Origin of the sequence: Salipaludibacillus neizhouensis, assembly GCF_002886185.1 — a bacterium.
GTDB lineage: Bacteria > Bacillota > Bacilli > Bacillales > Salisediminibacteriaceae > Salipaludibacillus > Salipaludibacillus neizhouensis.
In genome coordinates, this window is the sequence record NZ_KZ614146.1 from 3,299,556 (window position 1) to 3,357,226 (window position 57,671).

The 57,671-nt window shown below is 38.2% G+C and carries 58 protein-coding genes, 1 pseudogene and 1 riboswitch (1 of these 60 only partly in view); of the genes and pseudogenes, 17 read left to right on the forward strand and 42 right to left on the reverse strand.

The genetic code is table 11. The features are described from left to right. The 5 genes and pseudogenes from CEF18_RS15480 to CEF18_RS15500 form a co-directional block, all read right to left on the reverse strand. Positions 1-229, reverse strand: a pseudogene (locus CEF18_RS15480) (IS3 family transposase); the annotation flags it as partial. A 42-nt stretch (positions 230-271) separates the two neighbouring features. Then, complete coding sequence (locus tag CEF18_RS15485; protein WP_183041073.1) at positions 272-880, reverse strand: histidine phosphatase family protein; 609 nt, start codon at positions 878-880, stop codon at positions 272-274. Between the two features lie 122 nt (positions 881-1,002). Beyond that, positions 1,003-1,719, reverse strand: a complete 717-nt coding sequence (locus tag CEF18_RS15490; protein WP_110937289.1) for an alpha/beta fold hydrolase — start codon at positions 1,717-1,719, stop codon at positions 1,003-1,005. A 123-nt stretch (positions 1,720-1,842) separates the two neighbouring features. Continuing rightward, positions 1,843-2,118 carry a hypothetical protein gene (locus CEF18_RS15495; RefSeq protein ID WP_110937290.1) on the reverse strand — a complete coding sequence of 92 codons (276 nt, stop codon included), beginning with the start codon at positions 2,116-2,118 and terminating at the stop codon, positions 1,843-1,845. Between the two features lie 78 nt (positions 2,119-2,196). Then, positions 2,197-2,727 carry a GNAT family N-acetyltransferase gene (locus CEF18_RS15500; protein ID WP_110937291.1) on the reverse strand — a complete coding sequence of 177 codons (531 nt, stop codon included), beginning with the start codon at positions 2,725-2,727 and terminating at the stop codon, positions 2,197-2,199. Between the two features lie 703 nt (positions 2,728-3,430). Here CEF18_RS15500 and CEF18_RS15505 point away from each other — a divergent pair. The 3 genes from CEF18_RS15505 to CEF18_RS15515 all read left to right on the forward strand — a co-directional run bounded on the left by CEF18_RS15505 (position 3,431) and on the right by CEF18_RS15515 (position 6,736). Then, positions 3,431-4,390 (forward strand): pectate lyase family protein, encoded by a 960-nt coding sequence (locus tag CEF18_RS15505; protein ID WP_223292382.1) that lies wholly within the window; start codon positions 3,431-3,433, stop codon positions 4,388-4,390. Between the two features lie 840 nt (positions 4,391-5,230). Continuing rightward, positions 5,231-5,944 carry an AAA family ATPase gene (locus tag CEF18_RS15510; RefSeq protein ID WP_110937293.1) on the forward strand — a complete coding sequence of 238 codons (714 nt, stop codon included), beginning with the start codon at positions 5,231-5,233 and terminating at the stop codon, positions 5,942-5,944. 156 nt (positions 5,945-6,100) lie between these two features. Then, positions 6,101-6,736 carry a pentapeptide repeat-containing protein gene (locus CEF18_RS15515; RefSeq protein WP_110937294.1) on the forward strand — a complete coding sequence of 212 codons (636 nt, stop codon included), beginning with the start codon at positions 6,101-6,103 and terminating at the stop codon, positions 6,734-6,736. A gap of 144 nt (positions 6,737-6,880) precedes the next feature. On the opposite strand, the gene CEF18_RS15520 is transcribed toward CEF18_RS15515, so the two are convergent. The 5 genes from CEF18_RS15520 to CEF18_RS15540 form a co-directional block, all read right to left on the reverse strand. Next, positions 6,881-7,102 carry a hypothetical protein gene (locus CEF18_RS15520; RefSeq protein ID WP_110937295.1) on the reverse strand — a complete coding sequence of 74 codons (222 nt, stop codon included), beginning with the start codon at positions 7,100-7,102 and terminating at the stop codon, positions 6,881-6,883. A gap of 19 nt (positions 7,103-7,121) precedes the next feature. Beyond that, positions 7,122-7,319, reverse strand: coding sequence for a hypothetical protein (locus tag CEF18_RS15525; protein WP_110937296.1), 198 nt, complete (start codon positions 7,317-7,319; stop codon positions 7,122-7,124). A 130-nt stretch (positions 7,320-7,449) separates the two neighbouring features. Beyond that, the gene (locus CEF18_RS15530; RefSeq protein WP_110937297.1) at positions 7,450-7,752 is read right to left on the reverse strand and encodes a YerC/YecD family TrpR-related protein; all 303 of its coding nucleotides are present in this window, start codon (positions 7,750-7,752) and stop codon (positions 7,450-7,452) included. A 43-nt stretch (positions 7,753-7,795) separates the two neighbouring features. Further along, a complete protein-coding gene (locus CEF18_RS15535; RefSeq protein ID WP_110937298.1) occupies positions 7,796-8,860 on the reverse strand; it encodes a DUF3048 domain-containing protein in 1,065 nt (354 codons plus the stop codon). Between the two features lie 37 nt (positions 8,861-8,897). Then, on the reverse strand, positions 8,898-10,646 hold the full coding sequence (locus CEF18_RS15540; RefSeq protein ID WP_110937299.1) for an adenine deaminase C-terminal domain-containing protein: 1,749 nt from the start codon (positions 10,644-10,646) through the stop codon (positions 8,898-8,900). 147 nt (positions 10,647-10,793) lie between these two features. Between CEF18_RS15540 and CEF18_RS15545 the strand changes: the two genes are divergently transcribed. From CEF18_RS15545 to CEF18_RS15560, 4 genes are all read left to right on the forward strand, one after another. Beyond that, positions 10,794-11,045 carry a YgaP family membrane protein gene (locus CEF18_RS15545; RefSeq protein WP_110937300.1) on the forward strand — a complete coding sequence of 84 codons (252 nt, stop codon included), beginning with the start codon at positions 10,794-10,796 and terminating at the stop codon, positions 11,043-11,045. Positions 11,046-11,438: 393 nt separating this feature from the next. Further along, complete coding sequence (locus tag CEF18_RS15550; RefSeq protein ID WP_110937301.1) at positions 11,439-11,702, forward strand: hypothetical protein; 264 nt, start codon at positions 11,439-11,441, stop codon at positions 11,700-11,702. Between the two features lie 324 nt (positions 11,703-12,026). Beyond that, positions 12,027-12,236 carry a phospholipase D-like domain-containing protein gene (locus tag CEF18_RS15555; protein ID WP_110937302.1) on the forward strand — a complete coding sequence of 70 codons (210 nt, stop codon included), beginning with the start codon at positions 12,027-12,029 and terminating at the stop codon, positions 12,234-12,236. Positions 12,237-12,286: 50 nt separating this feature from the next. After that, positions 12,287-12,475 carry a hypothetical protein gene (locus tag CEF18_RS15560; protein ID WP_110937303.1) on the forward strand — a complete coding sequence of 63 codons (189 nt, stop codon included), beginning with the start codon at positions 12,287-12,289 and terminating at the stop codon, positions 12,473-12,475. A gap of 179 nt (positions 12,476-12,654) precedes the next feature. Here the strand turns inward: CEF18_RS15560 and CEF18_RS26000 are convergent, their stop codons facing one another. Then, on the reverse strand, positions 12,655-12,825 hold the full coding sequence (locus CEF18_RS26000; RefSeq protein WP_183041072.1) for a hypothetical protein: 171 nt from the start codon (positions 12,823-12,825) through the stop codon (positions 12,655-12,657). A 169-nt stretch (positions 12,826-12,994) separates the two neighbouring features. On the opposite strand from CEF18_RS26000, the gene CEF18_RS15565 reads away from it, so the two are divergent. The 4 genes from CEF18_RS15565 (at position 12,995) to CEF18_RS15580 (ending at position 16,380) form a co-directional block, all read left to right on the forward strand. Further along, entirely contained in the window at positions 12,995-13,948 is a 954-nt protein-coding gene (locus CEF18_RS15565) for an SDR family oxidoreductase (protein WP_110937304.1), read from the forward strand. Between the two features lie 19 nt (positions 13,949-13,967). Further along, entirely contained in the window at positions 13,968-14,906 is a 939-nt protein-coding gene (locus tag CEF18_RS15570) for an SDR family oxidoreductase (protein WP_110937305.1), read from the forward strand. Positions 14,907-15,269: 363 nt separating this feature from the next. Continuing rightward, positions 15,270-15,812, forward strand: a complete 543-nt coding sequence (locus CEF18_RS15575) for a GNAT family N-acetyltransferase (protein WP_110937306.1) — start codon at positions 15,270-15,272, stop codon at positions 15,810-15,812. A gap of 1 nt (position 15,813) precedes the next feature. Further along, positions 15,814-16,380, forward strand: coding sequence for a nucleotidyltransferase family protein (locus CEF18_RS15580; RefSeq protein ID WP_110937307.1), 567 nt, complete (start codon positions 15,814-15,816; stop codon positions 16,378-16,380). Between the two features lie 254 nt (positions 16,381-16,634). Here CEF18_RS15580 and CEF18_RS15585 read toward each other — a convergent pair whose 3' ends face one another. From CEF18_RS15585 to CEF18_RS15610, 6 genes are all read right to left on the reverse strand, one after another. Then, complete coding sequence (locus CEF18_RS15585) at positions 16,635-17,618, reverse strand: nucleotidyltransferase domain-containing protein (protein WP_183041071.1); 984 nt, start codon at positions 17,616-17,618, stop codon at positions 16,635-16,637. A gap of 636 nt (positions 17,619-18,254) precedes the next feature. Next, the gene (locus CEF18_RS15590) at positions 18,255-18,929 is read right to left on the reverse strand and encodes an HAD family hydrolase (protein ID WP_110937309.1); all 675 of its coding nucleotides are present in this window, start codon (positions 18,927-18,929) and stop codon (positions 18,255-18,257) included. 63 nt (positions 18,930-18,992) lie between these two features. Further along, positions 18,993-19,688, reverse strand: coding sequence for a hypothetical protein (locus CEF18_RS15595; protein ID WP_110937310.1), 696 nt, complete (start codon positions 19,686-19,688; stop codon positions 18,993-18,995). Next, a complete protein-coding gene (locus CEF18_RS15600) occupies positions 19,688-20,293 on the reverse strand; it encodes a hypothetical protein (RefSeq protein ID WP_110937311.1) in 606 nt (201 codons plus the stop codon). Before CEF18_RS15600 ends, CEF18_RS15595 begins: the two co-directional genes overlap by 1 nt. Positions 20,294-20,415: 122 nt before the next feature. Next, a complete protein-coding gene (locus tag CEF18_RS15605; RefSeq protein WP_110937312.1) occupies positions 20,416-21,309 on the reverse strand; it encodes an ATP-binding cassette domain-containing protein in 894 nt (297 codons plus the stop codon). After that, positions 21,306-21,692 (reverse strand): GntR family transcriptional regulator, encoded by a 387-nt coding sequence (locus tag CEF18_RS15610; RefSeq protein ID WP_110937313.1) that lies wholly within the window; start codon positions 21,690-21,692, stop codon positions 21,306-21,308. The genes CEF18_RS15605 and CEF18_RS15610 overlap by 4 nt, the downstream gene beginning before the upstream one ends. Positions 21,693-21,919: 227 nt before the next feature. On the opposite strand from CEF18_RS15610, the gene CEF18_RS26005 reads away from it, so the two are divergent. Together CEF18_RS26005 and CEF18_RS15615 are read left to right on the forward strand one after the other, a co-directional pair. Continuing rightward, entirely contained in the window at positions 21,920-22,084 is a 165-nt protein-coding gene (locus tag CEF18_RS26005) for a hypothetical protein (RefSeq protein ID WP_183041070.1), read from the forward strand. A 180-nt stretch (positions 22,085-22,264) separates the two neighbouring features. Further along, positions 22,265-23,737 carry an amidase family protein gene (locus CEF18_RS15615; RefSeq protein WP_110937314.1) on the forward strand — a complete coding sequence of 491 codons (1,473 nt, stop codon included), beginning with the start codon at positions 22,265-22,267 and terminating at the stop codon, positions 23,735-23,737. 228 nt (positions 23,738-23,965) lie between these two features. Here CEF18_RS15615 and ppdK read toward each other — a convergent pair whose 3' ends face one another. The 8 genes from ppdK to CEF18_RS15655 form a co-directional block, all read right to left on the reverse strand. Next, a complete protein-coding gene (ppdK, locus tag CEF18_RS15620; protein WP_110937315.1) occupies positions 23,966-26,617 on the reverse strand; it encodes a pyruvate, phosphate dikinase in 2,652 nt (883 codons plus the stop codon). Positions 26,618-26,619: 2 nt separating this feature from the next. Beyond that, on the reverse strand, positions 26,620-27,435 hold the full coding sequence (locus CEF18_RS15625; RefSeq protein ID WP_110937316.1) for a pyruvate, water dikinase regulatory protein: 816 nt from the start codon (positions 27,433-27,435) through the stop codon (positions 26,620-26,622). A gap of 710 nt (positions 27,436-28,145) precedes the next feature. Next, the gene (phnC, locus tag CEF18_RS15630) at positions 28,146-28,898 is read right to left on the reverse strand and encodes a phosphonate ABC transporter ATP-binding protein (protein ID WP_110937317.1); all 753 of its coding nucleotides are present in this window, start codon (positions 28,896-28,898) and stop codon (positions 28,146-28,148) included. 12 nt (positions 28,899-28,910) lie between these two features. Next, positions 28,911-29,657 (reverse strand): phosphonate ABC transporter, permease protein PhnE, encoded by a 747-nt coding sequence (gene phnE / locus CEF18_RS15635; protein WP_110937318.1) that lies wholly within the window; start codon positions 29,655-29,657, stop codon positions 28,911-28,913. Positions 29,658-29,704: 47 nt separating this feature from the next. After that, complete coding sequence (gene phnD / locus CEF18_RS15640; protein WP_110937319.1) at positions 29,705-30,589, reverse strand: phosphate/phosphite/phosphonate ABC transporter substrate-binding protein; 885 nt, start codon at positions 30,587-30,589, stop codon at positions 29,705-29,707. A gap of 39 nt (positions 30,590-30,628) precedes the next feature. After that, positions 30,629-31,471: a glycosyltransferase gene (locus CEF18_RS15645; protein ID WP_110937320.1), complete on the reverse strand. Its 843-nt coding sequence runs from the start codon at positions 31,469-31,471 to the stop codon at positions 30,629-30,631. A gap of 36 nt (positions 31,472-31,507) precedes the next feature. Beyond that, on the reverse strand, positions 31,508-31,657 hold the full coding sequence (locus tag CEF18_RS26010; protein ID WP_190238693.1) for a hypothetical protein: 150 nt from the start codon (positions 31,655-31,657) through the stop codon (positions 31,508-31,510). A gap of 697 nt (positions 31,658-32,354) precedes the next feature. Then, complete coding sequence (locus CEF18_RS15655; RefSeq protein WP_110937322.1) at positions 32,355-32,783, reverse strand: helix-turn-helix domain-containing protein; 429 nt, start codon at positions 32,781-32,783, stop codon at positions 32,355-32,357. Between the two features lie 163 nt (positions 32,784-32,946). On the opposite strand from CEF18_RS15655, the gene CEF18_RS15660 reads away from it, so the two are divergent. Both CEF18_RS15660 and CEF18_RS15665 read left to right on the forward strand, forming a co-directional pair. Beyond that, the gene (locus CEF18_RS15660) at positions 32,947-33,117 is read left to right on the forward strand and encodes an aspartyl-phosphate phosphatase Spo0E family protein (RefSeq protein ID WP_110937323.1); all 171 of its coding nucleotides are present in this window, start codon (positions 32,947-32,949) and stop codon (positions 33,115-33,117) included. Positions 33,118-33,365: 248 nt separating this feature from the next. Beyond that, the gene (locus tag CEF18_RS15665) at positions 33,366-34,562 is read left to right on the forward strand and encodes a M14 family metallopeptidase (RefSeq protein WP_110937324.1); all 1,197 of its coding nucleotides are present in this window, start codon (positions 33,366-33,368) and stop codon (positions 34,560-34,562) included. 418 nt (positions 34,563-34,980) lie between these two features. Here the strand turns inward: CEF18_RS15665 and purD are convergent, their stop codons facing one another. The 12 genes from purD to purE all read right to left on the reverse strand — a co-directional run bounded on the left by purD (position 34,981) and on the right by purE (position 47,746). Further along, entirely contained in the window at positions 34,981-36,258 is a 1,278-nt protein-coding gene (gene purD / locus CEF18_RS15670) for a phosphoribosylamine--glycine ligase (protein WP_110937325.1), read from the reverse strand. A gap of 24 nt (positions 36,259-36,282) precedes the next feature. Further along, positions 36,283-37,821, reverse strand: coding sequence for a bifunctional phosphoribosylaminoimidazolecarboxamide formyltransferase/IMP cyclohydrolase (gene purH / locus CEF18_RS15675; protein WP_110937326.1), 1,539 nt, complete (start codon positions 37,819-37,821; stop codon positions 36,283-36,285). Beyond that, positions 37,822-38,403: a phosphoribosylglycinamide formyltransferase gene (gene purN / locus CEF18_RS15680; protein ID WP_110937327.1), complete on the reverse strand. Its 582-nt coding sequence runs from the start codon at positions 38,401-38,403 to the stop codon at positions 37,822-37,824. Further along, entirely contained in the window at positions 38,400-39,437 is a 1,038-nt protein-coding gene (purM, locus tag CEF18_RS15685) for a phosphoribosylformylglycinamidine cyclo-ligase (RefSeq protein WP_110937328.1), read from the reverse strand. Before purM ends, purN begins: the two co-directional genes overlap by 4 nt. A gap of 2 nt (positions 39,438-39,439) precedes the next feature. Next, positions 39,440-40,864, reverse strand: a complete 1,425-nt coding sequence (gene purF / locus CEF18_RS15690; protein ID WP_110937329.1) for an amidophosphoribosyltransferase — start codon at positions 40,862-40,864, stop codon at positions 39,440-39,442. After that, positions 40,840-43,071: a phosphoribosylformylglycinamidine synthase subunit PurL gene (gene purL, locus CEF18_RS15695; protein WP_110937330.1), complete on the reverse strand. Its 2,232-nt coding sequence runs from the start codon at positions 43,069-43,071 to the stop codon at positions 40,840-40,842. The genes purF and purL overlap by 25 nt, the downstream gene beginning before the upstream one ends. Then, positions 43,055-43,738 carry a phosphoribosylformylglycinamidine synthase subunit PurQ gene (purQ, locus tag CEF18_RS15700; protein ID WP_110937331.1) on the reverse strand — a complete coding sequence of 228 codons (684 nt, stop codon included), beginning with the start codon at positions 43,736-43,738 and terminating at the stop codon, positions 43,055-43,057. Before purQ ends, purL begins: the two co-directional genes overlap by 17 nt. After that, positions 43,735-43,989 (reverse strand): phosphoribosylformylglycinamidine synthase subunit PurS, encoded by a 255-nt coding sequence (purS, locus tag CEF18_RS15705; protein WP_110937728.1) that lies wholly within the window; start codon positions 43,987-43,989, stop codon positions 43,735-43,737. Before purS ends, purQ begins: the two co-directional genes overlap by 4 nt. Positions 43,990-43,991: 2 nt before the next feature. Further along, complete coding sequence (gene purC / locus CEF18_RS15710; protein ID WP_110937332.1) at positions 43,992-44,705, reverse strand: phosphoribosylaminoimidazolesuccinocarboxamide synthase; 714 nt, start codon at positions 44,703-44,705, stop codon at positions 43,992-43,994. Between the two features lie 85 nt (positions 44,706-44,790). Beyond that, positions 44,791-46,089, reverse strand: a complete 1,299-nt coding sequence (purB, locus tag CEF18_RS15715; protein WP_110937333.1) for an adenylosuccinate lyase — start codon at positions 46,087-46,089, stop codon at positions 44,791-44,793. Next, positions 46,086-47,264, reverse strand: a complete 1,179-nt coding sequence (purK, locus tag CEF18_RS15720; protein ID WP_110937334.1) for a 5-(carboxyamino)imidazole ribonucleotide synthase — start codon at positions 47,262-47,264, stop codon at positions 46,086-46,088. Before purK ends, purB begins: the two co-directional genes overlap by 4 nt. After that, positions 47,261-47,746, reverse strand: coding sequence for a 5-(carboxyamino)imidazole ribonucleotide mutase (purE, locus tag CEF18_RS15725; RefSeq protein WP_110937335.1), 486 nt, complete (start codon positions 47,744-47,746; stop codon positions 47,261-47,263). The genes purK and purE overlap by 4 nt, the downstream gene beginning before the upstream one ends. Positions 47,747-48,027: 281 nt before the next feature. After that, a riboswitch (purine riboswitch) is annotated at positions 48,028-48,128 on the reverse strand. A gap of 330 nt (positions 48,129-48,458) precedes the next feature. Here purE and CEF18_RS15730 point away from each other — a divergent pair. Continuing rightward, on the forward strand, positions 48,459-49,166 hold the full coding sequence (locus CEF18_RS15730) for an ABC transporter ATP-binding protein (RefSeq protein WP_110937336.1): 708 nt from the start codon (positions 48,459-48,461) through the stop codon (positions 49,164-49,166). Next, a complete protein-coding gene (locus CEF18_RS15735; protein WP_110937337.1) occupies positions 49,163-50,386 on the forward strand; it encodes an ABC transporter permease in 1,224 nt (407 codons plus the stop codon). Before CEF18_RS15730 ends, CEF18_RS15735 begins: the two co-directional genes overlap by 4 nt. Before the next feature lie 602 nt (positions 50,387-50,988). On the opposite strand, the gene CEF18_RS15740 is transcribed toward CEF18_RS15735, so the two are convergent. The 5 genes from CEF18_RS15740 to CEF18_RS15760 form a co-directional block, all read right to left on the reverse strand. Then, positions 50,989-52,095 carry a glycoside hydrolase family 88/105 protein gene (locus CEF18_RS15740; protein ID WP_110937338.1) on the reverse strand — a complete coding sequence of 369 codons (1,107 nt, stop codon included), beginning with the start codon at positions 52,093-52,095 and terminating at the stop codon, positions 50,989-50,991. Between the two features lie 179 nt (positions 52,096-52,274). After that, positions 52,275-53,831 (reverse strand): response regulator transcription factor, encoded by a 1,557-nt coding sequence (locus tag CEF18_RS15745; protein WP_110937339.1) that lies wholly within the window; start codon positions 53,829-53,831, stop codon positions 52,275-52,277. A 6-nt stretch (positions 53,832-53,837) separates the two neighbouring features. Continuing rightward, positions 53,838-55,625, reverse strand: a complete 1,788-nt coding sequence (locus CEF18_RS15750) for a sensor histidine kinase (RefSeq protein WP_110937340.1) — start codon at positions 55,623-55,625, stop codon at positions 53,838-53,840. A 21-nt stretch (positions 55,626-55,646) separates the two neighbouring features. Next, entirely contained in the window at positions 55,647-56,966 is a 1,320-nt protein-coding gene (locus tag CEF18_RS15755) for a multi antimicrobial extrusion protein MatE (protein ID WP_110937341.1), read from the reverse strand. A 121-nt stretch (positions 56,967-57,087) separates the two neighbouring features. Beyond that, positions 57,088-57,671 carry the 3' portion of a bile acid:sodium symporter family protein gene (locus CEF18_RS15760; protein WP_110937342.1) on the reverse strand. The gene runs 394 nt beyond the window's last position, so 584 of the gene's 978 nt are visible here — the last part of the coding sequence; its start codon lies beyond the right edge, outside the window; the stop codon is at positions 57,088-57,090.

A 57,671-nucleotide genomic window follows, 5' to 3' on the forward strand; every position in this document is an offset into this window, starting at 1 on the left:
CGTATCGCGCACGCCTTAAGCAACGTATTGGTTGATCTTTACCTATAACCTCAAGGTTAAATCCATTCTCTAGAAAGATCTGAGAAGGTCTTTTTCCTGTTTTATATTCTTGAACAGCCTTTACTTTAAAATATGGTTGGTAAGAGATCGATCGATCCGACACACGTACAACATTCGGATTCTTCTCTAGTTCTTTCATTTGAAACTCTGAATATATGTTTTTACTCATGTCCATTCTCCGTTCTAATGATTTATTTTATTATAAACGGGTTTATCTTATAAAAACATAAAAACCCGAATAATGAGGCACTTTTTTTAAGTGTCCATTATTCGGGTTACAGTTCAGTTTTGCACCAGCTTTTCTGTTACCTTCCCATCCTTTTTTCCGCAATTCAATCGCTATCAACGTATTAAGAAAACCATGACCTACTAATACTACCGATCCATATTTCTTTGCATAATCAATTAATTGCTGCGACCCATTTTCAGCTCTCAATTTAGCACTTTTCAAAGATTCACACTCGTTAGAATATCCACACAACCAAAGTAATCTTAAAATGAGTGCCCAACTATTTGGCTTTAATTTTATATTAAAAATCTTCATTGAACGCGCAGGCAACTCTGTTTCTCGAAACAATGAGTCAGAGATGGTTTTCACTTTTGAATTTAATAACATTGCCGATTCTACGGATCTATTTAATTCACTCGTAATAATAATATTTGCAGTTTTTGCTTTTACTAGGGTCTCATAAGGAAAAATGGATTCTTTAAACACTCCATGACAATCATACTTTTCAACCCACTTCCTAAACTCGAAACAAGTTATTTTATCATTTTCAGATAGCTGAGATTTTCCATGTCTAATAAATGATATTTCCACGATACTCTCCTCGCACTTTGCTTTAAACACTATCAATAATAAAAATTTCCAGATAAAAATCTTAGCTGTTCACTTTCAATTTCAAGATAAATTCTAGTATAAACATCCATACTTTTAAAAAATCAATCTATGTTCTTTAAGAACAGCCTTACTGTGGTTATAAACTTTTCTGTTTCTGATTCTTTCAGGGTATGACCTGACTTTTCAAAAACCTCTGCCATTCCATCATTTAATTTCTCTACATAAACGTTCAATTGCTCCTCTGACAGCAGGGATTCATCAAGCACTCCTCTCATTATTAAAGTTGGGCAGTTAATTCGATGTAGCTCGTGTCGGAAATTAACATACTTTGAGTCTTCTTCTATTCCCTTTACTACATGTGGTTTCATAATCTCAGATCCTAATTTATCCCCCCAATAACTTTCTAAATACTCCTTAGCCCATCCTTTTGGCATTTCTTTATGTTCTGCTGGGTACTCGGCAAGTATCAAACCTTTTAAACAATCTGCATTGTTAATTGCATAACTTAGTGCGTATGAAACTCCTCTCGAATATCCCATGAGGTAAAAGTTTTTTAAACAGAATTGTTTAACGAATGTTTCAATGTCTCTCACGTGGTGTTCTAAAGAATAACCATGATCGGGAGAATTGCTTTTCCCTCGACCTCGATGGGAAAATGTAATACATCTTCTTGGCAACAATGCTGACATTACTTCCATATAGTCCTCAGCTGATTCAGATAATCCTGGACAAATTAAAAGTGGTATACTTTTATCATCCTGAGGATTACTGTCTATATAATGAAGTTCTACTTCTTCTTTTTTTATATAATTTTTCACCCTAGGCACTCCTCAATACAAGACTGTTATTATGCATTCTCTATCCATTCATACGCTAGATTCTGCCGTCCTGATGAGCATGGAATTAGATAAAGTTATATTTTTCAAAGGATTTCCTTTCTATTATCTATCAGATAATTTTAATTTATCAATATATCTCTTTCCTTCTAATAATGAAAGCCCTAAAGTTTCTCTTGCCTTTTTTACTGCTTTTACATCTTTTCCTTCTTCTATTAATTCACGTAATTCTTCATCTACTGGGTTTTCTGACATAACCGTTTGATTCTTTAATTGATCTAACGAATATTTCAAACCTCTGATACGACCTTCTAATGTAAGTACCATAATTATTAAATAAATAACCATGAAAAAGGTTATCGTTATGAGAGTAGATTCCATTTAATTAACCTCCTGTATTTGATTTTCCTGCTTTAAAACTACCGCTCTGTAACTCTAGCAAAACTGAAAGCGTCGTGATCAAATCAACTTGTACATCTGAATGTCATCTACATATTCGTTTTCGTTTATCTTTATTTCGTTAACTTTACGACCTTCTTCCACAAATCCCATCCTTTTATACATAGATATTGCCCTTTGATTAGTTGAGAATACTCCTAAACTGACTTTCTCTATTAAACGGTTCGTTTTAGCCCAATCTAATAGTTCTTTTACAAGCAACTTTCCAATCCCCATACCTCTGTAATCTTCACTGATCATCATCCCCAACGAGCCAACATGTGACAATCTTTTCCGATTTTGTACAAAGAATACGATCCAGCCAACAATTTCACCATTCATTTCAGCTATAATGAGGGTTTCTCTTTCATTTTCTAATATCTTCTGAATCCATTCCCTTTGTTGATCCGGTGTTTTATTGAATTCTTCGGTTACTGTGATTAAATACTTCTCTTCAGAGACGACGTTTTTTTGTATTTCTAATACTGATTTCGCATCCTCTAATTGCCCTGTCCGAATTTTTACTATGATATCCTCATTAATATCGAACATATTTAATAACTCCCCATCTACTTTTTCAACAATCTACATTTATTAATGATAACTCTCTTCAACTATTCTCCTATTTATTTTAACATCATCTTCCATTAATTTGTAATTATTAGCACAAAAAAGAAACTGCTTTTAGACAAGTCAATTAATAGACAGAAACTAGTGCAAAATTATCTTCAGAAAAACTGTATTGCAGTTTTTCTGAAACTTTTATATCTATTTTTTGAATATGTTGCTTTGTTATCATCGAAGGTTGTTTAGAAGAATTACCGTTTACTATCCGTAGATGATCCTCGAGCCTCCTCGAGCTAACTAACGCGCTGCGCGGGGTCTCGCTTGGATCATTCTTCCACAAGAGCCTCTCGGTTTCTTCCAAACAACTATTTATTTTCTTTGCTCCTTATTATAAGAAAATTATTATTTATTAACTTTCTAAAAGTAATAATCATTATCACTTATTAATGTTATTAAATCCCATTAATGGAATTTATGTGATTAAATGATTATTAATAAAACTAATAATTATGTTACGATTTCATTAATTAAATGAAAGGAGGTCTTAAAATAGGGATCGTATAATCTCTTTAGTAAGCGATTACAGTTTCATTCATCTAGAATTACCAAGCCCATTGAATTAAAATTCAAAAAAGGACGTGAGTAGATGATGAAAGTAAGATGGTTTAAAATGATTTTGTGTAGCTTAATGGTAACTTTTTTTGTAGGTTTGTCTTTACAAACCGCTCATGCTAATACGCCAGACTTTAATATGGAAGGTTTCGCAACTTACAATGGAGGCACGACTGGTGGAGCGAATGGTGATACGATAACTGTTCAAACAGGAGATGAATTACTCCAGGCATTATCTTCAAAAAATTCAAATACACCATTGACTATTTATGTGGATGGTACGATTACTCCAAATAACACTTCCGATAGTAAAATTAACCTTAAAGATGTATCCGATGTTTCTATTCTAGGTGTTGGAACGAATGGGGAGTTTGATGGCATTGGGATTAAAATCTGGAGAGCCAATAATATAATTATACGCAACCTTACCATTCATGAAGTAAACACTGGTGATAAAGACGCAATCAGTATTGAAGGGCCTTCAAGTAATATTTGGGTCGATCATAATGAGCTTTACGCCAGTCTAGATGTGCATAAAGATTATTATGATGGTTTATTTGATATAAAGCGGGATGCCTTTAATATTACCTTCTCATGGAACTATGTTCATGATGGTTGGAAAGCAATGTTAATGGGGTCTTCTGATAGTGATAGCGCTGATAAAAATATTACATTCCACCATAATCATTTTCAAAATTTAAATTCGCGTGTTCCTAGTTTCCGTTACGGTGAAGGACACCTTTACAATAATTACTTTGAAAATATTGAAGGAACAGCTATTAATGCACGTATGGGAGCTGAACTTCTTGTTGAAAATAACCTTTTTGAGAATTCCAATAATCCGTTAGGCTACTGGTATAGTAGCACAACTGGATACTGGAACGTATCAAACAATTTGTATGTAAACAGTACCGGAAACCAACCAACGTCATCCACGACAAATTATTCTGTACCCTATAGTTATAATCTTCATCCAGTTCAGGATGTAAAATCCATCGTTACACAATATGCAGGTGTAGGTGTATTACAACACTAAACTAGTAAGCCGCCCGTTCTGGCGGCTTACTAGTTTAGTGTTGTGTTTAGTTTTTATAATATAGTAGCATTTAGATCCACAAAAGGTAAAGGAAGTTTTGTTATTTAGAGATGCCTTTAAATAGCTTATCTATCACCTTCACTAATACTCAATAATTTTCATTTCTATCTCTCAAATATCTATTTGAGAATAAGCATTAGTTTTAACAATTATTCACATGATTAGTGGGCGTTCTTTGTGTATTTCTCTTCTTTTTTTGTTTATTGAAATAATAGATTAAAGAAATAACAGGATAGATTAATCCTAAGATAGAGAAATCCCTAAAGAATTGGTTTTGTATAACAAATGAAAATATAATAGTACTAATGAGAAAAAATATTAATAAAACAAACAAAGTATAATAGATTTTTTTGTATGAGATCAAATTATAATTAATACCCCCCATCGTGTTTACTGAAAATCACAGCAACAATGACGCTTTTATGTACAGATATATGCCTACTTTCTAAAAACAAAATTCAGAAACTCATTTCACTTCATGGCATAACAATTAAATTCACTTTTTTTATCCATAAAAGGTTATTAATTCAAGTATAATACATATTTAACAAACTAACTATTTAGATAAGAAGGTAACAAAATAAACGTTCTATTCTTCTTCTTCATCCTATTAGTAGTTACAGCTTATTTAACGGATGTATATGCTTGTGTGGCCTTTATTCGTTTCTCGGCTATAATAATTTCCCAAGACTAAACTTAGCACTAAATTCATTCAACTGTTTGAGTAGTTTCGCTAATGAAATGGTACAATTACTAATAAACGAAATGAAAGGTGATCACATGTTTTTAAAAAGGATTGAACTTCAGCATGAACGTATTCCATCTTTTAAAACGTATCCTTTCTCGATTCCATCTATAAAAGATCTTCGACAATTGGATTTAGAAAATAAAGTTACTTTTTTTGTTGGAGAAAATGGTTCTGGAAAATCCACGCTTTTAGAAGCTATTGCAGATAAATGCGAGTTTAATACAGCTGGCGGAGGGCGAAATAACTATTATGATGTGGAGTCTTCCGAATCAGCACTAGGAGAGTATATAAGGCTTTCCTGGCTCCCAAAGGTAACGAATGGATTCTTTCTCAGAGCAGAGTCTTTTTATCAGTTCGCTTCACATATTGATACAATAGGAGCTCATGATGCCTATGGTGGACGATCTTTGCATGAACAGTCACATGGAGAATCCTTTTTTTCTCTCTTTTTAAATCGTTTCAAGGGAAAAGGAATCTATTTATTAGACGAGCCAGAGGTTGCTTTATCACCGCAACGACAGCTTTCATTTTTAAAAATCATTCATGATTTAGTCTCATGCGGTGACAGTCAATTTATTATCGCTACACATTCTCCAATTCTTTTAGGGTTTCCAAACGCCACAATTTTAAGTTTTGATAACGGCACAATTAAAGAGATTGATTATGAGGATACAGACCATTATCAAATAACAAAATACTTTTTACAAAATAGAGAAAGGTTTTTACAGGAAATTTTAAAGGATTAACAATGATTACGAATTGCTTCTGCCTCTCCACTAAACTTGTATTGCACACAACTCTCCCCAAAATAACAGTCTTTTATTAAATATCATGGTTTGCTATATTTGAGTAACAAATAACTCATAAGTGAGAGACATCACTTATTGAAAAGAGGAATATAGATGAAAATAGATTTACCAAGGATGCCGAAAGATTTGCCTTCAAAGAATTTTCACGATATTTTTTACGAAGAGGATTTAGAATTGGAGATGTGTGAAATAAAGGAATCTACATTTGATAATGAAGTGTTAAATAAGGTTCGACTATCCAATTTGGTTATGAAAGGTTGTAAGTTTAACAATACTGATTTTAGTAATATCGATATTACAGATGTCTCATTTGAAAACTGTGATTTCTCGAATGCGATTCTAAAAGGTTCTTCCATTCATAGAACGATGTTTAAAAACTGCAAATTACTAGGTGTTGATTTAACCGATTCCCGCTTTGGTAATGTTCAGTTTGATAATTCATTGTTGAACTTGGCTTCATTCGGAAATTCAAAATTTGAGAAAGTAAACTTTCAAGAAAATTCATTAGAATCAACGGATTTTTACGATTGTAGATTTAAAAAAGTTGAATTTATTCGTTGTAATATCAACAGTGCAAACTTTGAAAAAACTTCCCTCAAAGGGATAGATATCAGCACTTCAAATTTTGAAAAACTAATTATATCTTTAGCCGATTTAAAAGGCTGCAAAGTATCTACCTTCCAGGCCATTCAATTTTCTTCTTTATTAGGTTTGGTCATTACGGATTAACGGTTATCAAGACATAAATTCTTATACTAGCAAAATTGAAAGAGGAAAGACATGGTTTTTTTCCCCGGGAGGCTAAAGCATGGCCCGGGGGAAGCTGCCGCTTAGGGCAAAACTAGACTAATATGATTGAGCTGGTAATCTTCTTTACCGCCCTATAATAACAGGATACTTACTAACTTTATAAAAACTTGTTATCAACATGTAGCCGAAAATGATTCCAGCTATTTGTGTAAAGCTATGACTTAGTAAAATTAAATTTAACTTGCCAGATGGAAGGGTTAATATAGGTGCATGAAAATAAAAAATCGGATAACAGCATAAATATAAAAAAGGAATACCAACAAACAACAACTTCTCCATATTCACTTTCCATCCTCCACTTTGCCTAAATTGTTGAATAAATAGGTAAGCCTAATAGTAAACCAAGCGGAAAATACACTAAAGGAAAAAAGTACAGCGGTGTAAGTCCCGCAGAGGTTGAGACTTCTGCTTCAATATCTAGTATAAGTTCCCCAATATATATAAACAATCCAAGCAAAAAAATAGTGTAGACTAAATAAGCCAGTGATTTTTTAATAGACAAGTGAATACCTCCCGATAAAATAATTCAAAAAAGATTGCGCTAAGTTTTAAATTTATAAGTTATCTTGTTAAAAAAAAGACACTAAAAAAGTAAAAATCGACTTTTTCAGTGTCTTTCCTAATTTCCCATATCATTCTTTTGAATCCTTGGCTACGCGAGCCAAAGCAAATTGGTAGCCGTCATTTCCATAATTAATACATCGCTTCACACGTGAAATTGTAGCTGTACTTGCACCAGTATCTTTTTCAATACGTTGATAGGTGTCACCGTCCATTAACATACGAGCTACTTCTAAACGTTGAGCTAATGATTGAATTTCGTTCATTGTACAAAGATCGTCAAAGAATGTATAGCATTCCTCTACATCTTTCAAGCTTAATATTGATTTAAACAGCTGATCTAGCTCTTTCCCTCGTAATTTATCAATTTGCATGTAATGAATTCATCCTCTCGTATTCAAGGTAGTGATAACGGTATTATTCGTCAAACGACACTCGATTTTCAATACCGCCGTCTACGAAGTTAATCCATGTTTGCCCTGGTAAAAATGACAGTGCTTCGTCATCTTTAAAAGGAAGGATAAGACCTTCTACATTTCGCCACTCTGCTTCGATGAATTCCCCACCTTGAACTAAAAGGGCTTCTCCACCTGATTCGATATCGATAGAACGGCGACCTTGATTATCTAACACTTGATGAGCAGATGCTACAATGAACACATTTTTAGGAGCAACTGGCTCTCCTGTCTCCAGATCATCTACACGATTTCCACCGACTGAGCGGACATAGCTATTGGTCTCTTTGTCATAATCAAACCGTACATCATTCACACTACTATTATAACTAATATCAAGTCCTTGTGCAGTTCCATCAGCCTTCACACTGTCTTCCTCATCAAAGAAAGGTAATTCAGGTGGTTCACGGTCTTCCACAGTTAATCCTAGGTCGTTGGCAGCATCTACTAAATCCTCATATGTAGTATACATATTATGTGGAGCAGAGCGGTCAGATGTGCGCATAAAATATTGACCATCATAGTCAAGACCACTAATATACGGTACTTGTTCCCTTTTAATCAAGTCAAATGCTCCGGGACTTCCTCCAGCCGATGAATAAATAGCATCATAACCAGTATTCAAATGGACAAAATACTCCCGTGCACTTCGTACATTTCCAATTACTTCTGGTTGATCGCTATGAAAAATTGCTAATAATCGTGTTATTTGTCCTTCTGTTAAAAGTTCATATACAACATCAGCCTGGTACAATCCAGAATGTGGCCTAGATGAAGTGGAATTCTCTATCATCACACCGAAAGCACGATGATCTGTTGATTCCTCTGTAGGCTCACCAGTTAATGGGAAAGTATTGCTCGGTTCTATTTCTGTATTTTCTGGTTCAGAATTTGTTTCCTTTTCTGTTTCTTCCACTTCTTCCTCAGCATCTTTCGTTTCAGCTACCTCTGAGGAGTCCTCCTCGTTATTGCAGGCAGTCAATATGAGGATACATATAATTGCTAAACATGAATATAAAACTTTCATAAAGGTATCTGCCTCTCTTCTCTATGCTTGTTCTAGTTTACCGCATTAACGAAGGAAAGAGTACCCTTTTCTTCTTCACATCAAATATCCCTTTTTGTGTAATTCTCACGTAAGGCAGGTGTGTAGAAGAGAAAAATAATAAGCTGTAAATGGGATCACCGTGAGGATACCCGCGTTCTTTTAATGCCAGTCTTAACTGTTCCTCCTGATCAATTAGTCCTTCATCCAAGTTCGCTGAAGATAGCACCCCTCCTATTTTTAATGGTACAGTGGCCACCACCCGATCACGATCTAAAAGTACAATACCCCCTTTTATATTTTTTAACTCTTGAAATGCGTCCAAAAGACCTTGCTTGCTTTTTCCGACCAATAAAATGTCTCCTGTTGTGGAAAAAGAACTCGCGAATCCATATAAGTTCTTCGCAAATCCCCTTACAACGGTTGTTACTAACCATTTTCCAAAGCGGTCGGCCAGTATTATAAAACATTCATCTGAGTTTTCCGGAAGTTCCTCCATGGTTATGTCCTTATCGATTTGATAAGGTTTCATAATAACATCGTTCGTCATCTCCACTCCAAGAGGCATCGAAAATTGAAAATCATTTCTGGTTAAATCCCAATCTAATTCCATTTCTCCTAAACCATACTCTCCCCAGTCAAAAGGTATTTCCGGGAAACACGGCTTATCATCTTTTCGAACCCACTTGCCTTTCGCAAGTACTTCAGTTGGCATTGGATTGTCCTTGCTTTGTAAAAAGTTAAGGTTCGCAATTCTTCCGGGCGCCACCATCCCAAGCACATCATCCATATGAAAGTGTGTCGCGACATTTACTGTCACCATGTTTATAGCTTCTATCATAGGTACACCTTCATCCATAGCAATTTGAATGAGATGCTCCATAAACCCATGTTTCATAAAATGTGGTGGTGAACCATCAGTTGTCATCATTAAGTGATCGTACTGACGAAAGTCTTTTTCATGAAGCTCTTTAAGAATCCTTGGTAAATCTGGTCGGATCGATGAATATCTAAGTGATGCCACCATACCTACATCAAGTCTTTTTAGGACATCATCTGCTGTCATAGATTCATGATCTCCGTCAACCCCAATGATTGCCGCTTGTGTTAATGTTTTTTCACCAGCACCGGGAAAATGACCTTCAATGGGCTTTCTTACATCCTTTGTTGCTTGCATCCAATGAAGAATACTGTCATCTCCATTCAATACAGATGGCCAATCCGTCAATTCCCCACCTTGAACAACAAAAGGATGCTCCAACCACTTCTTCATGTTTGAATAATCAAAACCATCGTTATTATCCTTTAACTCTGTTTGCGCATCGTACCTGACCCACCACAACATTGTAGCCGGGGTTTTCTGGATATCATCCAATAATGAAAGCGCTTGCTTATTTGTTGAATGAAAAAAGAAAGGTAAGTTGTCATTTATTAATGTCGTTGTCCCACGTTCTGCTGCATATTTTGCAAGGCTAAGGGGATTATATAACTGAAACGGATGAGCATGATGTTCAATATAACCTGGTACAACGTATTTTCCACTTGCGTCGACGAATTCAGTATCATTTTGTGCAGCCGGCATGGCTTCTCCAACATATACAATCCGATCACGATGAATCCAGATATTCCCCTGCATCCAAGTTTTCCGATAGCTATTCAAATATGTTGTATTTGTCACAACCATTGTCGGTGCCTTTTTACCTTGCACCACAGCCAGCTGATCACGAATTTGTTTCTTTGTCCAATAATGTGAAAATCCTTTTATCATCTATATCACCTTATTTATTCTCAATGAGATTATTTTAGTTCAGCTTAAAAAACACAATTCAAGTAACCGCTTTCACTATTCTACCATATTTGTGCATTCCATCACTAAAGAAATGTGACAAATTTGAAAACTAAGGAGGAATTTAACATGGTAAAGCCTAATATTGGCATAATCAATGCATTAATTCGAATCACTTGTGGTCTTATGATGGTTAGTTGGGGAACTTCTAGACTTCATCGCAAACCGCATAGCAACACATCTTTTATCACGATTTTTCTCGGTTCTATGAAAGTTGCTGAAGGAATTACCCGATTCTGTCCACTCGTTTTTCTTTATAAGAAAAACTCTGGTGACTACTCGTATGAAAACAGCAATAGCGAACCAATTAATCCCTCTTAAGATTTTTGGCTGGAAAGGTTTGATGTAAAGATGCTTTGGGAAATAGCAACCGATTCATTGTTTTTGTTTTTCCTCTTTTTTGGAAGTATTGTTTTTGGGCTATATTTTTGGATGAAGCTTTATAACAAACGTAAAAAAGCAGAGGAATAATAGCTTTCGAAACAGAAGTACCTTTTTTGTTCCCTTATTGATATTTCCAAAAACTTGAAGACTCGAAGTGCTTATTTCTGCGGGAATAGCAATAGCTGAAGCTTGGCCCGTGGAGAGCATCCGATAAGTGCTAGTTAGAACATTCCTTTAAATTCAACAACCTCTTTTGAAAAAAGTAGTATGACTTACTTATTATTTGGCACTCTATAAGAGGTAACAAAATATGCACTAGGAGGAGATCTCATGCCACAAAACCAACAAAATCAGCAACAAGTTCAACAAGCACAGCAAGCAATTCAACAGGCGCAAGCAGTGATTCAACAAAAACAGCAACAAGCTAATCCACAGGCGATTCAACAAGCTCAAACAGCTTTACAACAAGCTACGCAGCAATTGCAGCAAGCTCAAGGCAGTGCACAACCGAACCAACAGCAACAATTCCAACAAGTTCAGCAGCAATTGCAGCAAGCGACTCAACAGCTTCAACAAGCACAAAACACCAAGTAAATTCAAATATCTGTCTTTATTAATGAATGACTTCGGGAGTATACCCGGAGTCATTTCCTTCATTCAACTTATCCCAAATAAATGTAAAACGTAAGAAAGTGGTGAGCTTTATGAGATCGAAAAAAAAGATATCTCAGCACCATTTTTAAAACGAAAAAAAACGTTTTCTGGTTATGTATCCTTCTTCTTGTCTTCATATACAGTGGTTCATTACTATACGGTCAATTAAAAGAACTTCCCGAAGGTCTCTCCTTTGAAAGTACCAATAATCAAAGCGAGGTCTATTTTCTTCGTGATATTAATTATACTAAGAATAACAAAAGAATGAAAAACCAGGAAATAATAGAAGAAATAGAACAACTAGTAAGCCGTTCTGAAGACTTTATATTAGTGGACATGTTTTTGTTTAATGATCAATACCCTGAAATCATTCATACACCTGAACTAGCAAGAACTTTCACCGAAAAATTAATCGGGAAAAAAATAGAAAATCCTTACATTTCCATCACGGTTTTAACCGTTCTACAGCGATAGGTGGTTCAGCAAATTTCACTAAAAAGAATCTAGAAGATGGCGTTTATGAAATGGATCTGAAAATTACTGGAAGTCCAAAGGAGGCTGTACTGGAAGATATAGAAACCTATCTTAAGACTTTGTGGGAAAATGATGAGATTGATTTCACGGAAGAATATAGTGAGTCTAAAGAAGAAGCTTCCTCTTTTCGTTATTGGCTCTATCGACTACAAGAAGCAAGTGGACTCTCAACTTTTTAACTAAGAAAAACGGCATAGCCGTCTTTTGTTAAATACAGCGTTAGCTTCCGCCGCCATCTTTTAAGTATCAAGGGTGGGTTTCCCTTGATACTTGCGGCGAGAAGGTAGCTGCTAATTTTATAACTTCTTATCTCTGAACAAATAATCACACCAGGTAAACCCCCGATGTGATTATTTATTTATATTAGCGGGAAGTTCTCCTCATAACGAGGATTGGTGTAGTATGGTGGTCTTGGTCCTATATTAGGCATTGGCCAAGTATACGGATTGTCGTTATATAACATCTCTACCATTTTCTCAGAAGCATCGACTAGCAGTAGCTCAACCTCTGGATTGTAATAATAATCCACTAGATACCCTCCCCTCTGTTTATCCCTAGTCATTAACCTATTCAGCTTGCTCTAAGAAGGTACTCATTCGTCTAATATGTCTTTGAATCCAAGCTCAAATTGGCACGTCAAATGCCTACCCAGCATAGATTGAAATAAAATTGGCTGTGTCTAAACTGGGAGGTTAAGCATGAAGAAAAATAAAAACAATCATTCATCTGAACAATCACAGGCGAAAAAAGATACGTATCCGATGTACCCAAATTACGGGAAAATAACGCGATACGAAGACATACCGATCAACGTTCCTGAACAACGTCAGCTTCGCCAACCTGGTTTGGAAAAACTAATGGTTCCATCTCCCATCATTGAGAACCCAAACTATATGGGTAGTGGTAAATTGTCAGGAAAAGTCGCTCTTATTTCCGGTGGAGATAGTGGGATAGGTGCAGCTGTTGCCATCGCATTCGCGAAAGAAGGGGCGGATGTTGCTATTGCCTATTTAGATGAGCATGAGGATGCAAATCGAACAAAAGATAGAATTGAAGAACTAGGTCAACGTTGTTTGCTAATGCCTGGTGATCTACGTGAAAAGCAGCAGTGTATCTATATTGTTGAAAAAACAATCGAAACATTTGGCTCTCTGCATATTCTTTGTAATCACGTTGGTATTCAATTTCAACAAGAAAGCCTGACAGATATTACTGATGAGCAATTTGATGACACATTTAAGGTGAATATTTACTCTCACTTTTACACTACTCGAGCGGCACTTCCCTATTTAGAACCAGCTAGTTCCATAATTAACACTGCCTCGATTGTCGCCTATGTAGGTTTTGGGCAAATGATTGATTACACCGCTACAAAAGGAGCAAATGTCGGTTTCACACGTGCACTAGCCAACAATCTGGTAGACAAAGGAATACGAGTGAACGCAGTTGCCCCCGGACGTACTTGGACGCCACTGATTCCAGCCAGCTTCTCTGCAGATGCCGTTGCAGTGTTTGGCAAAGACAATCCTATGGAACGGATGGCCCAGCCATTTGAACTTGCTCCGACTTATGTATATCTTGCTTCGGATGACTCACGATTTGTTACTGGTCAAACGCTTCACGTGAACGGTGGCGAGTGGACATCTTCCTAGTTTAAGACAGGAGGTACACATGAAACGAAAAAATAAAAAAGGTCAAAACTCAACCGATCACTATCCTTTGCACTCTCATTACGGGAAAATCACCCGTTACGAAGAAGTTCCCTTAAATTTTCCTGAACAAAGACAATTTCAGCAGCCTGGATTGGAAAAGTTAATGGTGCCCCCACCTATCATAGAAAATGCGCAATATAAAGGCACTGGAAAGCTAAAAAATAGAGTGGCCCTTATTTCAGGGGGAGACAGTGGTATTGGGGCAGCTGTAGCTATTGCATTCGCTAAAGAAGGTGCAGATGTCGCAATCTCCTACTTAGATGAACACGAGGATGCGAACAGAACGAAAACAAGGATCGAACAACTCGGTCAGAAGTGCCTGTTACTACCTGGAGACTTGCGTGAAAAACAACAGTGTATAAACATTGTAACTCAAACAATCGAAGTTTTCGGACACCTTGAAATCCTCTGTAATCATGTAGGCATTCAACTGCAACAATTAAACTTGCTCGATATCACAGATGAGCAATTTGATGATACCTTCAAAGTTAATGTTTATTCTCATTTTTATACCACAAGAGCAGCCCTTCCTTTTTTATCCGAAGGGTGCTCCATTATCAACACTTCTTCCGTCGTCAGTTATGCTGGCATGAAAACATTAATTGACTACACTGCTACAAAAGGAGCGAATACTGGTTTCACAAGAGCATTAGCGAGTAATTTGGTTGATCAAGGTATTAGGGTTAATGCTGTTGCTCCAGGTGCAACGTGGACACCACTTATTCCCTCCAGTTTTTCAGCCGATGAAGTAGCTATATTTGCAAGTGAGAATCCAATAGGACGTGCCGCCCAACCTTTTGAACTCGCTCCCACTTATGTATATCTCGCTGCGGAGGATTCACGATTCGTTACTGGCCAAACACTTCATGTTAATGGTGGTCAATGGATGTCTTCTTAGTTTGGTAGATCACTAAACAGCATATTAAGTCCTCATGACCTATTTAAAGTCGTGAGGTTCTATTTTGTGCTATCGAAAGGTAAACTGAAGTATTTATTGTCCAGAACCGACTTTTTAAATTGTTGTCGGAGAAGGATTCCTTTCATGTATATAATTATGTTAGTATTATTTTATTGACATTTTCTACTAAGAAAACCGGCATAGCCGTCTTTTGTTAAATACAGCGTCAGCTTCCGCCGCCCCCGAGTAGCACCTACGAAGTGCGTGTAGGTGCTACTCGAAAGGAGGTGGGTTTCCCTTGATACTTGCGGCGTGAAGGTAGCTGCCCATTTTATAAATTATCTCATAAAAAGGAGTGTTGTTATGTTTACATATCGGATAAACAACGAGGCTTATATGAAACTTTTAGATATGAATGATGCCTTGCCACTTTTTAATTTGATAAAACGATCAAAGAATTTACACCAGTGGTTGCCATGGGTGGAAGGAACGAAGGAAGTTACCGACACGCAACAATTTATCCGCATTGCTATGAAGCAATATGCAGATAATAACGGTTTCCAGGCCAGTATATGGTACAGAGGTCAAATTGCCGGGCTTATTGGCTTTCACCAAATCAATTGGAACAACCGCGCAACAAGTATCGGCTATTGGCTAGGAGAAGAGTTTGAAGGTTTAGGATTAATGACACAAGCCTGCAATGCAATGATACAGTATGCATTTCGTGACTTGCATTTAAACAGAATAGAAATTCGTGCAGCTGTCCAAAACTATAAAAGCCAGGCAATACCACAACGCTTAGGCTTCACAAAAGAAGGATGTATTAGGCAGTTCGAATGGCTTCATGATCATTACTCCGATGCTTTTGTATACAGTTTGTTAGCAGAAGAATGGGCGACCAGATAACATGATGTTAAAATCCGAACATGATATTTCGCAACTTATCCAACAATGTAATGACATGATGGAAATACTAAAAGCTGTGCAACTCTTGAATTTACCTGACTGGTGGGTTTGCGCCGGTTTTGTAAGGTCTAAAATATGGGACACCTTGCACGAATTTCAAGAAAGCACTCCTCTTTCTGACATCGATGTCATCTACTTTGATGTGATGCAAACAGATGAGCACTTAGAAAAGGAATTAGAACAGGAGTTAAGACGCATCTCCCCTACCTATCCTTGGTCTGTGAAAAACCAAGCCAGAATGCATGTCATTAATGACCTCCCCCCTTATAAGTCAGCTGAAGACGGGATTGCTAAATTCCCCGAAACAGCTACTTCATTAGGTGTCCGACTGGATACACCAGGAAACGTCGTGCTTACAGCACCACATGGGATACAAGATGTGATCAATTTAATAGTTAGACCAACACCTCTTTTTAAAAGCACTAAGCATCTTGCTGCTGTTTATAATCAACGAGTAAAATCTAAAAATTGGCAGTCAAGATGGCAGAGGCTTGTTACCGAAACTTGAGGGGAGAAAATCCTATTCTTAAATGAAAGCTGTTTGACAAATTTATCATTGAAAAGTTTGAAAAAGAGAAGGGGATGACTCCCTGCAGATTAGCAGAAACGAACGTTACTTCACGAGCAGGCGGAAGCATTGCCAGGGGAAAGCTTCCGCCTAGAGCAGATTAAAATACCGCTACTTATAACATAGCTATCTACCAGGAAAGAGCCAACCTTCGTTCAAAATAGTGAACAACAATTACTTCGATTTTGGTCCTTCTACTTTATTTGTAAAAGTCTCCGTTGCGATAAATGTACTAACTCCCCGCTAAGACTACACAATACGAGCACCTTTTTATGAGACAAAGCCTGAAACCCTATGTCAGACATATGATCCTGCAATGACGGTGGTAATCGCCGATAATAAGGTTCTAGGGCTAATCCATTTGATGTCTCCAAGAATAACCAAAACGCTTCTCCGTATAATTGCCATTTTAAACTTAGTGTTTCTTCTTTTTGTAGTAATCGTAACGCCTTTTGACCACACAATCTATCTTGAATAGGTGATAAGCCGAATTCAAACGAATGTCCTTTCACTCTTAAGTGCTTTCGAAATGCTGTCATTTTCCCAGGGAACTCGGCTGCGTTAACTTCATTATTAAAAGGTACAGCTGACTCAAACTCTTGATAATGTCCACATAATTGATGAATATGAGGAATGACTCGATCATTAGAAACAGAGTGCTTTTGAAAGAATAAATATAACAAGGCCGCTTCCGACCAAGCTCCCATCGCAGCGTATGTCGCAGAAAAATTTCTTTTCTCTTTCAGACAGGATTTCGCAAACATTGTCCGTGATGTCACAATGTCCGTTACCTGATCCAACTGTTTTTGCCTGCCCTCCTCAGAGAATAAATAATCTTTCACCCAAGTTTGTATATTTTTTAATTGATTATTAGTATCTATAATAACTATACTCTCGACTAAAAACCGATAATCCCAAGGGCTCTCCATAACCATCCTTTTTGTTGGCAGCTTGTTTAAAGGTTTTTTGTCTATTTGAAGTATTTCATCCCTATATTCAATATTCTTCGATCCAATAAAACCTCTATCTTTTGAATAAAGTGTTATATCCACATCACTAAATTCATCCGCTTCACCTCTAGCTACCGATCCACTTACAAGAACGTGACTTATATTACAATTACTGTCGTAAATATAATTTTTAGCAATATCCATCAGTTCCAAGCTTCTCTTATTCATGTTAACCTCCGGAAATTTTGACGTCTCTATAATAGCCTTTTCTATACAATACGACATAATTCCTTGTAGATTTTTCGAAAATTTTGCTATATTTTGCAGCTAGGTCATTAGATGTCATTTCTATTGAACTACACATTATCCAAATTCTATTAAGCTATTTTATCTTTATACTACTTTAAGAAGAATCTATGTTTTTGAATTTGTATCTATATTATCTGAGGCACTATAAAAATTGAAAGAAATATAAAAAAGTAACCTCCTTTCTAATTGTACTTTAATCCCTCTCGTTAATAGAGTACACCTCTCCAATCTTTCATATGAATAAACGGCTCAAGGCTTGACTAAAAGAGCAAGTCTACAATACTGAACACCCAGCAACCTTATTTTACCCCCTAAGAGAACAGTCCCATTAAAGGCTTAAAAATGGATTTCAGGACAAAAAATCATTCTATTTTCCTAGATTTATTATCAGACCTTAATTTCTTAACTATTTTATGAGGGGCATTTGGAATCCATTCCCTAAGAAACTACAAATAAAAAGCACCTCCCATAGTGGAAGATGCAGTAAAACTACTTTGTGACAGAATTGAAATCAACACTAATATCACGGTTATTTTTGGAAAACGAATTCCTATATCAAAAGACCGGCCACTGATTTTTTTCTGCAATTTGCTTCATAGTAGAGTTAGGATTAACTACTACTGGTTTATTGACAAACTCCAGTAAAGGAAGATCGCTCTCACTATCTGCATACGCCCATAAATTATCGCCGTCTGAACGAGAAGTCTCATCATGAGACATTTTCTCTCCAATCCAGTCAACAATTTTTCTTACCTTCTCTTGACCGTTTACAATCGTACCTATTTCTCCCGTACAATATCCTTGATCATCAAATAAGATCTCTGTACTTATCACTGGCACATCCAATTGTAACTCTCTAATAAAAGCTTCAAGAAACGGGGTTAGCGCTCCTGACAATATTATCACTTGATCTCCTTTTGACTGATGCTCACGTATTGTATGCACTAAATCTTGATGGACTTCGTGTGATCCCGCTAGAACGAGGTGGTTGAAAAACTCATCTAATTCCTGTTTTGTTTTCCCTTTAAACGACTTGGCAAAAGCTTTAAAAAAAGTGTGTCTGAACGCCTGCTTCCCTTTCCATACACCAAGGCCTACAGCTTTCACCATTCCCCCACTGACTAACAACCACTCTTTCCATGTAAACTCTTTTTCAGCTACTAAAAACATCGCCTTAAATGAGTTACCTTGATAAAGTGTTCCGTCAAAATCCACTGTTACAATCGCCATCTAAACACCTGCCTCTTTAGCAAGTTTAATAGAGTTGTCCCGAAATGTAAATATATAACAAAACTATTCCACTTTAATAATATCAACATTAGTATCATCACCTATTTCTAAACCTTCAGGCACCTTGAGATAAAGGATTTGTCCCCCCATCGATGATGATGAACTGCGGCCCATCATCTTCGATTCTCCATAGAATTGACTCATAGGAAATCCCATCTCGAACTCTCCGTGATTAATCGTAACCGACAGAGGTTCATAAATATTAAGCGAGTTATTTTTCAGTTCAACTCTAATTGGACTTACTTCATTAGAAAAATCCCACTCATCTACAATTAATCTAGGATAAAAATAAGTAGCTTCTATCATTTCTGTATACTCTGACGTTTCCTCCAGATAAACAGCAACGTAGAACTCCTCAGCTTTTTGCTCAATATTCAAAACATCATTCTCGTAGTCAAATGCCCATAACTCCGTTTTATTTTTATCTACTAACTCTTCGATCTCCCCTTTTAAAAGAGCATCTTCAATATAGATATCTTGTTCATGCACTACATCGCCCTTAGCAATTTCACCTTTCAAAGATTCTGTTTCGATTGGAAGCAAAAAAGCAACTGGTACAGAAAGTACTAAAATACTTAAATAACCTAAGAACAACCACTTCAGACCTTTAGAGTTACTTCTTATTATCTTATTATCGATTCCTTTTTTCATAAAATACACTATCAGTCCAATAATAACTAAAATAATGAGCATCCCCATTAGCGAATCACCTCCATCTTATTCGTAAGGAGAATCGTGCTTAAATAGATCACCAATATCGAGACTATCATTTTTAAAGTAAATAATACGAATGATGATTCCATCATGAAAAAATTAATTATCGAAATTATCATACCTTGCTCACCTGAATTGATCATCAATCCACCTAAAAATACAACCGGAATGATTACTTGCAGAGCTTTGTTAAATTGAATTAGCATCCCAAATAAATAACCTAGTACACTAAAGACTAGTAAATAGAGAAAAGCTGTAGCAAATCCAATTATAAATTCATGAGCTTGGGCTGACATTAGAAAATCCTCAGTTATGTGTCCCTCATCTTGATAGATAAAAATAATCACTCTGATTAGAAATGGAGACAGAGAGGCCGTTAACGAGCCAAGAAAGCTCATTGTCAGCAGAAATAATCCATTTGCTAAATGACTGGTTAGCCGATTTGTTACAAACATAAAATCAGCATATCTATACCCTTTTGTAGTTAGTAAAAACGCTGTAATAAATCCCCACAACATAGTTAGAACAAAAACACTAGATGCGGAATAGTAATTAATTTTCACTTCAAAAATATCAAAACCCGCACTCATCTCACCACTATTAAATGCTAATAATAGAGATAATCTGTAGAAAAATTAACGTGGTAAATACACCTGAATATGAGTTTAGTTTAAATAAATATAATTTTTTAATCGTATCATCCATGTTAATTTTAGCTAAAGACATCATCAATACCTCCTTTTGACGAGCTTGTTAAATAAACACAAACCTCACTTGGTGTAACATTGGAAATCTCCATTCCACTTCTTTTTATTCGTTGAAGAGTTTCCTCTGAATACGTGTTTTTTGAAACAATATACATTTGATCCGGGCCATGAGTTTTCTGATACAAAATAGATTGATCTTTTGTAGACTCTTTTACTAGTTCCGCTTTACCTTTGAAGGCTATAGCATAGTTTTTTAAATCTTCAATAGGCATGTGTAAATGAGTCTCACCGTCCTTAATCAGCAAGACTTCTTCTAGCAGATCTTCCATTTCATTTAAATGGTGACTCGAGAGCAGGATTGTTCTCGGATGCGCGAGGTAGTCTTTTAACAGAGCTCGGTAAAAATCATTTCGTACCGCTTCATCCATTCCAGTCGTCGGCTCATCAAACACAGTTAATGGACAACGGGAAGCTAAACCAATTATCATATTGAATGTACTCTTTTTACCTTTCGACAACGTATCATGACTTTGGTTTTCATCAAATGAAAAGTATTCAAATAAACGCTGAGCTAACGATGCATCCCATTTTTCATAAAATCTTCCCGCTTCTATTAATATTCCTTTTAAATTCAAGGAAGGCATACTCATCTTGTCATCGACTAAGATAGAATTTGCGGAAACCAAAAGGCTATTAAATGGTTTTTCTGAAAATACCTTTACCTCTTCTGAAGTTGCTTGAATGAAGCCTGATATAATATTTAATATCGTTGTTTTACCGGCACCATTTCTTCCAATCAAGCCCGTTATTTTATTTTCCTCAATAGAGAATGTCGCATTATTTAACGCTTTTGTACGTCCAAACTTTTTCGATACATCCTGAAAATGGACCACTGTCATTTTTCTTCACCCTTCCCTTCAAGGTTTGCCTGTCTAATCATTTCAAGAAGTTCTTTTTCATCCACATCTAAATATTTCGCTTCCAAAACTAATTCTTGAACTAACCTCTTCAACGTCTGTTCCTTACGTTTATTAATGATATTTTTTTTCGCATCTATCGAGACAAACATCCCTAATCCTCGCTTTTTATAAATGACGTTTTCATCCATTAATATCATCAGTCCCTTGCCGGCTGTGGCTGGATTAATATTAAACATTTCTGCCAATTGATATTGGGAATTGACCTTATCATCCTTCTTGAAGTTTCCATTTAAGATTTCCGTCTCAATCCATTCAGCAATTTGTACGTAAATAGGTTTTGTGCCCTCTGTATTTAAAAACAAGACCACCCCTCCTTCCATGAGACATAGTGCATTAGTGTTGTAATGTACTATGATTATATCCTATTATTGGAATTAAAGTAAATAGTTTTCTCACTAATTTTTTAAAGTTTCAATTAATGCTAATGACAATTATTCGGCTTGTTTAAGTGAACAATTTACTCATGAGTTTACTTATGATTCATACATAAATTTCGATTTTTCATAAACACTATGTAGTGGAGGTGAGTGTGATAAATAATCATGAGAAACGCAATGAACAGCATAACAAAAAAAATCGTAGTACTGACAAAAACATTTACTTAGATGCACGAAATGGACAAACTGAGTTTGCGGCAGAAAATGATGCTCAACAAATCAAAAAGTCGAAGAAAAGTAAAAAACGTGATCGTTAATTTCTAAAAAGGATAGTAGCTGTCTTGAAAGGAAATATTTTCAATCCTTCATAGACAGCTTTTTATTTTGACTGATTTAGCTGTTTCTTTCCCTTACAATACATAACTTCAAATAGATGAAAGCTCAAGGAAAGAAAGCTATAATTAACAAAGACTAATAACAAAAGGAGATTCTTACTTATGCTAAATGAACGCTTACAGAAGTTTTACGAAGAACAATTAGAGGAATTGACGATAGACGACATTCGGATCGCTTTAAAAAAAGAGTTAATTACCATAAAAGAGTTGATCATGCTGTACCTCAAACGAATAGCAGAGTTTGATAAAGGAGAGAACGGCGTTAATGCTATTTTAGAAATAAATCCCGAGGCAATCCAACAGGCAGAAGCGTTAGACATGGAAAGGAAAGAATCAGGTTTTCGCAGCTCATTACATGGCATTCCTGTATTAATAAAGGACAACCTTGCAACAGCCGATAAAATGCATACGAGTGCTGGTTCTTTAGCCTTGGCCGACAGCTATGCAATGAAGGATTCGTTTCTCGTGAAACAACTTCGCGAAGCTGGGGCGATCATTATTGGCAAGGCGAATATGACCGAGTGGGCAAACTTCATGACAGAGAATATGAAAAATGGCTATAGTTCCCGTGGGGGGCAGGTCTTAAATCCTTATGGATCAGGTATTGATTGCGGGGGATCAAGCTCTGGATCAGCTGCTGGTATTGCAGCGAATCTTGCTATGGTTGCCATCGGGACAGAGACATCGGGTTCCATTCTGAGTCCAGCCAGTCAAAACTCCGTTGTTGGCGTGAAACCGACAGTTGGTCTTTTAAGCCGATCAGGTATCATTCCCATATCTATTACACAAGATACTGCCGGACCAATTACACGAACGGTAAAGGATGCTGCGCTCTTATTAAATACACTCGTTGCTCATGACCCATCTGATCCAGTCACAAAAACAAATCATGAACTCACAGAATTTAATTTCACTTCCAGTCTGGAAAAAGATACCTTACAAGGTTCGCGGCTCGGAATTGCCCGGGAAGGGATTTTTGAAAATATATCGGATGAAGAAAAGCTTATAATGGAAGAAGCTATTCAGAAGTTGAAAGACCTTGGAGCAGAAGTGATCGATTCCGTCGTTGTAAAGACAATGGATGCACCCTGGTCGATGGATGTCATGCTTTTTGAATTCAAAACGGCATTAAATAGCTATCTGCATGAGTATGCATCAACTACTTCACCAAAAACGTTAGCAGATATTATCCAGTTTAACCGGCTCGAACCTTCCACGCGATTAAAGTATGGACAAACAATCCTTGAAAAGTCTGAGCAATCGAGTGGTACGTTAACAGAACCTGCTTATTTACATGCATTAACCTTTGACTATACAAATTCAAAAGAAAAAGGTATCGATCTAACATTGGCTGAAAATAACCTGGATGCGATCGTTTATCCTAACAATCTTGGTGCCGCGATTCCTGCTAAAGCTGGCTATCCATCCATAACAGTTCCTGCCGGCTATACGTCTGAAGGTCATCCAGTTGGAATTACATTCACCAGCAAAGCCTATTCTGAACCAATGCTTTTAAAACTTGCATACGCATATGAACAAGCAACGCTGAAGAGAAAAGCCCCAAAGTTAGAATAATTGCATTGCAGTCTTAAAATACTTCGTGTCTTTTTTTCTATTTTGTTGCTTTATAATCATCGAAGGTTGTTTTGAAGCATTGCCCGAGAAAAGCGTCCGCCTAGAGCAGATTCGAGTCCTCTCTGTTAAAAGAAAACAACCATCTCTAAAAAGACTGTTCTACCAAATCATTATTCTTAACTGATTTGATAGAAACAGTCTTCATTTTTAAAAATATAGTCAACTAACTCAGTGAATTAACACTTTAGAACGAATCGTTGCTTGTGCAGCAGCTAATCGCGCTAACGGAACACGGTATGGCGAGCAGCTTACGTAATCCAGCCCTTTTTCAAAGCAAAACTCGATGGAACTCTTTTCTCCACCATGTTCTCCGCAAATCCCTGTCTTTAATGCCGGCTTTGTTTTCCGACCAAGATTTACACCAGTTTCTATTAACTTTCCAACTCCATCTTGGTCCAATATCATAAATGGGTTATCCGGTAATGTTTGTTCATCAATATAGTGCTGTAGAAATTTACTTTCTGCATCATCCCGACTGAATCCAAACGTAGTCTGCGTTAAATCATTCGTTCCAAAGGAGAAGAAGTCTGCCTCTTCAGCAATTTGATCGGCAGTCAACGCTGCTCGTGGAATTTCTATCATCGTGCCTACAGTGTAATCTACCTTTTTCCCTGTTTCATTTGCTACTAGCTCCGCTGCCTCATCCACAACTATGCGCATCAATTTCAATTCATTGACGTGCCCTACAAGTGGAATCATAATTTCAGGGGTGACATCAAATCCTTTTTCTAATTGTAATGCAGCCGCGTAAAAGATCGCCTTCGCTTGCATCATATAGATTTCCGGATAAACGACACCGAGACGACAACCACGGTGACCAAGCATCGGGTTAAATTCATCTAACTGACGAATTTTACGAAGTAACAGTTCTTTCTCTGGTAACTCCTTCGATTGAGGATCCATGATTTGAAGTTTCGTAACTTCTACAATGAGCTCTTCTTTATCAGGTAAAAATTCATGAAGCGGTGGGTCTAGCAATCGAATCGTTACGGGATGGCCATTCATCACCTCGAAAATGTTTGAAAAATCTTCTTGCTGCATCGGCAGAAGTTTCGTTAAGGCTATCATCCGATCCTCGAAATTCTCGGCCAAAATCATTTCTTGAACGATTGGCACTCTTGCTGGATCCATAAACATGTGCTCTGTTCGGCAAAGCCCTATTCCTCCAGCACCAAATTCCAATGCTTTTCTTGCATCCGTTGGATTATCCGCATTCGCTCGAACTCCTAGTGTTCGCTCGTCATCTGCCCAAGAAAGCAGCTCTTGGAACTCTTCAGATAATTGAGGATCAATCATCGAAACTTCGCCCAGCATGATTTCCCCGGTGCCACCATCAATCGTGATCGTATCTAAGTAGTGAACGACTGTATCACCGACATAGAATTCTTTTTTCTTAATATCAATCCTTATCTGATCACAACCACAAATACACGCTTTTCCCATCCCGCGCGCTACGACAGCGGCGTGACTTGTCATCCCGCCACGACTCGTAACAACTGCTTGAGAAGACACGATACCGTGGATATCATCGGGCGTGGTTTCTGTACGAACAAGAATCACTTTTTTCCCATCTTTTGCTAAAAGCTCCGCATCATCGGAATCAAACACTACTTGCCCGGTAGCTGCTCCAGGAGATGCGGGCAACCCTTTGGCTAGCTGGTTTATTTCGATCGACTCGTCAATTCGTCGGTGTAAGAGCTGATTTAATTGTTCGGGATCTACCCGAAGGAGCGCTTCTTGTTTTGTAATGATTCCTTCCTTCACCATCTCGACAGCAATTCGGATAGCTGATTGCGCTGTTCGTTTGCCATTCCGTGTTTGTAGGATAAATAAATTCCCTCGTTCTACCGTGAATTCAATATCCTGCATATCTCCATAATGACTTTCCAGTCGATTGCATGTTTCTACAAACTGTTGAAAAACAGCAGGCATATTTTCCTCTAACGTTTGAATCGGTTGCGGGGTTCGAATTCCTGCAACAACATCTTCGCCTTGTGCATTTATTAAATACTCCCCGTAAAGAATCGATTCCCCAGTAGAAGGATCTCTTGTAAAGGCAACGCCCGTGCCGGAATCATCTCCCATATTGCCAAAAACCATGCTCTGAATATTTACAGCCGTACCGAGATGTTTGGGAATTTTATTCAAGGTTCGATAAATAATTGCCCTTTGGTTATTCCACGAATCAAACACGGATTCAATCGCAAGAAAAAGCTGTTCTTTTGGATCCTGCGGAAATAATCTCTTCGTATGACTTTTGACAATTTCTTTGTAACCTACGATGACTTCTTTCCAGTCTCCTGCCGTTAATTCCGGATCCGTGGCATAATCCTTCTTCTCTCGAAAATCTTCAAGAAATCGCTCGAAAAAGTAAGCATCCACGTCCAGCACGACATCGCTGAACATTTGAATAAACCTGCGGTAGGAATCAAAAGCAAATCGAGGATTATTTGTTAATCCAGCAATAGCCTCAACCGTGTCATCATTCATACCTAAATTCAACACTGTATCCATCATCCCTGGCATGGAAAATACCGAACCTGACCTCACTGAAACGAGCAAAGGGTTCGATACATCCCCGAGCTTTTTCCCTGTCACCGACTCTAAATGGTGCAGGGATTCAAGTACTTCGTGCTCCAAGTCATCCGTTACTTTCTTGTCAGAGTCGTGATAAGCGTTACATGCTCGAGTCGAAATCGTAAATCCGTATGGAACCGGTAAACCAATGCGCGTCATTTCCGCTAAGTTAGCTCCTTTTCCACCTAAAGTTTCCTTCATACCACTTTTACCTTCATCAAACATATAAACTAACTTATCCATCGCTAGGTTCCCCTCTCCATTTTCAGTACTTCCATAATATAGTTAGCTGTTTCTTCGACAGCTTTATTAGAAACATTTATCACCGGGCATCCAACCCGTTTAATGATTTTATCTGCATACTCTAGTTCTTCAACAATTCGTTCCAGTCTTGCATAAGTCGCTCCTGAAGTTAATCCCATTGCTCTAAGTCGTTCTTTACGAATTTCATTTAATTTATCCGGAGTGATTACAAGTCCAACGCAACGGTTACTAGGCAACTGAAAAAGCTCCTCTGGTGGAGCAACTTCTGGCACTAGCGGGATATTCGCCACCTTGAATCTTTTATGAGCTAAATACATAGATAGAGGAGTCTTAGATGTTCTCGACACACCGATGATCACTAAATCTGCTTTTAATATCCCCCTCGCATCTCTGGCATCATCATATTTCACGGCAAACTCAATGGCTGCGACTCTTTGAAAATAGTCATCATCCAGTTTTCTGATTCTCCCAGCCTCATGAGCCGGTTGCTTACCAAATGATTGACTTATCGCATTTGTCAACGGATTTAGCAGATCTACTGTTTTTATATTTTCTTCTGCTGCCCGACGATCTAAATATTCCTTTAATTCATCAATCACAATCGTATAAGCGAGAATGGATTGGTACTCCTTCGCCTCCATGATCACTTCCTCAATATCCTTTACACCGTTCACATAAGGATTCCGGTGAAACTCGACATCCGTTAAAGAAAATTGACTAGTGACAGCGTTTACAACGTGTTCTGCTGTTTCTCCTACTGAATCTGATAGAATGAATATCCTTTTTTTCCTGCCCATTACTCACCCACTCTCGTTTTCTAGTATCATTGATGAGGATATCTCCATTCAATTAGTGTATACTATATTTACTAATTTAAAATATAGTATAACACATTGAATTCAGAATTAAATATAATATTCCGATTTTTATGATTAGTATTTAAAACCCTTCACCATACTGGTTATATGCCTCTCTGTAAATGTACTCATTTAACTATTAAAAAAGAAGTGATTCCGTTAGTATTTATAATAGATAGTTCCTTCACTCCTTTAAATCTATCTTTAGGTGGAAACTCTACTAGGGGATCTTTATAATGAAGTTCAGATTGAGAAAACCAAGTATAGTATAAAGCGCTCAGTAAAAGCTCGAACAACTGGCAGCCTAAAGTGAAAAGCAAAAAAAGCCCTCGTTCCCGGGTACGGGAAAAAAGGCATGGGGTGGGTGAAAAAACCAGAAAAAGCAGCGTACAATAAAGTTTATAAGAAAAACGCGTAGCGTCTTTTATTAAATACAGCGTTATCTTTCGCCACCCCGAGTAGCACCTACGTAATGTGTGTAGGTGCTACTCGAAAGGAGGTGGGTTTCCCTTGACACGCGTGGCGTAAAGATAGCTGTCAACTTGCACATTCTTATCTATCAGAAAAACCTCATTCAGCTTTTGGGACTTCCTTAAGAAACTTAAGTAAGGCTAGTTTTAATTCCAATAATTTTCTATTTCAACTGTTTTTTAGCCGTATATCGTTTTTAATGCATGATCGTCTACGTCCTGAGGTGACCCATCAAAAACAAGTCGTCCTTCTGCTAAACCAATGATGCGGTCACAATATTCCAATGCAAGTTCTACATTATGCAAATTAATAAGTGTCGTCATATTTTCTGTGTCATGGACGTCACGAATTAACTGCATTACTTCTTTAGAAGTGGTTGGATCTAAACTCGACACTGGCTCGTCTCCTAAAATTAATTTAGGTTTTTGCATAATCATCCTGGCAATTGCTACGCGCTGTTGCTGTCCACCACTCAATTGATCCACTCGTTTATGAGCCATATGGTCAATACCAACTCGTTCCAAGGCACGCATTGCTCGTTCTCTTTCTTCTGCTGTAATCAAACCAAGCATATTCTTCCACCTTGGCCGATAGCCAAACCCACCCATCACACAGTTTTTATGTGCGCTGAGCCGAGGTACAAGATTAAATTGTTGAAAAATCATCCCAATTTCACGTCTTGTTATACAGAGTTGGTCTTTATTCATTGTCGTCATCTCTTTATCTAACCATATCACCTTTCCATGACTTGGTCTGACTAATTGATTAATACACCGAATAAATGTAGATTTCCCAGCTCCGCTTCGTCCCAATACACCAACAAATTCTCCTTGTAGGATAGATAAGTTAATACTATCAAGTGCCTGTTCTTTTTTACCTTTATTCCCTTTACTTTTATAGATCATCGAAACATCTTGTAGTGTTAATACCATGACTTGCACCTCCTAAATCACCCGATTTCGCACATAGCTGCCTAACATGTCAACAAAAACAACCAGACCCATAATAAACAGTACGTACAAACTAACATTGTCATATCTAAAGGTTTGGAAATCATTAAACAACAGCTGTCCTATTCCTCCTGCTCCAATAAACCCTAGGATTAGAGAGGTTCGAATAGCAACTTCAAAACGGTAAAAGTAATGAGATAGCACGTTAGGGATAATTTGCGGCAGAACACCATAAAGTGCAACCATGCTTTTACACAGTCCCATTGACTGAACAGCTTCTTGCGGTCCTTTATCCGCCGACTCAATGAGCTCTGCAATAAGTTTTCCAAGCACGCCAACGTTGTGAATAAAAATAGCTAGAACAGCCGCGTATGGTCCTAATCCGATTAACACAACAAAAAAGAGACCTAACACAATATCAGGAACAGACCGAAGAAAACTGAGCATGCTTCTTACCGTGTGGTATACATACCCATTTGGTGACGTATTATTTGCAGCTAAAAAGCTGATCGGAATCGCCACTAGCAAAGCTAGAATTGTTCCTAAAAAAGCGACTTGTAACGTAATCAGACTAGCACTTAAGGCTACATTAGTTCTATCCCAATTAGGTGGGAAAAATCGTTCTGAGAAGGCCACAAAATTATCTAATGGGATTGGCCTGACTCCTGTTCCAATAGAACTCCAAATGACGATCCCAAATATAAAGACAGTTATTAAAATATTCTTTTTATTAAACCACATAAGTACGTCACCACTATTCCTTTGACCTAAAGTATTTTATCTATTCTTTACTCAGCGTCAATTTCGCCTTCTTCAATCATGATGTCACGAATTAATTGATAGTCCTCATCTGTAGCTTCGGTAAATCCAGTTGCTGCAAATCCTTCTAATACCACTTCATTATCCATGTTTAAAAATGTTTCTTTAATCAATTCAACCGTTTCATCATCTACGTCAGGTGATACCGACCACGGATATTGAAATAAAGCTTCGGATTGCCAAATTACTTTCGTTTCAGATTCATCAAGAGTTCCTTGCTCAATAAGCGAGTTGTAAAAAGCACTATCAATTGCTCCAGCGTCCACTTGATTACTTTCTACTTGCTCTCCGGTTATATCATGAGATCCAGAAAAACTAACAACATCAAACTCATATTCTTCTTCATTTGTGTAAACACCACGATCACTTAATTCCTTACCGGGAACGAGAGAACCGGATGTAGAAGAAACAGAACCAAAAGCAAAGGATCGTTCTTCCACGTTTTCCAAGAATTCATCCAATGTATCCCATGGATTGTCCGCGTGAGTAATAATATAGGAATAGTAAGACGCTTCACCGTCAATGAGCTGTGTAATAATTGCTTCTGCTCCTGATTCATCATTTGCACTTACATACGTTCTCGGTCCTAAGTAAGCCATTTGAATATGTCCGTAGTTCAAGCCTTCCACAACACCATTATAATTTGGATAAACCTCTATTTCGACGTCCTGAGGAAGGGCTTCATCTAATTCACCTTCTAATTCTTCTACTGCTTCAAGAAACTCATCACCCGATAATGCTGGGATGACGCCTACATGAAACGTTTCTCCAGCTTGTTCTTCCTCATTTTCGCTACATCCTGCTAGTATTGCCACTAAAGTGGCCGTAATCAATCCTTTAGTAATTAGTTTCATTTTATTTCCCCCAAAATTGTTTATTTAACTTCTACTATGTCAAGATTCATTCAAACCTCTAAAAATTGACAGATAGTCTGTTGTCTCTTGCTCAACGGTCCGTTCATGTTGAAAATAAGCTTGTGCTCTTTCTGTCATACGTTTTGTCTCCAAAGGATTTTTCCTAATACGGTTGATAAGCTCTGGAAAATCAGAAGGATATTGATATATGTATCCTGTTTTGCCATGTTTGATTAACTCACTGTTGCCGGCATTATTTCTTGCAATTACGGGGATACCCAGTGCCATCGCCTCGCAAAGTGCCGTGGATTGTCCTTCTTCTTTGGACGTATTAATCACAACATCAGCCTCTGCATATACATTGCCCATCTCGTCAAACGGAACTGTCGAATGATATTCCAAAAAAGAATAGTAATCACAAGCGGCTAATACTTCCCGCTCCACATCTTTATCAAGTGGTTCGCCAATCACCTTTACTTTCAAAAAGGGTATCTGCTTGTCCAGGTCTTTCCAAGCATCTAATAGATGTAATACATCTTTAATCGGTCTTAAGCCTGCCGGAAGTAAAATCTCAAACTTTTCATCTTTGTTAGATCCTTGATCTGTTCTCTTTGGAGGAATAACAGCCTGCGGAACAACCTTTACTTTTCCTTCCCAATCCGGGTTGACCTCAACTACCATTTTTCGTGCTTCCTCACTAAAACAAACGACTGCCGTTGATTGGTTAACAAGATTCACAGTTGTTTCATTCCACCCTTTTTCAGCGAGGTCTACATGCACATCTGTTCCACCCATTGTTAATATAAAAGGCTTATTATAATCAAAGTTGCATTTCTGTTCATCAACCCACTTAGCAAATCTCGTAATGTGTAAAATATGCACCCAAGTACTCTCCCGGAGTATCTCCTCGAACTGCTTTCAGGTGCCTCCTTCATTATAGGCAAAAGATCGGACAGGGTAGCCCCTTTTCTCATAACCTTCTTTTATTCGACGAGTTGTTGTCACGTTACCCCGTCCTGCTTTGTCAAACGGTGTTACAAAAGCAATAACGTTTCCGTTATCCATCATACCCTACCCCTTTCAAACTTTCATATATATTGCTCAGTTAAGAAAAACCGCATAGCCGTCTTTTGTTAAATACAGCGTCTGATTCCGCCGCCATCTTTTAAGTATCGAGGGTGGGTTTCCCTTGATATGTGCGGCGTGAAGGTAGCTCCTAATTTCATAAATTCTTAACTGAGCGCAATCTTTTCACGGTTGTACCTTTTATATTTTGACCTATGTATGCAATATAATCCACTAGATCGGCTTACTATTTGCTTATACAGTTAGTTTTCCACTAATGACCATCCTTTAAAACATGTAAAAACGCCCAGAGAACTTCTCAGAGCGTTTCATCAATACGGTTATTTTTTTATAAATGCCTAATATCTCTCTAGATATTTGAGCAGTTCTTATAGTTAGTGCAATAATTCTTATCAATTTTCTTAAACACTTGTTGTCGATCCTCATTATTGCATGACAAACTGGAAATCAACTGATATCTGGCATTAAAGTAATTCACCCATATATCCCAAAGTTTCTCTCTCGTCATTTCAAGATCGTATTCCAATGAATTCTCTTGTAAAATCCATTCGATCTCTTCACGGGGAGGAGTATCCTTCGAACTTAATTTCTGTAAAGGCTTATATCTCGATCTTTGTTGCCTCAAAAGACTCACCTCAATCCTTAATAATTGCAGAATAAATGTTAGACCACAAACTTTTTAAGAAGGCTTTTCTTCATCAATAGCATTAAGATTCGTCAATATATCATCTAGAATAATAAAAATAATTTTCTCTAGATGTTTTCTTTTTTTATAGGGCATTATAGATAATTCATATAATGAATCTCTCATTCTAGGATTATGTTTTATATAGTGCAAAAGTTTGATGCTTATCTCACCAAGTTCTTCTATATTTTGATTTTGCAAAGCTATAGCTGTTTCTTTATGCTTCTCATATCCTACAAGAGTATCCAGATTTATCTGAAAGATATCACATAGTTTTATCAAAGTTTGGAGATCAGGAGTACTTTCCTCATTTTCCCAACGAGTAATAACTGTACGTGAAATGTTTAGCTTTGTTGCTAAGTCTTGCTGTGTCCATTTATATAACCTTCGATAGAGGCGAACATTATCACTTAAACGTATCATTTTTTATCACATCTTTTTCTTTGTGTCTTTCTAAGTGTAACATCAATAACCAACCAGACAAGACTATGTGCTGTATTTGAACAATTCAATTATTGTGTTACTATAAAACTAATATAGGGTATAGGTGGTAATATATAAATTACCTACTAAAGGACTGATATCATTGGACAATCCCAAGAACGATCAACTTAAGAGAGACATAGAAGAAATGAGAATAGATTTAGAAACTCAATTAAAAAGAAGAAAGTTCAGTAATCTTAAAATTATTGAAATCAGTCAAAATTTAGATGATCTTATTGCTGAATATATGATTAAAACGAATAAAACAAAGTAAGTCAGTTCCGGTTATTAGTCCTAAATGTTTCACATTATCCAGAAGTTAAATTGAAATGTTAATAAAGAACCTTCACCAAATACTCCTAAACTATTCGATCTTTTCAAATGTCTACTTATTGCTCCTGAAAAACCACTCTACAACTAAATGTTATTCATCATACAACAATTACTTTTACACCAAAATAATAATCATGCTCTTATCATCATATATTCTAAGATAACTTCGTTTAAAAGGAGAATAGATGTATGAATATTAGAGCACGACGAGGTGACAGTTTTTGGTATTACAGCAGACTTTTTAATATCCCATTAAATTTGATAACTGACTCGAATCCAACAGTTGATGCTGGGTTATTACAAATAGGTCAGATTGTAAGAATCCCGGGGTATTTCGTGAACTTTTATACGATTCAGCCTGGAGATTCTCTTTGGAGGATTTCTAATCAGCTAGAAGTCAGTGTGGATACACTTTATCTGGTAAACCCCACTCTAAACCCCTACGCTCTTCAAATTGGGCAAACAATTAATGTACCCTTTAGAGTTCATCGTCCGATCGTTGAAGGAAAAAGAGCCTACGGTTATAACTCACTAGTAAATGATATCAGGCAGCTCACTGAGATCTATCCATTTTTGACTTCTCGTTCCATAGGAAATTCTGTGATGGGAAAAAATCTTATCGAACTGAGTATTGGTCGCGGTGCTAAAAAAGTACACATGAATGGCTCCTTCCACGCACACGAATGGATTACCACTCCTCTATTAATGCAGACACTAAATCAATACTTATTGGCGCTAACAAACATGCAACCTATCAGAGGTTGGGATGTATCGCCTTTTTATGAATCGGTATTTTTGTCTATCGTGCCTATGGTGAATCCAGATGGCGTAGACTTGCTAATTGAAGGATTACCGGATGAGGAACCATATCGCAGTGAAGTATTAGAAATAAATAACCAAAGTACTGACTTTTCCGGGTGGAAAGCAAACATTCGAGGGGTAGACTTGAATAATCAGTATCCGGCTTTATGGGAGGAAGAACAAGAAATATCAGACAAACCTGACCAACCTGCACCTAGAGATTTTCCGGGCCCAGCACCTTTGACAGAACCAGAATCTATAGCAATGGCAGAATTAACCGACGTCTCAGGATTTCATAGAGCGTTAGCTTTTCACACACAAGGCAGAGTAATCTATTGGGGATTTCAAGGTCTTGAGCCACCAGAGGCCGAAACAATTGTTACTGAGTTTGCCCGCGTCAGTAGCTATGAGCCCATTCAATATGTGGAAAGTTATGCGGGCTATAAAGATTGGTTTATTCAAGAATGGAGAAGACCCGGATTCACGATTGAATTAGGCGAAGGCGAAAATCCTTTGCCGATTGGCCAATTTGATGAAATTTACGAAGAAAGTCTGGGAATATTTCTCGCTAGCTTATATATGTAAAGTTTTTTAAGAAAAACGGCATAGCCGTCTTTTCTTAAATACATCGTTATCTTTCGCCACCATCATTTAAGTGTCAAGGGTGGGTTTCCCTTGACACGCGTGGCGTAAAGATAGCTGTCAACTTATAAATTCTTATCTTGTAAGAAAAACGCATAGCGACTTATTTAAAGCAAAAGAACTGCTTTCTTAACCATATATTTTAAAAAGCTCGAAGTAGCGAAGGTGGCGACTCCCTGCGGGAAAAGCAATAGCTGAAGCATTGCCCGCGGAAAGCGTCCGCCTAGAGCGGATTCGAGTCTCTCTGTTCGACGAGAATAATAATCTTAAAAAAACCAATAATTTTATAAATTTCTTGTAAAAAAGATCCCGTCAAAGTACAAATCGACTTTGACGGGATCTTACCTCTTATGTTAAATTATTATCTCTCAACCAACTGATGCGCAATATCCTTTCGATAAAAAAGCCCATTCCACTCACTTCGAGCTAACACATCATACGTCGTACTTAATGCTTCCTTCAGCGTTGGAGCCACCGTCGCTAGCAACAACACTCGTCCGCCATTCGTTTTCCAACCACCGGCATCAGAATCATTTTTTACACTTCCAGCATGAAACCATAACTGATTTGCTTTGTCGTCAACTTCAGGCAAATGAAACACTGTACCTTTTTCATAGCTACCCGGATAGCCCTCTGAAGCCAAGACAACTCCAACACAAGCTTCCTCCGCCCACTCAAGCGCTAGTTCCTCCTCATTTAAGACACTCTCTATCACATCTACCAGATCCGTCTTCAATCGAGGTAAAACAACTTGTGTTTCCGGGTCTCCAAAACGGGCATTGAATTCAATCACTTTCGGCCCTTGCTCGGTAATCATTAGACCAGCGTAAAGAATCCCTGTAAATGGAACCCCTTCTGTTACCATTGCCCCAGCCATGGGCCGTAAAATCGACATTTCAGCTTTTTTTAACCAATCACCATCTAAATGAGGAACCGGAGAATAGGCACCCATTCCGCCAGTATTAGGTCCGGTATCTCCTTCGAACGCTCGCTTATGGTCCTGTGCCGTAACCATTGGAATGACTGTATTACCATGAACAAAAGCCATAAATGATAACTCTTCCCCACGCAGGCATTCTTCAATGACCACTGATTCACCGGCATCCCCAAATGTTCGCTCACCCATCATTTGATCCAAGGCTTCTAAAGCCTCTGCTTCCGTTTCAGCGACTACTACACCTTTGCCAGCCGCTAATCCATCAGCTTTGACAACGATCGGTGCACCTACCTTTTGGATATATGCCTTCGCCTTCTCCAAATCGGTGAAAGATTCAAAAGCCGCAGTAGGAATACGATACTTTTCCATCAAATCCTTTGCGAATTGCTTGCTTCCTTCTAGTTCGGCAGCTGCTTTCGTTGGTCCAAAAGCTTTCAGACCTGCTGCTTGAAGATCATCGATTAATCCTGCAACGAGAGGGGCTTCAGGACCCACAACGGTTAACGAGACTTCTTCTGTTATTGCCAAGTCAACGAGACTCGAATGGTCAGACATATCCGCTTGAACCGACCGGCATCCTGCCAGTTCGTTTATCGCATCGCTGCCCGGAGCAACGATTACCTCTGTTACTTTCGAAGACTGGGCAAACTTCCAAACCAAAGCGTGTTCTCGCCCTCCGCTTCCAATAACTAAGATTTTCATACAGATTCCCCCCTCATGTTTGTCTTAATGTTTAAAGTGTCTTACGCCAGTGAACACCATCGTAATCCCATATTCATTCGCCATATCAATCGATTCCTGATCGCGTTTTGAACCACCTGGCTGAATGATTGCTTTTATTCCCGCTTTCGCAGCTGCTTCAACCGTATCGCTCATTGGGAAAAAGGCATCCGAAGCCATGACAGCGTCTTTTGCTCTGTCTCCTGCTTGTTCAATAGCAATCTTCGCTGCACCAACACGGTTCATCTGTCCAGCACCTACACCGATAGTCTGGTCTGCTTTTGCTAAAACAATCGCATTGGACTTCACATGTTTGACTACTTTCCAAGCCATTTTAATTTGCTCTAGCTCACTATCCGAAGGTTTTCGAGTCGTTGGAATCGTTACTTCCACGTCTTCATAGCTCAATGTATCTGTTTCCTGCACTAAAGCGCCACCTGAAACAGTGGTAATACGTTGTTCTACAGGTTGATTCGACTCAAGATCAACCGTTAATAAACGAATGTTTTTCTTCTCCGTTAATACTGCTAGCGCCTCTTCAGAAAAACTAGGAGCTATGACAATTTCAAGAAAGATTTCCTTCATTTTTAACGCTGTTTCTTTATCAACTTCTTGGTTACAAGCAATGACACCGCCAAAAATAGAGGTTGTGTCAGCTTCGTAAGCCTTGGTAAAAGCGTCAAAAATCGTCGCGCCAATTCCGACACCACAAGGGTTCATATGCTTGATTGCAGCAACTGTCGGTCCTTCAAAATCACGAATCACCGCAAGAGCTGCGTCTGCGTCGTTAATATTGTTGTAAGAGAGCTCTTTCCCATGAAGCTGAGTAGAACGAGCAATTGATGTTGGGTTACCTAATGGTCGTTCATAAAAAGCTGCTTGTTGATGAGGATTTTCTCCGTAGCGAAGCATTTGCTTGCGGTTATATGTAATCGTTAGTTTTTCGGGTGCCTCTTCGCCTACTTGTTTTGTTAAATACTCACCGATTAATGCATCATAAGCCGCGGTATGTCGAAATGCTTTCGCTGCTAGCTTACGTTTACGCTCCACTGATAATTCTCCATTAGAATCTTTTAATTCCTGTAAAACAACGTCGTAATCTTCTGCATCAACGATAATGGCCACATCGTTGTGATTTTTCGCAGCGGAACGAATCATAGACGGGCCGCCGATATCAATGTTTTCGATCGCATCGTCAAACGTAGATGCAGGGTTTTCAATGGTTGATTGGAAAGGATATAAATTTACAATAACAAAATCAATAAGACCAATTCCTTGTTCTTTTAAAGCCTCCATGTGCTCTGTGTTTTCACGCACGCCAAGAAGCCCTCCATGAATGTTTGGATGAAGTGTCTTTACACGGCCATCCATCATTTCAGGAAACCCCGTTACCTCTTCGATTCCAATAACATTCACACCTGCTTTTTCCAATTCTCTTTTTGTTCCACCAGTGGATATTACTTCTACGTCCATCTCTTCAAGTTTCTGAACAAACGAAACGATTCCTCGTTTATCTGAAACGCTCACTAATGCTCGCTTTTTCATTTATTTCACGCTCCTTTGTAATTGGCTGATCACATGCTGAAGAGTCTTTGGATATAACTCATGCTCCACTTTTTGAATCTTACCCTGGAGAACCTCTTTTGTATCTGTTTCATTTATCTTAACAGCTTCCTGCGCTATAATAGGCCCTGTATCCATTCCTTCATCGACAAGGTGAATCGTTACTCCTGATACCTTAACACCTGCATCAAATGCTTGTCCAATAGCATCTAATCCAGGAAATGAAGGTAATAAAGAAGGATGAATATTGACGATCCTTCCCCCATATGCCTCAAGAAGTGTTGGTCCAATTAAGCGCATATAACCAGCTAAAACGATGAGTTCTACCCCTTTTGCTTGAAGCTCGGCCAAAATTTCTTGCTCAAATGCTGCTTTTGAGGCAAATGTTTTTGGTGAAAAAGAGTACAATGAAACTCCCGCTTTTTCAGCCCTTTTCTCTACGAGAGCTCCTGGCTTATCACACACTAAGAGCTCGACCGAAGCATCAACAAGTTCACTTTCAACTGCTTCTAAGATTGATTGAAAGTTACTTCCACTGCCTGATGCAAACACGGCAATTTTCATAGTTTTAACGCTCCCTTGAATTGGATTCCTTCCCCTTTAACAACCTGCCCTAAATGAACAGGCGTTTCTCCTTGCTCACGAAGTGTATTTAACACACCGTCCAAATTATCTTTCTTCACAGCCATCACAAAACCGATCCCTACATTAAACGTTTCAAGAAAGTCTTCATTAGTGAGGTTTCCTTTTTCTTTTAACCAATGGAAAACAAAAGGCACTTCCCATTCACCAAGAGAAACCTCAGCCCCAAGTCCTTCCGGCAACATACGTGGGATGTTCTCGACAAAACCTCCACCAGTAATATGGGAAGCAGCCTGTATCTGATCTGTGCCAAGAAAAGGTTTTACCGCCTCTACATAAATACGCGTCGGGGTCATAAATAACTCCCCTAATGTCGTTTCAAGGTTCTCAATTTTATCATCCCAAGTAAAGCCTGCGTCCTTAACAATTTTTCGTACTAATGAAAATCCGTTACTGTGAACGCCACTAGAAGTCAATCCAATAAGAACATCGCCTTCAGAAACACGGTCCGGTCCCCAAAGTTGACTTTTTTCAGCAGCACCAACAACGAAACCTGCAACATCATATTCTTTTTCATCATATAATCCAGGCATTTCCGCCGTTTCACCACCGATTAAAGCACAATTCGATTGTCGACACCCTTCCGCAATTCCCGCAACAATTTGCTCGACTTGTTCGGGATCATTCTTTCCTAATGCTAAATAATCCAGGAAAAATAAAGGCGATGCCCCTTGAACAACAATATCGTTGACACACATCGCCACAGCATCGACACCGATCGTGTCATGCTTATTTATTTCCTGGGCAATCATCAGTTTTGTCCCCACTCCGTCGGTACCTGAAACGAGCACGGGCTCCTTCAGATTTAACTGCGACAAATCAAATAGACCACCGAAAGCACCTAGACCACCCATCACCTCTTTACGATAGGTTGACTCCACATGCTTTTTCATACGTCGAACACCTTCATATCCTGCCTCAATATTTACACCTGCGGATTCGTATGCTTTAGACATGCTTACTTTCCTCCTAGTACCTTATCGTAAGGATGATCTGTTTCCGGATAAATTTCTGTCGGGTACTGACCGGTGAAACAGGCGAGACACTGTCCACAGTTTTCCGTTGTATCGGGTCTTCCTATCCCGGTTTTTAATCCTTCAACACTTAAATAAGTGAGAGAATCTGCTCCCATTTCTTCCCGAATCTCTTCTGTTGTTTTGACAGAGGCAATTAATTCACCTTTTGTAGATGTGTCTATTCCATAAAAACAAGGATTAATAATCGGTGGCGAACTGATTCGGACATGTACCTCTTTTGCTCCTGCTTCTCGCAATAAACCGACAATTCTTCTGCTTGTTGTCCCACGTACGATCGAATCATCAATCATTACCACACGTTTTCCGGCAACTACCCCTCGAACAGCCGATAACTTCATTTTTACCCCCTGCTCTCGAAGTGCCTGAGATGGCTGGATAAATGTGCGATTAATATAACGGTTTTTAATAAGTCCTAACTCATAAGGAATTCCCGTCTCTTCAGCAAACCCGATTGCTGCAGAAATACTGGAATCTGGAACTCCTGTGACGACATCAGCTTCAATAGGGGCTTCTTTGGCAAGTTGCTTCCCAAGGTTTTTACGAGCATAATGCACATTTATTTGTTCAACATCACTGTCCGGTCGTGCAAAATATACATATTCCATCGAGCAAATTGTTCTTTTTGTTGACGGAGAAAATACGTCGATGTGAAGACCGTCGTCATCAATAGTAATTAACTCTCCTGGTTGAACTTCACGTTCAAATGTCGCACCAATAATATCAAAAGCACAGGTTTCCGAGGAAACCACATAAGCATCTCCCAATTTACCAATTGATAATGGACGAAGACCGTTGGGATCCAAAGCGACAAACATTTTATCCTCTACGAGACATACTAAGGCATATGCTCCTTTAACCATCGTAAGTGCATTTTTAAGCGAATCCTTTAAGTCAGGATAACCGCTTCGCTTCATTAAATGAGCGATGACTTCTGTATCTGAGGTAGTTTGGAAAATACTCCCTTGATACTCAAGCTGATGCTTTAATGCGGTCGCATTGACGATATTACCGTTATGAGCCAAAGCAAGACTTCCAGATTGTGAATTAAATTGCAGCGGCTGACAATTTACGAAATCACTTGCCCCTGCAGTTGTATATCTAGTATGACCAATCGCACCGGTTCCTTTTAAACGATCTAAAATATCCTGGTTAAACACGTCATTAACGAGTCCCATTCCTTTGTGAATCGAAAGCTTTTCCCGATCTGTCACGACTATTCCAGCACCTTCTTGTCCACGATGCTGAAGACTGTGTAAGCCGTAATACGTAATTTGTGCTGCATCCACATGACCCCAAATTCCAAACACGCCACATTCTTCGTTTAAGCCTTTGATTTCACCAAACATGAAATAGCACCTCTCCATGCGTCCTCAAGTTTCTGGACGCTTTCGTTTACAAGAGTTTCCCCTTGTTGATTTTTTACAAGAATTTGCTTCTCATTAGTTACAACGCCAATCTCTTTCGCTTCCGGTATTAACTTTTCGAATTTTTCCGCATTTTCCTCTGACACGGTCAGAATATACCTTGATGGAGACTCACTGAATAACTCAGCAAGAACATCTTTCCCAGCTAATGTAACTTCTGCACCGAAGTCGGTACCAAACACGCATTCAGCCAGTGCTGGAAGAAATCCACCTTCTGATAGATCGTGTGCAGATTGGACCGTACCAGCTCTTATCGCACCAAGAACTTGATCCTGACGATTTTTTTCTAGCTGCAAGTCAATGGATGGAGCCGGTCCGAAAATTTTACCTTCTGTAAACTTCTGTAATTCACTCCCGGAAAACTCAGGTTTTGCTTCTCCTAATGCATACACACGGTCACCAGCTTTTTGGAATGCCTGGCGCGTAATATGATCGAGACTTGTGATTAAACCGACCATCCCAATAACAGGAGTTGGATAAATGGCCCCTTTTGCTGTTTCATTATATAAAGAAACATTCCCTCCAATAACAGGTGTTTCCAAGTCTTTACATGCTTCACTTAATCCATCCGTAGATCGCTCCAGTTGCCAGAAAATTTCTGGTTTTTCCGGACTTCCGTAATTCAAGCAATCTGTTACTCCGAGAGGTTCTGCTCCCGAACAAACAAGATTTCTTGCTGCTTCAGCAACAGCTAACTTCCCGCCTACATACGGATCTAAATATAAATAACGGGAATTACAATCCGTCGTCATTGCTAATGCCTTGTCTGTGTCGCGGATTCGAACAACTGCCGCGTCCGATCCAGGGGCAACAACTGTACTTGTTCTTACCATATAATCATACTGGTTATATACCCACTCTTTGCTGGCAATCGTAGGCTGTTGCAGTAAATTCATTAATGTCTCAGAATAATCGGTCACATTTGGACGATAATCCTTTTGCTTCTGAAACTCCTGGTAATAGCTTGGTTCCTTGGATGGCTGATGGTAAACAGGTGCTTCCTCTGCTAGCGCATCAACCGGTACGTCTGCTACAACGTTTCCGTTATGCAAAAGTCTAAGACGATGGTCATCCGTTACTCGACCAACTACATTTGCCATTAAGCCCCATTTTTCAAAAAGGGTAATAAATTCTTGTTCACTGCCATCTTCCACTACAAGAAGCATCCGTTCTTGAGATTCTGATAACATCATTTCATAGGCTGTCATTGCTTTTTCACGTTGAGGTACGTTATCTAAATTCATCTCAATACCTGATCCAGCCTTGCTTGCCATTTCAGCCGATGATGAGGCTAACCCGGCTGCTCCCATGTCTTGAATACCGACTAATTTAGGGTGTTTTGTTGCTTCAAGACAAGCTTCTACCAATAATTTCTCCATAAATGGATCTCCAACTTGAACCGCCGGTCGTTTTGCTTCCGATTCTGCACTTAACTCTTCGGACGCAAAAGTTGCACCGTGAATACCGTCTCTACCAGTACTGGCACCAACATATAACACCGGATTTCCGACACCTTTTGCTTGCCCCTTTTGGATATCTTTATGATTAATTAAACCGACGCACATAGCATTAACAAGCGGATTCCCCTCATAACAAGGATCGAATTGAATTTCTCCGCCAACTGTTGGAATTCCGATACAGTTACCGTATCCGGCAATTCCAGACACGACACCTTCAAAAATATATTTCACTCTAGGATTCTTTAATTCACCGAAACGCAGCGAGTTAAGTAACGCTACAGGACGAGCCCCCATGGAGAAAATGTCACGGATAATTCCGCCAACTCCAGTGGCAGCTCCTTCATACGGTTCAATTGCGGAAGGATGATTATGACTTTCTATTTTAAAAACAACGGCCTGTTCATCACCAATATCAATGATTCCAGCACCTTCACCGGGTCCTTGCAGTACCTTTTCACCGGTAGTCGGGAATTTACTTAAGAGAACTTTCGAATTTTTATAGCTGCAGTGTTCAGACCACATAACAGAAAATAGTCCTAATTCCGTATAGTTAGGCAATCTCCCTAGAATATCCTCCACCATTTGGAATTCTTTATCGCTTACGCCCATTTCCTGATAAACTTTCTGTTCTTTAATCATCGCAGGCGATGGTTCATGAAGTAGTTGCATGCTGTTCCCTCCAATGCTTTACGATTGATTTAAAAAGCTTTAATCCGTCTTCTGAACCTAACAAGCTGTCTACTGCTCGCTCGGGGTGAGGCATCATCCCAAGAACGTTGCCTTTTTCATTGGTAATACCCGCGATATCATTTATCGAGCCGTTCAATTCGCTCTCGTAAGTAAACACAATCTGGTTGTTCTTTTCCAAAGAAGCAAGTGTTTCTTGATCACAATAATAATTTCCATCACCATGGGCAACAGGGATAGTGATCACAGAACCTTCTTCATATGCCATCGAAAACATTGTTTCGCTATTTTTCACCTTGAGTGCTACAGGCTTGCAAATAAATTTCAATTTAGCATTTTTACGCATTGCACCTGGAAGTAAACCTGCTTCTAGCAGAACTTGAAATCCATTACAAACACCTAAAACCGGTTTTCCTGCAGTTGCTGCTTCTTCCACCGCTTTCATGATTGGCGAAAATCGGGCAATGGCTCCTGAGCGAAGGTAATCCCCATAGGAGAAACCGCCGGGAAGGAGAATGGCATCAAATCGGTCTAAGCTTGTCTCATCGTGCCACACATAAGAGACATCTTCGCCAAGTTCATCCTTAATTGCATGAAACATATCTAAATCACAGTTGGAGCCCGGAAAGACAATGACCGCAAACTTCATGAGGAGACAACCTCCTCTATTTCATAGCGATAATCCTCAATAACCGGGTTAGCAAGAAGCTTGTTACACATTTCTTTCACTTGGTCATCAATACTATCCTTGGTTGCTTCGATACGAAGATTCATAATTTTCCCGATGCGAACACCTTCCACCGTATCAAAACCTAGCTGGTGCAAAGAATTTTGAACAGCTGATCCTTGAGGATCTAAAACACCCTCTTTTAATGTAACAGTTACCTTCACTTCAAAAATCATCATGATTTTCCTCCTAAACGAGCTAAAATAGTTTCATAACCTTCCTGCAAGTTTCCTTGCCCAAAACGGAACAAATCCTTATCAAATGAATCTCCTGTTTTAGAATCCCATAATCGGCATGTATCAGGTGAAATTTCGTCTGCTAACAATACTTTGCCTGAAATATCTCTTCCAAACTCTAATTTAAAGTCCACTAAGTCTACATCAATTTTTTTAAATAACTCTATTAAATGTTCATTGACTTCTAGTGCTTTCTCTTTCAAAGAAGCGACCTCATCTTCTGTAGCAAGTCCCATCACACGAATATGCTCCTCATTCATTAGCGGATCTCCCAGCTCATCGTCTTTATAATAAAACTCGACAATCGGCTGATCGAAACGTTGTCCACGTGTAAGCCCCAGACGTTTTACAAGACTACCAGCTGCAATGTTACGAACGACAACCTCGATCGGAATAATTGTCACTTTACGAATCAACTGCTCTGTTTCCGAGAGACGCTCGATAAAATGACTCTTGATACCTTCTCTCGCCAGCAAAGAAAAAATAACGGAGCTGATCTCATTATTCAGACGTCCCTTACCTGTTAAAACATCCTTCTTAACACCATTAAATGCTGTGGCGTCATCCTTGTACTCCACCCATAGAACCTCAGGCTTATCCGTTTCATAAATCCGCTTCGCTTTTCCTTCGTACAAACAGCCTCGCTTTTCCAATTGAAGGTCGCCTCCTGCCGTGTATTTTCGAAATATTGGTACTATTGAAATTATGACAGAGGAGGGTTTTTACACCCTTCCTCTCTTATTTAACGAGTCCTAATCTGTCAAAAATCGTATCTACATGCTTTAAATGGTGATGATAATCAAAGCAATCATCTAATTCCTCTGATGAGAGATGAGCCGTAATCTGCTCGTCTGCATCAACCAGTTCGCGGAATTGAACCGCAGTTTCCCATGCTTCCATTGCTTTAGGCTGCACAATGTCATAAGCTTCTTCACGAGCTAGTCCTTTATCAATTAGTGATAAAAGCACTCGTTGAGAATATATTAATCCGTAAGTTGCTGTCATATTACGCTTCATATTTTCCGGGAAAACCGTTAAGTTTTTAACAATATTGCCGAATCGATTCAACATGTAATTCAAAGCAATCGTTGCGTCTGGCAAGATCACTCGCTCCGCCGAGGAATGAGTAATATCTCTTTCGTGCCACAGTGCCACATTTTCATAAGCAGTCATTACATGTCCTCTTAGCACACGAGCCAGTCCAGTCATATTTTCAGAGCCGATTGGATTACGTTTATGCGGCATAGCCGAAGATCCTTTTTGCCCTTTAGAGAAGAATTCTTCTACTTCTCTAACTTCACTCTTTTGTAAATTACGAATTTCTACTGCCATTTTTTCAATGGAAGATCCTATAAGAGCAATCGTTGCAATATACTGTGCGTGGCGATCACGTTGCAAAGTTTGAGTGGAAATACGAGAAGCTTCTAATCCTAATCCCTCACAAACGTATTTTTCAACGGATGGATCAATGTTCGCATATGTTCCTACAGCACCTGACAGTTTACCAACACGAACCATTTCGCTCGCCTGACGAAAACGCTCCAGGTTCCGTTTCATTTCTTCATACCAAAGCGCCAACTTCAATCCAAACGTGGTTGGTTCAGCATGTACACCATGTGTACGCCCCATCATTACCGTCATCTTGTGTTCGATCGCTTTGTTTTTCAAGATTTCTATAAAATTCAAAATATCTCGTTCAATAATGTCATTTGCTTGCTTTAATAAATAAGATAACGCTGTGTCTACAACATCTGTTGAAGTTAATCCATAATGAACCCATTTTCTTTCGTCTCCAAGCGTTTCTGAAACTGCACGAGTAAATGCAACGACATCGTGACGAGTTTCTGCTTCGATCTCGAAGATCCGTTCTACGTCAAAAGACGCACTTTCACGGATTTTTGCAACATCCGCTTTAGGGATATCTCCAAGCTCAGCCCACGCTTCACACGCGAGAATTTCTACTTCCAGCCAAGCTTGAAATCGGTTATTATCTGTCCAAATTGCACTCATTTCTGGGCGTGAATAGCGTTCAATCATTCCTCGGTTCCTCCTATTGTTTCTTCTGTATCTTCTGTTTCTTCCTCCTGTTTCCATATGGAAGATTCATCAATTGCCTCAAGTGTTTTTTCTAAATCATCTGTTAAAAATGTGATGTGACCCATTTTCCTTCCAGTTCGCGCTTCTTTTTTACCATACATATGCAAGTGATTTTCAGGTAAATTTTCAAGGTTTTCTATGACACCATCTACGTGTTCGCCTAAAATATTCACCATAATACTTGGTTTCAAAAGCGTAGTCTTCCCTAATGGCCAGCCGCAAATTGCTCTTATGTGCTGTTCGAACTGTGACGTTTCACATGAGTTAATCGAATAATGACCAGAATTATGAGGTCTTGGCGCTAGCTCATTCACATAAATTCTTTCGTCGTCATCGACAAACATCTCGACAGCCAATGTACCAATCAAATCGAATGATTCAGCTAATTGTGTGGCTATCTCTATTGCCTGTTTTTCTACATCGGGCGAAATACGCGCAGGAACAATAGATTGATGTAATGCATTTTTGACGTGTATGTTTTCGGCAACAGGAAATGTCGTCATTTCTCCATTCACACTTCTTGTCACTATCACCGAAATTTCATGCTCAAATGGGACCCAAGCTTCTAAAATAAAAGGCCCGCTTCCTTCCATTTCTGACCAGGCCGCTGGTAATTCATTATTTGAACGAATGATCCGTTGACCTTTGCCATCATATCCTCCGCGTGTCGTTTTCAACACAGCAGGCAAGCCCAAAGCTTCTCTTGCTTGCTGAAGTTCACTCGCTGTTTCCAAAGCACGATAACGAACGACTGGAATGTTAAATGATTTTATGGCTTTTTTTTCATGAATTCTGTCCTGCGTGATTGATAAAAGGTTACTTCCTTGAGGTAAATACATATTCTCTTCTAGCCATTTCGCTGTTTCTGAGTCAATATTTTCAAATTCATACGTAAGAACATCGCAAATTTCAGCAAGCTTCTCAGCGGCAGCCAAATCATCATACTTTCCAATGATTTGTTCGTCTGCGACTTGTCCACACGGAGAGTCAGGGGTAGGATCAAGAACCGCCACTCGATAGCCCATCTCCCGAGCTGAAAGAGCCATCATTCTTCCGAGTTGTCCCCCACCTAGAATCCCAATTGTTTTCCCTGGTTCAATCCATTTATTTCTCATGATAACGCTCCTTCTTGCAAAACTTCGTCACGTTTTTTCTCACGCCGTTTTTCTAATCTATCTCTGATTTCTTCATCATGAACAGAGAGCTGTTGAGCAGCTAAAAGTGCAGCGTTTATCGCACCTGCTTTTCCAATAGCAACGGTTGCCACTGGCACTCCAGCAGGCATCTGCACAATCGAAAGCAAGGAGTCCATTCCATTCAATGCTTTTGTTTGTACAGGAACTCCAATAACCGGAATCGTTGTTTTCGCTGCTACCATTCCTGGCAAGTGGGCTGCCCCGCCTGCACCAGCGATGATGACTTCAAGTCCTCTTCCGCGAGCAGTTTCTGCATACTCAAACATAAGATCCGGGGTTCGGTGAGCGGAGACAACTTTTGTCTCAAACGGAACACCTAGTTCTTTTAAGGTTTCCACCGTATTTTCCATCGTTGTCCAATCCGATGTCGAACCCATAATTACTCCAACTTTAACTGTCATACAATATTGACCTCCTCGATTTTTAACTACTAACCAGTATTCCTTATTCAATTATAAAGTATTTGTCACATTTGTGGCGCCAAAGAGAGAAATTGTCCCCTTAAGATGTCAGGATAATAAAAAAACGCATCTTATCATCCAAACAAAGAGGGACAATAAGACACGTTGGATATTGCGCAATGGTAGAAAATCGCACAATAAATTTGAGCGATACAAAAGCAAGCCAGGTTTTCCGAAAGCATAAAATAACTTCCTTCCAACACCCGCCTTGTATCGCGTAAATTTGTGTCCATCTCCCTCATAGTCCACTGATTAAGGTCAGTAGGTAGAAACTTCTGGGCCGAATTCCCAATATTATATGAGGTAACGTATTTTTTTCTTACCCTAATCATAACAATTACTCGTATACCTCGTCAACATCGAATCGAACATTTTATTGTTTTTTGTATTTATTGTTCGGATTTCGTCGATTCGTAAGAGGTTTTTACCAACAGAGTCCCTAAAACAAAGGCAATATTACCAGTATTTGGACTTTACAGTCACTGAAAATAGTATTCTATAAAATGCTGTCTTCTAATCATTGAAAGAATTAATTCTTATAAAGGTACGAAAGTAAAAAAATATAAAGATATATACATTGAAACAAAAAAGACTATTTATACGTATATACTAATACTAGATTAAGAGAGAATCTTATACGGAAGGTGATGTTATGGAAATACTCTGTGTTGATTTACATCATGCCGGCTACTCCGACAACAAAAAAACGATTAAAAATATTCACTTCCAATTGCAACAAGGTGAATTAGTCGGATTAATCGGACCAAATGGAGCAGGAAAAAGTACAATTATTAAAACTATTTTAGGGCTTCTTGAAGAAGTTGATGGAGAAATTAACATCGCCGGCAATAATCGCTATGCGTATATACCTGAGCACCCCGTTTATTATGAAGAGTTCACGTTATGGGAACATATCGAACTGGCAAAAGCCGTTAATAACATAGAAGACGCTAATTTTTATCAACGTGCCGAACAATTAATTAGCCTTTTTAGATTGGAACATGTTAAGCATCACTTTCCTGGTTCTTTTTCAAAAGGAATGCAGCAGAAATTGATGATCATAGTTGCTATCTTAATTAAACCAACCCTCTATATTGTTGATGAACCATTCATCGGCTTGGATCCAAAAGCCATCAAAGACTTTTTATCCATTATAGATGAGGAACGTCAGCGAGGTGCAGCTATCCTTATGTCTACTCATGTGCTAGATACGGCAGAAAAAATTTGTGATCGCTTTTTATTAGTCAATCAAGGAGAACTAATCGCGGCTGGGACACTTGATGAAGTACGAGCAGTTAGTGTACCTGAAGCCTCTTTAATGGATTGTTTTTACTATTTTATGGAGAATGAAAAGCGATGACTCCAAAACAGTTATTTCAACAACGTCTAAAAAGAGAGTGGAACTACCATTATGAAGTATGGAAATCAGCTGTAGATTGGATAATCGCTTTATATTTCATAGTACCGTTCGTTATTTTTATATGCTACCAGTACTACTCGATCTGGACCGATCAAGCACCCTGGATAGAAGCTTTCCCTCTTCAATATACACGGTATATTTTCTTTTACATATGTTTAATAGGTTCCGTCCGATTGTTTATTAAAGAAGGCGATCTACTATTTCTCAGGCAGGAAAAACAGTGGGTTCAAGCTCTTATGAGGCACGGAATGATCTACTCCATGATCTTTTCGATAGGACTTATCTTGATTCTAGCTGCTGCACTATATCCTCTCTGGAGGACATACGATGATACGAGTTTAAGCACCGTTTTCACATTTACTGTCTTCACTTCATTATTTAGAATTAATATTCAATTCATCCGACAACTCTTTTCTATCTGGTTTAAACGGTGGCGATTATATTTTATCAACATGGCTTCGCTCATTACATTTTTCGTTGTTTTTCAGCTGTTTTTGATCAGTCCTTATTTCGTACAATGGTTTTTAATTATTATAAACGGAGTTGCTGCACGATTTTTATTCAATGTTCGTCTAAATTTGACGTGGAGCTTTCAAGCTGATTGCTTGAGAGAAGGACAACGCCAATTAGTACTAGCAACTTCCTTCATTAAAGCTAGCGGATATAGGGTCGAGAAAAATTTTCGCGCAAACAAAGAACCGTTCATTCTCTTCTCCGAGTCTGCTCAAGTATTCAAAAATAGAACGAATTCAAATATCATTACGGAAACCTTCATTAAATTTGTGATTCGAAATAAGTCGAAATTACTTACACTCTTTCAGCTTGTTGTTTGCTTTGTCGTTGGTATCGTCGTTGCACCATTTTGGATCAAGTGGATTGTGTTACTTCTTTCTACCTTTAGTATCATTCATTTCATCCGCGGAAGTTGGGATGAAATGAAAAACCATTTGTACTTTAAACTTTATCCCAATCCCGGACATGAAGAAACGAGTTATGCTGTTAAAAAAGCAACCTTCATTCTAACACTTCCAATTTGCTTCTTATTTGGTTTTTTTACAGGCTGGTCCGCTTTTTTTCCCTTTGTATGGGCAGGGTTTCTCGTCGCAGTGATTGCTACGACACTCATGTATTTTTATGTTAAGAAGGAACTGATGGTATAAGAAAAGCTGCATTGCAGTCTAAAAAACTTTTAAACTGTTATTGTTTCTCGTAAGTGGATTGAAAGAACGAATAAACACCAACCATGTAGAAAGGTTGTCCACGTTGACTTTCTTTTTTTTGATTAAGTAACTCGAAGTAGCGAAGGCGGAGACTCCTACAAGATTAGCAAAAGCTAAAGACCCAGCAGGATCAACTTCTCAGGGAGACTGAAACATTGCCCCCGGAAAACAGTCGCCTAGAGAGGATTCGAGTCCTCTGTTCAAAGAAAAACAAGGAATTAGGTTTTGCTCTAATCCTTTTTCTCTTTAAGGTAGGCAACATTGTAAAAATGGACTTTGATTTAAGGATGTGTTGTGGGAACTAAAAACCACCAATTGCCATTATCAAGGTTGTTTTTAGAATGCTTATATTTACATAGTTTTAGACTGTTTTCCGTTCCCTAAACTATTCCCTTTAACTTTCCCCCTAAATTTGACGTCACACCAATATTAGGGAATAATTAATTTCAGGAGTACGATTTTATATAGAAAGAATGACAGAACTAAACCGCTTTGACCCTTAGATTTGTTGTTGGAAGCAGAGAACCGCCCGCCCCAATGATTTATTTTTCTAGAAACTTCATTTCATTATATGCCATTAATAACGGAGCAACTCCGTGACCATTATTTATTACAATCGGCTCACCATTAATATAATAATCATAGCTTCCATCACGAACAACTCCTAACTCAGGGTGTGTCCCTAGTCCAGCACTTTTACAAATGCCGCCAAACAAAACCTCGCCATTATTTTCCGTTAAATATTCATTGACCATACCATCAAAGGCATCAACACCGTACTTCGTATAGGCATCTGATAAGTAGCCAAGTCTTACCCCTTTTAGAATTCCGTAAGAGAGCATACCAGTACCACTAGTTTCTAAATAGTTTCCTTTTCTACCACTATATTCAACCACTTGGTACCATAGTCCACTATGATGCTGATAGCGTAGCATTCCATCTACTGATTCTTTTAAGAGATCCTTCAGTTCATCTGAATTTACGTCTTGATCTTCAAGTAATTCAAGAATATCTACCAGTGCCATCACATACCAGCCAACAGCACGTGACCATACGTGTGGAGATAATCCTGTCTCTTTGTCGCACCAAAACATGTCTCGGCTTTCGTCATATGCATGATAATACAATTGCGTTTCATCATCATAAAGAAGCTTTCGTACGTTTCTAAATTGGTTTATCGTATCTGAATAATCCTTTTTCTCTTCAAACTCTTTAATATACTGTACATAGAAGGGTTGTCCCATATAAAGGCCATCCATCCAAATTTGATGTGGATAGTTTGTTTTGTGCCAGAAGTTTCCTGTTTCCGTTCTTGGATACGTTTCGAGTTGTTTGTAAATTAAATCTATCGGCTTTTTATACCTTGGATCTTTTTCTTTTTTATACAAAGTATAGAGGATAGAAGTCATTCTAATTTGATCAATGCTATAGTAATTGATATCAATTTTCTCAACATTCCCATCCTCGTCAACGAGACGATCAATGAAATCCTTAACGAACTTGTAATCTCCTTCATTGCCAGTCTGCTCATAGCTATCAAGATAGGCTTTAAGAATACAACCTTGTATATAGTGCCATTTTAATTCATACCACTTCCCACAACCATCCTTATATTCCTCTTTCAATTTCTCTACTAAGTTATAAACCATAACTATACACCTCCATATTTTTAAAAGAATTGATTGTATAAGATAACTGGAATATGTTCGTATCTCCTACAAATCCCAACACCCCTCTCTCCCCTTTCCAAACCTTTTTCACGCCTTCTAAAAAGCATGAAAGTTATTTTATTGATTACGAAGTTCCTTCTCACATTCGAAACGCATTTTTACGAAGATATCTTTTTATATTCCGACGGAGTATACCCTGTATGCTTTTTGAAGACTTGGCTAAAATAACGAGGATTATTACCAAAACCAACGGCTTCGGCGACTTCGAAAACCCTTACTTCGTCGGTTTGTTGAATCAGTTTAGTTGCCTCCGACATCCTCAGTCTCATCAAATAAGTAGAGAATTTATCTCCAGTTTCTTTTTTGAATAATTTCCCTAAATAATCAGGATTCATAAAAAATACATCTGACGCGATATAGGATAACGATAATGCCTCCTCACCAACATGTGCATTTGTATAGACAAGCACTTGATTGACAATTTTATTTTGAGTTGTTTTCTTTGCTTCATAATTTATTTCCACAATCTCTAATGCCATTTTTTTGATAAATTTTTCTATCTCCTGAAGAGTGGAATACGTGTGAAAGTCTTTTACTTTTTTAAACATGTCATCCATAACATCCGTTTTTGTCTGCCTTATGAGTGACATCAACAGTTCAAAACAATGCGAGCGGACAATTTGTACTTCTGCTTTTGTATTTGTTAAGTCATGAAAAAACTGATTCAGGTATGAGACAGCTTCTTTTTCATTTCCGCTTCGAATGGCGAGAATTAATTCCTCATGGTTAAAAGAACGGGCATGATGAGAAGATTCTTCGACATAAATATCATTTGCTGTTACAATTCCCCCGCTCCCTAAATAAAATCGTTGCGACATTCCTTCAAGAATTTCTTGATAAAGGCTGTGCAGATTAGTGATCGAACTAATACTGCTGATTGAAGTTGTAAAGTTACTATCGTAATATGACTGCCATTTCTCCTGAACCCTTTTTATTTTCTCTATCAAAGAATGAGTTGGACTATCATCTATTAACAGAACAATACGCTCAGAAATGATGGTAGACAGTAAAATCCGCCGTGCCTTTCCTAGTTCACTCGTCACCATTTCCTTTAATATTAAGAGATTTTCATAATCATTTTTGTCATCAATAATAAAAGCAAGAAGTCTGTATGATTCCGTCTTCTCCTCCATTCCAAATAATTCTCGGTAGTACGACAACTCTTTCAGATCATACTTTTTATTAATTATAAATTCACGAAGAAATTGTTCCTTGGCCTTCGGAATAACTTTTTGTAAATTCTTCTGGATACCTTTAATAAATTGTTCTTTTTCTTCACCCATATCTAATTCATCAACAATTTGTTTCAACGCTTCTTCTATCTTCTTTTCATTGCTTGGCTTAAGGAGGTAGTGCTTTACTCCACACCTCATCGCGGTTTTAGCAAATTCAAATTCATTAAATCCCGACAATACAATAAAACGGATATCCGGAAAAATGTCATAAACTGCTTCTATTAATTCAATTCCATTCATTCCGGGCATTTTTATGTCTGTAACTACAATATCCGGAGGATTTTCTTTAATCCGTTCAAATGCCATTTTTCCATTGGAAGATTTCCCGGCTAAGCGTGCTCCGATGCTTTCCCAATCAACAATAGCGGCAATACCCTCCAGTATATTTATTTCATCATCCACGACAAGAACATCATACATCTCACTTCACTCCTTCACAAAAGGCAGTGTTATTGTTACCGTAGTACCCTGTCCTTTTTCACTCTCAATCTCAACCCCATAATCCTGTCCAAACATAAGATGGATTCTTTCGTTAATATTATATAGCCCTATACCAGACCCTTTCGATTTTACTTTTCCTTCATATATTTGTTCTATCGTTTCCTTTTCGATTCCAGATCCATTATCTCTAACTTTAATCGTAAGATTCTCCCCTTTAGACAAGATATATACAGAAATCTTACATGTTCCTACCATTTCTTCAAGGGCGTGCTGAATCGCATTTTCTACAATCGGCTGAATAGTAAGCTTAGGAATAAGTGAAGCATTCAGTTCCGGATCACCTTCTAACTCGAAATCTAGACGATCTTCATAACGATACTTTTGAATCGTAATATAATTCTTTACGATGTCGAGTTCTTCCTTTAATTTAATTAACGGGTCTTTTTTGCTTATAATATTTCTCATCATATTTCCCAATGCTTCCGCCATCGCTGAAACTTTCACCTGTTGGTTCATTTTTGCCATCCAGTTTATCGAATCAAGCGTATTATAAAGAAAATGTGGATTGATCTGCGACTGCAGCGCTTTATATTCCGTTTCTTTAATAACAAGCTGTTTCCTATAATTTTCGTTGATTAATTCATTGATTTTGTCGAGCATGATATGGAAATTCTGTTGAAGATCACCGATTTCATCTTTTAAATAATCCTTATTATCATATTCGATCTGATCAAAGTTTCCTTTTTGTACTGTTTTCATTTTCTGGGTCAACTCTTCAATCGGCTTTGAAATCGCGTTTGCCGAGCGGCGACTTATAAAAATAGTAATAAACACGACTAACAAAATATAAATTAACATTATTCTCGTAATCAGAGTTTTCTGACTGGATACATTCTCAAATGGAAGAATATTGTAGTATGTCATATTAAAAAATCTAGAAGACTGTGGGGTGACTAAATATTTTTCATTATCTATGTCTTTAATTTGATAATGATCACTTACTTGAAGGTCTAAAAAGGAATTTACTTCATTTGGCTGGAAAACGTCTGAATAAATGATATCTTTCCCCTGTGTAATAAAAAACTTTTTATTCGGAGTGAGATTTAAAGTATTATCAATCAGATCATCCAGATCGAGACTAATAATCAAATATCCTAAGTGGTCGAGCGACAATTTTTCTTGTTTTTTGAATTCCCTTGCTGCAAATAGAGTGTTACTCTGTTCGTCTCTATACCAAACATTGGACCCGCCAGCAGCATCTACTTGGGCTGTTATTTTTTCTATATCCACATCTTCAGAGGAGAATCCTCCTATACTAATTTTTCCATTTGCATCAACTATTTGAATAGACGGTATAAATGACCTCTGATTTACATACAATATGAGTCTCTCGATTATCTGCATTCGGGTAATATAGGATTCGTAACTAATTGTTTCTACTCTCAACCTATCTAAATAGGCTTGCAAATAATTGTCTGTCACGATTTGAAATGAAAATTCCTCGATTGCTTCTAATTCCCTATCAAGAACTGTAGAAGAAAGATGTAAGGTGTTTGCAGATTCTTCATAAATTTTATTCTCATAAATAACAGACAAATAATAAAAAGTTAGAATTCCCATTATGCCAAAAACAAACAAAAGTAAAAAGGTTAGTGAGAAGATTTTATTACTAATTTTTGTAAATCGATTAAATATATTCGTAGGATGTAACGCTTTCATTAAACGGATACAATGGAAATAAATAGTTGAGATAACCCGGGTGGAATTCTTCAACTAGCACCTCCTTAAGTTGCTTCATTTTGCTCTCAACGCCTTATTTTGTAAGCGTTTTCCATTTAATTTGTTTCGATGCACAATAATCAGCACACCAATTAACCCAGCCAATTCACCGACGGAAGCACTTATAGCCCCATTCACACCGTTCCATTGAGGGTAAACTGAGACTAATATGGACAGAGTAGTAAATACTACAAGTAGATTTAATGTCTGTGCAATGACCATATTCCGTGTCTGCCGCTGCAACATAATAAATCCATTAAAGAAGTCGACCCACGGGAAAATAAGTACTTTAAGGATAAAGAATTGTAACACGATTAACGTAGGTTCCGCCAGTGAGTCCTCGGCTCCCATTATAGTTTTCATGAACCACATTCCAACAGGGGTAAACGACATGATAGATAAGAGAAGTGCTGGGATCAGACTGAGAAAAACTATAAACCTGCGCACTTTTTCCTTATCAGCTTGATAATACTGCAGAACAAGTTGGTGCGTATACATAAAAAAACTGAGCATTAATTGAGAGATTGCAAATGCCAGTGCAAAAGAAGCAATACTCATCTCAATATCGGAGCTTTGAGTGAGAAAAACATAAATAATCGGTTGTAGCAGCGTTTGTAAAAGGAAGTAAAAAACGAGCGGCAAATAAAATGGCATAATATCTTTCATTTTCAATCCATCTGAGTTCTGCTTCGTCTTTTTAAGGATTAAATGTCCTTTCCAAACACTGACCACACATTCGATAAACATTCCAATTAAAAAAATAGCGGCACCAGCCATACTCGTTACTTGATCAGTATAAACAAACCAAAACGATACAAGAAACATACCAGCTAACCGAACAATGACACCAACCGTCAACCACTTTGTTGCAAAATGGCTAATGATGACCCCTTGATATATTCCACGAATGCCAGAAACGATAATCACAAGTGATATAACACTGAAGGTAAGTGAGATGGTATTGACCATATTATAATCAGCATTAAATAAATGAATAAATACCCAGTTTCCGATTGGTGTAAAGCTGATGGCCATGCTTATTGAGATCATAATCAAGCTCACATACACAAAAATAACAGCAAGAGCTTTAAAAGACCTCATGTCTGTGACAAGTGCCGAGCTTGTCTGACGGAACACTATCAACGGTTTTTCCACAAGCCCGAAACAAGCATGTGCTACTGCATAACAAGCGATAATAAAAGCAGCGTCTTCTCCTCTACTTAAGGTTCCATTGATGATGACATGCGTTACTGCTGTTAAACTTGAAGATATACCCAAGGGAATAAAAAATGCTATAAGATCATTATAAGATACATTGGAAGATCCATTCGCCAAGGTCAACCACTTCTTCCCGCATAGATAAATGTTACATTTTTATTTTGCTATTCACTTTATCTATAACAATGAACCGAACTGAAGCTTATTTGGCAGTGGCTAAGGTATGTAATCTCTTAAATTATTTTGCTCTATTCAAGTCTAATAATCCGATCCACTTCTTCTCTCTTTTAAAATAAAAATGAACAAATTTCCCGGCCAGGACTGCAAGGAATTGTTGAAAAATAATTGCCAATACCACTGGAAGCGCCGTAGTTGGAGGGAAAAAAGTCACTGCAAGTGAAGCACCCACTCCCGTATTTCGCATCCCACTGTTGTACATTAAACTAATCGCAGTCTCCTTCTCCCACTTCAGTAGACAAGGGATAAATAGACCCATGAGGTAAGCAATAGATGAAATAGTCCAAACAAGTAAAAATAAGAAAATCAAGGTAGCATCTATCGTTTGAAAGAACGGTGCCACAACAGCACTATTAATGAGGATCACAGTCATAATGGCTATTTTTGAAAACGGGGCTAACGTTGTACCCAATTTTTTCGAACTCCCACCTGTCACTCGGTTAAAAAATATACCGCATAAAGATGGAAGGACAATCATCCAGAATAGGCCATTCATCAGACCAAGTGCATCCATAGATACTTGCGTGCCAACCAAGAATTTAAGAGTAAGCGGAACTAGAAGTGGAGATAAGATGGTATTAATTA

Bases quoted from the DNA above. Each gene is read 5' to 3' on its own strand.
- CEF18_RS15495 (WP_110937290.1), bottom strand. From the start codon at position 2,118: ATGGAATCTACTCTCATAACGATAACCTTTTTCATGGTTATTTATTTA.
- CEF18_RS15500 (WP_110937291.1), bottom strand. From the start codon at position 2,727: ATGTTCGATATTAATGAGGATATCATAGTAAAAATTCGGACAGGGCAA.
- CEF18_RS15505 (WP_223292382.1), top strand. From the start codon at position 3,431: ATGGTAACTTTTTTTGTAGGTTTGTCTTTACAAACCGCTCATGCTAAT.
- CEF18_RS15510 (WP_110937293.1), top strand. From the start codon at position 5,231: ATGTTTTTAAAAAGGATTGAACTTCAGCATGAACGTATTCCATCTTTT.
- CEF18_RS15515 (WP_110937294.1), top strand. From the start codon at position 6,101: ATGAAAATAGATTTACCAAGGATGCCGAAAGATTTGCCTTCAAAGAAT.
- CEF18_RS15530 (WP_110937297.1), bottom strand. From the start codon at position 7,752: ATGCAAATTGATAAATTACGAGGGAAAGAGCTAGATCAGCTGTTTAAA.
- CEF18_RS15535 (WP_110937298.1), bottom strand. From the start codon at position 8,860: ATGAAAGTTTTATATTCATGTTTAGCAATTATATGTATCCTCATATTG.
- CEF18_RS15540 (WP_110937299.1), bottom strand. From the start codon at position 10,646: ATGATAAAAGGATTTTCACATTATTGGACAAAGAAACAAATTCGTGAT.
- CEF18_RS15545 (WP_110937300.1), top strand. From the start codon at position 10,794: ATGGTAAAGCCTAATATTGGCATAATCAATGCATTAATTCGAATCACT.
- CEF18_RS15550 (WP_110937301.1), top strand. From the start codon at position 11,439: ATGCCACAAAACCAACAAAATCAGCAACAAGTTCAACAAGCACAGCAA.
- CEF18_RS15555 (WP_110937302.1), top strand. From the start codon at position 12,027: ATGAAAAACCAGGAAATAATAGAAGAAATAGAACAACTAGTAAGCCGT.
- CEF18_RS15560 (WP_110937303.1), top strand. From the start codon at position 12,287: ATGGATCTGAAAATTACTGGAAGTCCAAAGGAGGCTGTACTGGAAGAT.
- CEF18_RS15565 (WP_110937304.1), top strand. From the start codon at position 12,995: ATGAAGAAAAATAAAAACAATCATTCATCTGAACAATCACAGGCGAAA.
- CEF18_RS15570 (WP_110937305.1), top strand. From the start codon at position 13,968: ATGAAACGAAAAAATAAAAAAGGTCAAAACTCAACCGATCACTATCCT.
- CEF18_RS15575 (WP_110937306.1), top strand. From the start codon at position 15,270: ATGTTTACATATCGGATAAACAACGAGGCTTATATGAAACTTTTAGAT.
- CEF18_RS15580 (WP_110937307.1), top strand. From the start codon at position 15,814: ATGATGTTAAAATCCGAACATGATATTTCGCAACTTATCCAACAATGT.
- CEF18_RS15585 (WP_183041071.1), bottom strand. From the start codon at position 17,618: ATGAATAAGAGAAGCTTGGAACTGATGGATATTGCTAAAAATTATATT.
- CEF18_RS15590 (WP_110937309.1), bottom strand. From the start codon at position 18,929: ATGGCGATTGTAACAGTGGATTTTGACGGAACACTTTATCAAGGTAAC.
- CEF18_RS15595 (WP_110937310.1), bottom strand. From the start codon at position 19,688: ATGGGGATGCTCATTATTTTAGTTATTATTGGACTGATAGTGTATTTT.
- CEF18_RS15600 (WP_110937311.1), bottom strand. From the start codon at position 20,293: ATGAGTGCGGGTTTTGATATTTTTGAAGTGAAAATTAATTACTATTCC.
- CEF18_RS15605 (WP_110937312.1), bottom strand. From the start codon at position 21,309: ATGACAGTGGTCCATTTTCAGGATGTATCGAAAAAGTTTGGACGTACA.
- CEF18_RS15615 (WP_110937314.1), top strand. From the start codon at position 22,265: ATGCTAAATGAACGCTTACAGAAGTTTTACGAAGAACAATTAGAGGAA.
- ppdK (WP_110937315.1), bottom strand. From the start codon at position 26,617: ATGGATAAGTTAGTTTATATGTTTGATGAAGGTAAAAGTGGTATGAAG.
- CEF18_RS15625 (WP_110937316.1), bottom strand. From the start codon at position 27,435: ATGGGCAGGAAAAAAAGGATATTCATTCTATCAGATTCAGTAGGAGAA.
- phnC (WP_110937317.1), bottom strand. From the start codon at position 28,898: ATGGTATTAACACTACAAGATGTTTCGATGATCTATAAAAGTAAAGGG.
- phnE (WP_110937318.1), bottom strand. From the start codon at position 29,657: ATGTGGTTTAATAAAAAGAATATTTTAATAACTGTCTTTATATTTGGG.
- phnD (WP_110937319.1), bottom strand. From the start codon at position 30,589: ATGAAACTAATTACTAAAGGATTGATTACGGCCACTTTAGTGGCAATA.
- CEF18_RS26010 (WP_190238693.1), bottom strand. From the start codon at position 31,657: ATGATGGATAACGGAAACGTTATTGCTTTTGTAACACCGTTTGACAAA.
- CEF18_RS15655 (WP_110937322.1), bottom strand. From the start codon at position 32,783: ATGATACGTTTAAGTGATAATGTTCGCCTCTATCGAAGGTTATATAAA.
- CEF18_RS15665 (WP_110937324.1), top strand. From the start codon at position 33,366: ATGAATATTAGAGCACGACGAGGTGACAGTTTTTGGTATTACAGCAGA.
- purD (WP_110937325.1), bottom strand. From the start codon at position 36,258: ATGAAAATCTTAGTTATTGGAAGCGGAGGGCGAGAACACGCTTTGGTT.
- purH (WP_110937326.1), bottom strand. From the start codon at position 37,821: ATGAAAAAGCGAGCATTAGTGAGCGTTTCAGATAAACGAGGAATCGTT.
- purN (WP_110937327.1), bottom strand. From the start codon at position 38,403: ATGAAAATTGCCGTGTTTGCATCAGGCAGTGGAAGTAACTTTCAATCA.
- purM (WP_110937328.1), bottom strand. From the start codon at position 39,437: ATGTCTAAAGCATACGAATCCGCAGGTGTAAATATTGAGGCAGGATAT.
- purF (WP_110937329.1), bottom strand. From the start codon at position 40,864: ATGTTTGGTGAAATCAAAGGCTTAAACGAAGAATGTGGCGTGTTTGGA.
- purL (WP_110937330.1), bottom strand. From the start codon at position 43,071: ATGCAACTACTTCATGAACCATCGCCTGCGATGATTAAAGAACAGAAA.
- purQ (WP_110937331.1), bottom strand. From the start codon at position 43,738: ATGAAGTTTGCGGTCATTGTCTTTCCGGGCTCCAACTGTGATTTAGAT.
- purB (WP_110937333.1), bottom strand. From the start codon at position 46,089: ATGATTGAACGCTATTCACGCCCAGAAATGAGTGCAATTTGGACAGAT.
- purK (WP_110937334.1), bottom strand. From the start codon at position 47,264: ATGAGAAATAAATGGATTGAACCAGGGAAAACAATTGGGATTCTAGGT.
- purE (WP_110937335.1), bottom strand. From the start codon at position 47,746: ATGACAGTTAAAGTTGGAGTAATTATGGGTTCGACATCGGATTGGACA.
- CEF18_RS15730 (WP_110937336.1), top strand. From the start codon at position 48,459: ATGGAAATACTCTGTGTTGATTTACATCATGCCGGCTACTCCGACAAC.
- CEF18_RS15735 (WP_110937337.1), top strand. From the start codon at position 49,163: ATGACTCCAAAACAGTTATTTCAACAACGTCTAAAAAGAGAGTGGAAC.
- CEF18_RS15740 (WP_110937338.1), bottom strand. From the start codon at position 52,095: ATGGTTTATAACTTAGTAGAGAAATTGAAAGAGGAATATAAGGATGGT.
- CEF18_RS15745 (WP_110937339.1), bottom strand. From the start codon at position 53,831: ATGTATGATGTTCTTGTCGTGGATGATGAAATAAATATACTGGAGGGT.